This is a genomic window from Pseudomonas sp. FW305-20 (genome assembly GCF_058788075.1).
The window spans coordinates 112912-153727 of sequence record NZ_JBYTAJ010000013.1; the positions used below are offsets into that span (position 1 = coordinate 112912).

Genomic DNA, 40816 nt, shown 5'->3' on the forward strand with positions numbered 1-40816 from the left:
CTCATAGCAGATCAAGTAGGTGAACGCCTGAGGGAAGAGCGCGAGCGCTTAGGGCTAAATCAAACAGAGTTTGGAGTGCTTCTTGGGGTAAGTCGGGGAACCCAAAAAAACTATGAACTGGGAGCTAGTTCGCTCGACCTTCGGTATGTGACGGCATTGGAAGAACGTGGTGTGGATGCAGCCTTCGTGTTGACAGGCCGCCGTTCTACGCCGCTCGGACAATTGTTTACGCCAGATGAAGAGAAATTGATTACGCAGTACAGAAGCATTACTCCGTTCGACCAAGAAGCGATTCGTCGTTTCCTGCAAGCCATGGCAGACGACGTCGCCCGCTCTCGGAATTAACTTGTAACAAAGCATGTGCGACATTGGTCACCCCCCCGTTCTAAAGCCATTCCCGCCCCGATAACGTCGATTCAGCAATGCACTTTATGGAGTAGTAAGCATTTTGGATCGCACGAACAACGAACGCGTCAGCGTTGGAATCCCGGAACTTGAATGGCTTGGCCTGACTCAGATTGAACATCGTCTTATCCGGCTATATCGCTTGTTGAGTGAGCAGGAGCAACTTCAACTGCGACGAATGTCAGAGGTGTTAGCAACCAACCCAGAAGAGCCCGCCGGCAGCTAATATCCTTTTCTATGCAACCGATCGCCGACAATTCCGAGTCGGCGGTTTGTGCATCACGCCACCGCTTGCGATCCCAGTTGCTCAAACAGCTCCCGCTGTTTCGCCCTGGGCAAGTCCCGCAAATGGTCGAACAACATCCTTTCGAATGACTGAGCCGATGGGCTCAACGTGTGCGAAAACGTCAGATTCGCGACCCAGGTGTGCCCGCACTTTGCGTCCAGGCACTGGCAGTACAGCTTCGCGAATTCCGTGGATAGCTTCTCTCGTGAAGCGATCCGTCCTCTGTGTCCGCATTTGCATTCAACTCGCATTGTGTCCCTCCCCAGGGCAGCCAATCGCCACTAGTTTGCCACAGTATGTAGTGTCAATCTCTTAGCTATGCACTGGATGCAGTGGAATCAACTGGCTCATATGCTTCTCTCCAGGTGAATCGCCTGTCTTCGCGTAACGAGTTGTTGACCTGGTTAAACAGCTGACAGATTGGTCGGATCTCGTTGCTGGTGTAGACCCGATCGATCTTTTCGATGTCGCCAAAGCCAGCGCTGTTTTCCGGAATGATGCCGGCCAACGCGGGGTTCATACGCCACGCGGCGATCACGTCGTTGCGGGTGATGTTCTTGACCTTCTCCAGCTCGTCCTTGGCCTGAAAGTCCCCCACCGGGATGATCTGAATCGCTTTCTCGGCGCCTCCCGGAATGTTCACGAACATCGATCGGAAGTTACCCACACCCTTGCTCGCGCTGATTTGATCGCGTAGGGACTCCTCGTCTTCCTCGGTCAGGTTCGGATCGTTGGTGTAGAAGATGTAACCGGCGTGCGCGCCGTTGCTGTAGTAGCGGCGGCGGAAGAGGGTAGCGGCCTCATTGAGTAACAGCGCCTGCATACCGCCCAGGTAGTCGGGCACGCCGTAAATGTTCTGCTCCACGTCGTAGTTCATGACGTGCTCGACTTCATGCTCTTCGAACTCCACCTCCTTGCCGTCCGGCAACAGCATCACAAACCCGCCACCAACCCTGACCCGCATATTGATTGCCGGTAGATGTTCCATTTCCAGTACTTGGCCGAAGGCGTTCCGGTTGCGTTGAAAGTACGCCTCGCCAAACACCATGAAATCCAAGCCGGCACGGCTCATGGTCTGAACCGAACAACCCTCGGAAGCGATGAACTCACGCAGCAGCAAGTTGCGCTTGAACCCGGGAATGGCGCCGTGGTGAGCGTTGGCGCGCAGCAGCTTGGCCAGGCCTTGGCGTGACACCGGCGGCGTGTAGGTCTTTCCGTCGTGGGTGGCGAACACGCCCAGGTAATGCCCGATGTTCTCGGTCAGGACCTGTTCCGGTGCACCGAATGAAAACGCCCGCATCGGACCTGGTGCTGGTTTTTGCGGCTGGTTTTTTACTGGTTTGCCCATGGGTACTTGGTCCGCTGAGTGTGTAGCGGCTGCGCCGCTGCTTGTTGGTGTTGAGGGGTTCGTGGGCCAGGGCATGCATGATCGCCCAGGCGATGTCGGCATGACCGGAGGCGTCGGTGCGCGATGCGCTGTAGGTGACTTGGCCACCACCGGTGGTTCCACGCTTGATCGTCAAGAACGCTTGAGCGATGTCGTTCCAGCCGGCGTCCCACTCGATGCGGCTGCCCTGAATCGTGTCCTGCGCCTTGAGCACCAGGGTGTTTTTGGTTTCCAGGCTGTAGTGAATCGAGGTCGCACGCGGGTAGAAATCGCGCACCAGGTCGAACACGCCGTAACCGATGCCGGTGGTGTCAATGCCGATGTGCTGCACGTTGAAGCGCTCGGTGAGCTTCTTGACCTGGTCTGCCTGGTACTTGAACGACTGCCCACGCCAGCTGTGTTTCTCCAGGATCCGGAACTTGCCGCCGTCTTCGAGCGGCGGGGCGATGACCACGCAGCTGGCGTCGTCGCGGGTGCGGCTCGGGTCGTAGCCAATCCACACCGGGCTGTTGCCGAATGGACGCGGGTCGTCCGGGTCGTAGTCGGTCCACAACGACAAGTCTGAGTAGCAGCGTTCCAGGTCGACCAGGGAGAAGGCGCTTTGTGTGCTGTCGATGAACTTGCACATGAACAGCTGCTGAAATTTGTCCTCGTCGTACTCCAGCTGCAGCTGCTCGAGGTCGAACAGATCGCAGCCGCCAGCGATGGCGTCAAGGATGGTGATGACCTTGCGCCATTGCCCGTCCGGGCACAACGAGCCAGCCGCGGCTTGGGCTTCGCTGGGCCACGGATCCTTGGCGTTTTTGCGCTTGCTGTTGCGGAATTTCTCGCCGGTCCAGAACGGGTAGGCCTGGTGGGAAACAGCGCTGGGCGTGGAAAAGTAAGTTTTCCGCCACTTCTTGTGGGTGGCCATGGCACTGGCGACGGTGTTCAGTTTTTCGAAGTCGCGGATCCAGAAATATTCGTCCACGTAGACGTGGCCATGGTGACCCTGGGCGGTGCTGCTGTTGGTGCTGAGAAAGCGCAGCTCTGCCCAGGGCTTACCGTCTTTGCTCAGCACAATCGGGTTTCCGGTCAGCTCCAGGCCAAACCATTCCTGAGCGAACGAGATGATGTAGCTGCGGAAAATCTCGGACTGGGCGCGGCTGGCCGACAGGAAAATCTGGTTGTCGCCGGTCAGCACGGCATCCATGAATGCTTCGCCGGCGAAGTAGTAGGTCAGGCCCACCTGGCGGCTTTTCAGGATGTTGCGGATCCGACTTGTCAGCGGGTTCTGTTTGGCGGCAAACAGTTCCTTCTGGTAGCCGTACATTTTGCTGATGAACTTGTCGAGAAAGTCCACTTCCGTCAGCTCGCCGACTTCGTTTTTGGCTTTCTTCTCGCGCTTCTTTCCACCCTTGTCACCACGATCGCCTTGGTCCCGACGCTCGCCGCGTTGTCCTTCTCGGCGATGACCATCGTCCGCCGGCAGATCTCCGATCGGCGCTGGCGCCGGTTTCACGGATTGCTTCAGCAGGCGATCGCGAACCGTGGTCAGTCGGTCGAGCTCGTCCAGATCGCCCTTGGTCAGCGACGTGGCTTTGTCTAGGAGGAGGGTGATTCTCCGGCCGACAGCGGTGAGCGGTTCTTCATCCGACAGCATGTCGTCCCACTCACCCTGGCGGATCCAGTAGTAAATGATTCGGATGTTGGGCAGGGACAATTGCGCCTGAATTTCACGCGGCTTGCAGCGGCGTAAATAGAGGCGTTTGGCGGCTTCTTTTAGTTCGGGGGCGTATGGCATGGCCGCAGTCTATGCGGCGAAAACGCTGGAAACGCGGGGTTAAAATCCGTGTTCAACCTAGATCAGCGATATAGGACCAAAGCAAAAGTGAACCGTTTGTTTGGTGGTCGGCCGGTGCCTATCGTGGCGGCTCAAATCACCGATTGAGCGCAGTTATCGCCCATGCCCCGTTCCCTTGTTTCGTTCTGGAAACGTGTCGCCACCAGCGGCCCGACCGTAGATGGCCGCGAGATCCTTCCCCAGGAACTGCGTGATATCGCTGAGACCTACAAACCGTCCTTGTACACGGCTGTGATCTGGTGCGACCACGAACGGTGGCCGGGCTCCCACGGCACCGTCTTCGCGGTGCGCCTAGTGGAAGAGGGCGACGATCTGGCCCCAGGGCAAATCGCCCTCGAGGCGCAGTTGAAGCCTAACAACAAATTGCTGTGGCTCAACGACCAGGGCGAGAAGCTTTTCACCAGCATCGAAATTACGCCCAACTTCGCGAACACCGGCAAAGCCTATCTGACCGGCCTGGGCGTTACCGATCAACCGGCCAGCCTGGGTACTCAGGAACTCTACTTTTCGAACAAGACCAGTAAGGCCGCGTATTTCGCCGCCTCCCTCGAGCTTGGTCCCCTACGCGATGACCAGCCACAAAGCGAATTGACCAAGCTCCTGGGCATGTTCACCGGGCTGTTCAAGCGCTTCGGTATCGAAGAAACCCCAGCAGACCCGCAAACCCCCACCGAGAGCAAACCCCCAATGGATGAAGCTACAGCCAAGGCTGTGAAGGCCCTGATCGAGCAATTGATGATTGTGGCCGCTGGCCTTCAAGTGTTGATCGAGCCGGTCGTCACCGAAGAAGAGCCGGACCAGGCGCCAATCGATGACGTACAAACTGCGGTCGATGCGATCGTCACTGCGGCCGAGGAAGAAAAGAACCTCAGTCGCCAAAAGTTCGGCAACCAGGCCGTTTTGGCTAGCCTGGCTCAACTGCAAAAGCAATTCGCTACGTTGGCGAATACCCCGCAAGGTCGCCAGCTGCCGCGCTCCACCGGCCCAGCCGACACCAAAAAACGGGTGTTGTGATATGAGCCAACAATCTCTGTCCAATCGTGCCTTGCTGCAGTATTCCGCTCTTTGCCTGGCCATCGCCGAGACTTACAGCGTCGACGTGACGCGTCAGTTCAACGTTGAGCCGAGCATCGCCCAGGAACTGAACGACAAGATCACCGAGCGCGCCGATTTCCTCGAGCGCATCAACGTCGTACCGGTCACTGAAATCAAGGGCCAAAAGGTCATGTTTGGTGTGAATGGTCCTGTGACCAGCCGCACCAACACCAAGACCACCGACCGCGAAGCCAAAGACGTTTCTGACCTCAACGGTCTGGGTTACGAGCTGTTTGCCACAGAGTCCGACGTGGGCTTGCCCTTCGCCAAGATCGACAGCTGGGCCAAGTTCCCGGACTTCGCCGATCGCTACTCGGCAGCGGTGCAAAAGCAGATTGCCCTCGATCGCATCATGATCGGCTGGCATGGCCTTGCTGCAGCACCCCAGACGAATCTGGCCACCAGTCCGATGCTGCAGGACGTCAACAAAGGTTGGCTGCAGCTGGCTCGCGAGCAGATTCCTGAGCAGGTCCTGCACGAAGGCGCGGTCGCTGGGAAAATCACCCTCGGCGCCGGCGGCGACTACGAAAACCTCGACGCCCTGGTGCACGACACCAAGCAAATGATCAGCTCCGTGTTCCGTGATGGCGGTGACCTGGTGGCGATCGTTGGCAGTGATCTGCTGGCGGCCGACAAGGCCAAGCTGTATTCCAGCCAGGCCGGTAAGCCCACTGAAAAAGAACGCATCGAAAGCGCCCAGGTCATTGCGACCTACGGCGGCCTGCCGACCTTCACCGTGCCGCACTTCCCGGTTAACGCCGTGGTCGTCACCAGCTGGGACAACCTGTCGATCTACTTCCAGGACAGCAGCTGGCGTCGTCACCTGCTCGAGAACCCGAAGCGCTCCCGCGTCGAGGATTACAACGGCCGGAACGAAGGCTACGTGATCGAGCAGCTGGAGAAATTCGCGGCCGCTGAAAACGTGGAGTTGATCTGATGAGCCTGGCACTGGCGCACAAGCGCCGTGTTCAAGCCGAAGGCCCAGCAGCTGCTGCGCGTGCCGGTGCCGAAGCGGTGGTGTATTCATCCGCCACCGCGCTGTCCAGCCCAGCCAACGCCAAGAAACACCTGAAGCTGATGGAAGACGCATTGGCACAGGACCTGGAACGCGTCAGCGCCATCAACAGCCGCGAACTGCGTCAGCAGCTCAAGCGTGACGAGCTGCTGCCCAAGTACCTGGACTACGTGCAGCGCTACCGCGATTCCGGATTGAGTTTTCCGAACTCGGTAGTGATGCAGGTCCTGGTCTGGCTGTTCGACACCGTGCAATTCGAAGCGGGTCTGGACCTGGCGAACTTCGCCATGGAGCAAAACCAGCCGATGCCTGAGCGCTTCAGGCGCGACGTGCCGACCTTTGTCGCGGATGCGGTGATCGAGTGGGCCGAGGCCGAGCAGAAGGCCGGACGCAGTCCAGAGCCGTATGTTTCCGACCTGTTGCCGCGTGTCGATGGCGAATGGCAGCTCACCGAGCAGATCCCGGCCAAGTACCACAAGTTGCTTGGGATCCGCGCCCTGGACGCCAGGGAGTGGACGAAGGCCATCACCCACTTTGAACGCGCCACTGAGCTGCACGCCGCCGTTGGTGTGGGCACGCGACTGGAAGGCGCTCGCAAGGCGTTGGCAAAAGAACTGGCTAACAAAGCCGCCGAATAACCCGACTACCCCCCCGGCGAGAAACTGTGGATGTGAGCCAACCATTTATGGCCCTGACTCGCTGAAACAGTTTTCCCGCCCCTATTCGAGTGCCCAGCAATGAGCTTTTCCGGGAAACCCACGACCTTTGTGGAACAGGCGATCGAGAACGACGGCTTTTGGCCAGACCTCTCCGTAGCCGAGTTCCAGAAGGGTTACCGCCTGCCGGCGGAGTACCTGGTAGACATGCTGGTCACTGATCTGACCACGGCGATGATCGAGGTCAATCGAGATCTCACCAAGCGCAAGGGTCAATGGCAAAACGTGGGTATCACCACCGTGGAATCTGCTGACCCTATGGTGCTGCCCGAGCGCACATTTCACACAGCGACGTACAAGCGCGCCGTGTATTGCCGGGCCAAGGCCAGTTTGCTAACTCAGTTCGCCACCGTGACCCGTCGTGAAAGCGCGGAAAACACCGGCAAAGAACTGCCTGAGCGTGGCGAGACCTTCCTCGAATTCAGCCAGCAGGCCGTTCGCTCGCTGCAAGGTCGCGGCCGTATCACAGCGGTGCTGCTATGACCAAACTTCAGGCGCTGACTGCCTACCTGCTGGAACGCCAGCTGGTAGCTCCTGAGCAGTTGGATAGCTGGACCGAGCAAGTCACCCTCGAGCTGGTATGGAAGCCCGACGTAGACGGCATGCACCTGGGCAACATGCGCTATCGCGCCGCGATCGTGCTGGAGCGCTTCGCCGACCATCCGGCACGGCTAATGGCCCTGATTGGCAGCTGGCTGGAAACCAACGATCCTGGTCGCGATCGGGACGAGTTGCCGGCACCGTTGTTTGCCATCGAGATGCTGGACAACGACCTGGCCGACGTGGAAATCACCCTGGAGTTCGTCGAGCCGCAATACCTGGCCGAAGACCCTGCCGGCGAGATCCAGGCCTTCGGCAAGACCTGGGCATTTGTGCCGTTTGACCTGTGGGTCGCTGAACGCGGCGAGGTGGCCACCCATGGCGGGGCGTAGCACTTTCGAACTCGATGCACGCGGTTACCTGGGCGTGCGCGAGCAACTGGCACTGCTCAGCCTGCCGCCACAACTGCGCCGACGCCTGCTGAACAACGTGACCAAACGTGTACGGACGATGAGCCGCAAGCGCGTGCGCGATCAGCAGAACCTGGACGGCTCGCCGTTCGAGGCGCGCAAGGGTTCGGCCAAGGGCAAGAAAAAGATGGAAGCCGGCTTGGCGAAGCTGATGGTGGTGACCCGTGTCAGTGCCGACGAAGCCGAACTGGGCTGGAAAAACGCGTTGACCCGCTGGGTCGCCGCACAGCAACACCATGGCGTCAGTGAACGGCGCACCGCTGCGCAGATGCGTCGCTGGAACAAAACACCACCTGGCCTGGCCGCCACCGACAAGCAGGCAAAGCGCCTGCGCCGGTTGGGCTTTCGTGTGCGCCAGGCGGGCAAAAAGACGCTGACCCGGCCGTCAGTGGCGTGGATTCAAGAGCATGTGAACTACGCCAAGGCGGGACTGCTGATCCGCATCCTGGACGACGAGCGAAGCGAGTCCACCGGCGCGCAGAGCTGGGAAATCACGCTTCCGAAACGCCAGTTCATCGGCGTCAACACCGACCGCGACACCAGCTTGCTGGTTAACCAGGTGTTGCAACAAATCCTACATTCACCCCGCTAACGAGGCACTGCATGGCACTCGGTCAAGTCACCGTCGACAATCTCAATCTGGGCCAGGGTGCCGTTACAGAGATTGAGCGTTACTTCCTTTTCATCGGCCCGGCCGGCAAGAACGTCGGCCAGTTCATCCCGCTGAACACCGACAGCGACCTGGACGCTTCACTGGGCGTTCCGGCCAGCGATCTAAAAGCCCAAATCACTGCTGCCCGTCTCAACGGTGGCCAGCGCTGGGCGTGTGTGGCCGCTCCGATCGGTAACGAGGGCAATTGGTCCGAGGCCTTGGAAAGAGCTCAACAGCAGGGCTTCTCGGTGGAGGCTGTGGTAATCACCAAACCGGTGACCACCGCCGTCGAGCTGTCGGCCATGCATGACGCGGCGATTGCCCTGAACAACACCTACGGCCGCCGCGTGTTCGTGATGGCGGCCGCTGTCGGCATCACCGCGCAACAGACCTGGGCGCAATACGTCACCGAGCAAAAAGCCCTGGTCGCTGACCTGGCGGCGCCGCGTGTCCTGCCGGTGCCGCAACTGCACGGCAATGACCTGGGCGTGTTGGCCGGCCGCTTGGCCAACGCGGCGGTCAGCATTGCCGACAGCCCGATGCGCGTGGCCACTGGTGCCGTGTTGGGTCTTGGTCCAGTGCCGATCGATGCCGACAAAATCCCGCTGCCATCGGCGGTGCGCAGTGAGCTGGACCGAGCGCGCTTCTCCGTGTCGCAGACCTACCCGGATTACCAGGGCGTGTACTGGGGCGACGGCAATATGCTCGACACCCCGGCGAGTGACTTTCAGGTCGTTGAACACCTGCGCATCACCGACAAGGCAGCACGCCTGATTCGTCCGCTGCTGATCCGTCGCGTGGCCGATCGCCGCTTGAACAGCACCCCCAACAGCATGGCAGTCAACACCAACCAACTGATGGCGCCGCTGCGTGCGATGGCCAAGTCCACCACGTTCAACGGCGAGGTGTTCCCCGGTGACATCGAGCCGCCGAAAGACGGTGCCCTGGTGCTGAGCTGGCTGAGCAAAACCAAGGTCGCGGCCTACATCAAGCTCAAACCCCTCAACTGCCCGAAAGACCTGACGGCGAACATTGCCCTTGATCTTTCCACCGACAAAACGGAGTAACGCCCCATGGCAAAAATTGGCGGCAAGAACTTCGACGTGAGCCTGGGCGACCTGTCGCTGCACGTCGAGAACTGCACCCTGGACATCACCGACAACTCGTCGGTGGCCCAAACCCGTGGCGTGCCGGATGGCTTCGTGGATGGCGATGTGGCGGCGGCCGGCGAATTCGAGCTGGACACCACCAACTTCAACCTGCTGATCGACGCGGCGCGATCGGCCGGCAGTTTTCGCGCCCTGAAACCCTTTGACGCGGTGTTCTTCGCCAAGGCCGGCGAGGACGAAGAACTGCGCGTGGAAGCGTTCGGTTGCAAGGTGAAGATTTCCAGTCTGCTGGGGATCGATCCGAAAGGCGGCGAGAAGAGCAAACACAAGGTGCCGTTCGACGTCACCAGTCCGGACTTTATCCACATCAACGGCGTGCCGTACTTAGACGCTGCTGAGATCGAGGGGCTGCGCTGATGGGGGATTGGTTCGAACAGGCCTCGGCGCTGGAACAGCTGGAGCGTGAACACGCAATCACGGCTCAGCGTGCGCGGCCGCGCCCCTCGGGGCCGAGCCGCATCCACTGCCTGGACTGCGAAGAGCCGATCCCCGAACGACGTCGAGCGCTGGGCGGCATTGTTCGCTGCACACCCTGTGAATCCCTTTCTGAGCAAGGAAAACGCCGATGACCAGCAGTCTGCGGCCAACGATCTTAGCCCCGGTGATTGACCCTGAACGTCTCGGTTTGCTGGAGCGTGACATGGCAGTGACGCAACACCGCCTGGGTCAGATGGAAAGGCGCCATGAGTCGGTGCCCACCCGCATCACCAAGCTGGAACAGCAGTTTGAACACATGTCCGGCCAGCTTTCGGAACTCAACGAGGGCCAGCAAAAACTGACGTCAGTCGTGTCGGAAATCGGCCGCAAAATTACCTGGGCGTTGGCGATCGCCAGCACCCTGTGGGCCATCCTTCAAATGTTCGGCCCGACGCTGTTGCGGGTACTGGTGCCATGAGCCTGCGTGGTCGGATTCAAGCCGGTGCGATCGCGCTGGCCAGTGCTTCGCTGCTGACGTTCCTGGGCACCTGGGAAGGCCAGGGGCAGAACACCGTTTACGCGGATAACCTGGCTCGTGGGCTGCCGACTGTGTGCAAGGGCATCACCCGTCACACCAGCCCGTATTCGGTGGTAGTCGGTGACTACTGGTCGGATGCTCGATGCGCTGAGGTGGAGCAGCTGGTGATCGGCAAAGGGCAGCTACAGCTCGCCGACTGCATCACCAATCAGCAGGTGGGCCAGAACACGTTCGATGCCCTGAGCAGTCACGCGCACAACGTCGGCGTGCCCAGCACCTGCGCCAGTCGAGCGGTGGGGCTGATCAACGCCGGCCGCGTTGCCGAAGGCTGCAAGGCCTTGGCCTGGGCACCGGATGGCAAGACGCCGGTGTGGGCTTTCGTCACCGATGCCCAGGGCCGCAAACAGTTCGTTAAAGGCCTGCACAACCGCCGGCTGGCCGAGATGGCGCTGTGCCTGAAATGACCTTTTCCCCGTCGCGCCTGGTGCTGTTTGTACTCCTGGCCAGCCTGCTCGCGTGGGTGGCGTTCGATCTGGTGACCGATCAGCGCAACGACGCCCGGCGCGAGCGCGACAGCGCGCAATCGGAAGCGAAAGGCCTGCGTGAAGCGGCCCGCATCAACGGCGAAATGCTCGCCGAGCGGGATGCGATCGACCTGAAAAACACCACGGAGTTGACCCATGTCCGCACTGAAAACCAAAACCTGCGCCTCGCTGTTGACGATGGCACTAAGCGGTTGCGGATCCGCGCCACCTGTCCCGCCTCAGTGCCCGCCACCACCGGCGCCGGCGGCTTGGCTGATGCAGGCACCGCCGAGCTCACAGCAGACGCTCGACCGGATTATTTCACCCTCCGAGATCAGATCGCCTTAAGTCGGCAAATGATTCTCGGCCTGCAGCAACACATCGTCAGGGTGTGCCAGCGATAACTGGTGCACCAGAACAACCAATGTCTCCAACCTCAACCTGAGATCTACCCCATGAACGAGCAAAACGCAGTAATCACCCTGGAAGTCGGCGAGCAGGAATTCACTTTCACCCTAACCCCGGCAGACGTCACCAAGTACTTCAACGCACTGACCCAGACCAACAAGGTCGCGCCGGGTAATAACCTGCTGATGACCACCGTCAAGCAGGAAGAACGCGCCACCCTGAAACCGCTGCTGGGTAACCCGGTGATGGTCATGCAACTCGCCGGAGCACTCCTCGAGGAGTACGGCCCGAAGGTTGAGGTGATCGTAAAAAAGCGCTCGGCCACGCTGAGCGCCTGACCGAAAACGGCCTGGGCCAGCTGATGGCCCTGACGAACCGCTGGCTGCCTGGAGCCGAGCCCACACCTGAGGTGATGGGCACGGCCAAGTGGCTGGAGGACGAATACTGGAGACGCATGGAGATGGCCGTGGCTAACGGCATCGCCCTTGCGCTGAACGGGTAACGACAGTGGCAGACCGTAGCGCCAGCCTGGCTTTCATCTTGAGCCTGACCGACGAGGTCACCGCGCCCCTGGGCAAAGTGAAAATGGGTTTTTCCGACCTTGCCGAGCAGAGCGAAAAGCACATCAAGTCGATTGGCCTGGGTCTGGGCGGTCTGACGGCGGCGGTGGTTGGGATCCAGCAGTCCATGGCGCCGGCACTGGAAGTCAATCGTGCCCTGGGCGACGTCCGATCGCTGGGCGTCGCTGAGGACGCGCTGACTGCGCTCAACAGCAAGTCGCTGGCGTTCGCCGTGAACTACGGCGAGAACGCCCGGGAATTCGTCGCTTCGGCGTACCAGATCGATGGCGCGATTAAAGGGCTGGTCGGTAATCAGCTGGCCACCTTCACCAACGCCAGCAGTCTGGTGGCCAAGGCCACCAAGACCGACGCCGCGACCATGGGCGAATACGTCGGCACCCTCTACAACTTGCAAAAGTCCCAGGCGGACGCCATGGGCAAAGGCGCGTGGGTCGAAAAACTCGGCGGGCAGACGGCGCTGGCGGTGCAGTTGTTCCGCACCAGCGGTGCGGCCATGAAAGACGCGTTCAAGGAAGCCGGTGCTATCGCCACGACGGCCGGCGTGGACCTGGCCGAACAGATGGCGGTGATCGGTACGCTGAGCAGCACCATGGAGGGTGGCGATGCCGGTGGACGTTACAAGGCGTTCTTCGAAAACATCGGTGCCGCCTCGGAAAAGCTTGGCATGAAGTTCACTGACCAGCAGGGCAAGATCCTGCCGATCATGTCCATCCTGGACAAGCTCCAGGGCAAGTTCGGCGATCTGACCAGTGCGTCGGCCGGGGCCAAGCTGATGGAGGCCTTCGGCGGTGAAGGTGCCCAGGTGATCGGCGCACTGGCCAAGGACACGGGCCGTTTGCGTGACGGCCTCGATCAACTGGGCAAAGTACGCGGTCTGGAGAAGGCCGAGCAAATGGCCCAGGCCATGGTCGATCCGTGGCAGCAATGGGCGTCCTTGGTCGAGGTCATGCGCGTGGTGTTCGGCCAGGTGCTGATCCCGGTGCTGTCGCCGTTCATGAACAAGATGGTGGAGATCGGCAAAACGCTGGTGCGCTGGTCACAGCTGTTTCCCAACATCACCCGGGTGATTGGCATCACCGCGCTGACCATCATGACGATTATCGGCGCCATGTCTTTGCTGACCCTGACGGTGGGCATCGCGAAGATGACTTGGCTGGGACTGTTGACCGTGTGGAAAGTCCTCAACATGACCGGCCTGCGCAGTGTGGCGATATTCCTCTATCACACGGTGATGGTCATTGCGTTCGTGGCCGGGCTTGCCCTGATGTACACCTGGATGGGCGTAGTTCGGACGGGCATGCTGCTTTGGCAGGGCGCAGTCTGGCTGGTCAATGCGGCGCTGTTGGCCAACCCGATCGTCTGGATCGTTATTGGCGTGATCGCCCTGGTCGCGGCCGTGGCCGCTGCGATCTCTTTCTGGGACGAGTGGACCACCGCGCTGCTCAACAGTGAGGCGTTCAAGTGGGTCAGCGCCCAGCTCCAGGCCTTGTCTGACTGGTTTAACTCCATGGGCGGCTGGTCCGGTATGGCCAAGGCCGCCTGGGACGGCATCGTCAGCATCTTTCACAAGGCCGTTAATGGCCTGATCGAACTGCTCAACAGCATCCCCGGTGTGAACATCGAAGCGCGCTTCGGCGGCATGCCCGAAGTGCCCGGTATCGATGCGGCTACCAACGCCGCCGACAAGGCGACTGCCGGGCAAAAAGTCCAGCAGAGCATCAACGCCGCCGACACGGCAACTGCCGCGCAAAAAGCCCAGCAGACCATCAATGCGGCCATTCCCAGCATTTCCCCAACGCGACCGACTGCGGTGCCGCCTGGCGGCCTGCTGACCAGCATTCAGAACAACAGCAACAGCCAGAACAAAGGTGTGCATGTGGAGAACATGACCATTCAAAACAGCAAGCCGATGAACCCGCTGGAGATGGAAAACATGATGGCCATGGCGGTGGGTGGATGAGCGAATACGTTGACCTGTTGATCGTCGACAACGACCTGGCGCTGGACCCTTCGAATCAGCCGCGGCTAATCGATGACCGTGCCTGCATCGCCCAGGACATCGCGCACATGATCCGCGACAGCGGACTGCTGGTCACGCTGGTGGCCGAGCGCGATCGGCTGCGGCAGCGCGACTGCATCCAGCAGATGGAACTGCTGGTGGAGGCCGACGAGCGCCTGGTGCCCGGGACTGCGCACATCACGCAACTGGAGCCAGGTCAGTACCTGGTCACCGCCAAAACCCTGAAATTCGGATTGATCGAGGTAAGCCTGTGAGTGAGGTCGATTTTAAACAGGTGATCGCCGACGCCGGCATCCCGACCACCGAGGCCGGTCTGAAAGCGGCCTGGGAAAAGGAGGTCGAAGCCCAAGGCGCCAAGGTCGCCAACACCAGCAGCTATTCGCCGTTCTGGCGGGTGATGACGGCGCTGGTCACCAAGCCGGTACTGTGGTTGCTCGACTTCCTGTGCCTGACCGTGCTGCCGAACTTCTTTGTGAAAACTGCGGTGGATGCCTGGCTGGATATGCTCGCCTGGGCGGTCAACGTCGAGCGCAAGGGCGCGACCAAAGCCAAGGGCACCGTGCTGTTTACCCGAGCGACACCGGACGGCGTGATGGAGCTGGAAAAAGGCATCGCGGTGCAGTCCGCTGCGATCAACAGCAACGTCTATCAACTGACCACCACAGCGGCCGCAACTTTTCAGCAGGGCCAGCTACAGCTGGAAGTGCCGGTGGAAGCGAACGAGGCCGGCAGCGGCTACAACCTGGCACCGGGTTATTACGCGATCCTGCCGGTTCCGGTACCGGGCATTGTCCAGGTGGCCAACGTGGACGGCTGGTTGGAATCACCCGGTGCGGATCCGGAACCGAACGACCAGCTGCGCCTGCGTGTACGCAACCAGTTCTCGGCGGTCAACCAGTGGCACACCGACGCGGTGTATCGCGCCATGATTTCCGCGTTCCCCGGCGTGCGCCCCGATGGCGTGTATTTCGAACACGGAGCGCCCCGGGGCCCCGGCAGTGCGAACGCCTATGTGCTGTTTGATGCGGGTGTGCCGGCGGACAGCTACCTGGAACAAATCAACTCGCACATCCGCGACCAGGGCAACCATGGGCACGGCGATGACCTGCTGGCCATGGTGATTCCGGATATCCAGTACACCATCGAGCTGGACCTATGGCCACGGCCCAATCTGGGCGATGAGAGTTTGGCGAAGCTGGAAACCGAGGTGGAACTGTTTATCCGTGCTGCGTTTCGCGAAAGCACCGTTCGGGACTACAAGCCGACGCTGACTTATCCCCAGTCGCGATTCAGCTTCAGTCGTCTGACTGAGGAATTGCACCACCAGTTTCCCGATATCAGCTCGATGCGATTCGCCACACCCGACATCATTTCCGGCTTGGACATCCCCCGAATCCAGGTATTGAAGGTGACGGCTCGATGATCAAAATCAAGTTGCCGTTCTGGCTCGCCGGCACCGAACTGTCAAAGCTGATCGCCGCCGCGCAAGCCTGGTGGGAGACCGTCACCGGCTGGCTGAACTGGCCATACCTGCAAATCGATCCAGACACCTGCCATCTGACCATTCTGGAATTGTGGGCTTGGCAACGCGACGTCACGCGCTTCAACGGCGAACCTGAGGCCTTGTTCCGGCTGCGGGTGAAATACGCCTTCATCAACTCCGTAGACGCCGGCAGCACCGCCGGCATGAAGCGCATTTTCGAGCGCCTGGGCGTGGGTTACGTCGAGATCGAGGAACGCCAGCCCGATCGGGATTGGGACGTGGTCCTGCTCAAATTCAGCAACACCCAGCTGTCACTGAACCCGGAGTTGCTGCGCGTGTTGATCCAGCAATACGGCCGGACCTGCCGGCGTTACGACTTCGTGACCATCACCCCCGTGGCGCTGCAAATCGCCTTGATCGACTTTAACGACGACCAGCAAACGCTGGTTGCCAGCCTGTAGGAGCGCACCGTGAGCGCCAATATCACCCTGGCCGGCGAAAGCCAGATTGCCCTGAAGCAAAGCCAGAAAAAACCGCTGATCATCAGCAAATTCATTTTTGCCAACGTGCCCGGGCTGGACCCTGTGGCGCCGATCGATCGCGCTGCCGGCAAACCACCGGCGGCGCAGATCGTCCACGTCTACACCATCCCTGCGCAAAACGCCGGCTACGTGAACCCCAACCAGGTGGTGTACAGCGCCCAGCTGGGATCGGACATTGGCGACTGGGATTTCAACTGGGTCGGCCTCGAGGACGAAGAGGGCGTGCTGTTCGCGGTGTCTTCGGTGCCGTTGCAGCAGAAGCGCAAGAACATTCCGCCGCTTCAGATCGGCAACAACGTCACCCGAAACTTTCTGGTGGCCTTCGATGGCGCCCTGGAGTTGACCGGCATAACCATCGATGCCAGCACCTGGCAGCATGACTTTACTGTGCGCCTGGCCGGGATCGATGAGCGCGAGCGTCAAAGCAATCGCAACCTGTACGGCCGCGCCTGTTTTTTCGGTGGTTCACTGACCTTTGAAAAGACCGCGACCGGCTTTCAACTGCGTTCGGGAACGGCCTACATCGAAGGCATTCGTGTGGCTCTGGGCGAACCCTTCCCGGTCACCGGCGTTATCCCCGTGGGCAAAGTCTGGCTGGATGTGTGCCTGGAACGCCAGCTCAACGATCGGGTGGCCAGCTGGAAAGTGGTGTACGGCGACCAGGCGGACTACACCGACGCGGCCGGTGCCCGCCATTACCGCGTGCCGATCGCCGACTTTATCTCGTCGACCACCTTCACCGATCTGCGGATAGCTGAGCCTATTCCGGGTGCATTGATCCAGTACCTGGCCGCGCGCAACGGTGACTATGAGCAGCTGCGCGCCCGGGGGACGACGAAAGAAGACGTGGATCTGGGTAACTTGCCCAACGCTAAGAGCGACGATCCGGCGACCAACAGCAGCGATATTCTGGCCACCACCGCTGCGTTGAACAGACTGCAACAGCAGGTCGGTGACTCGATGACCGGCATGGTGTCGGGGTTCGCGATGGCGACAGCCCCCGCCGGCTGGCTGAAGTGCAACGGCGCGGTGGTCTCGCGCACCACGTTTGCGAGTCTCTTTGCGCGCATCGGTACGGTGTTCGGTGCGGGGGATGGTGTTACGACCTTCAACGTTCCGGATGCGCGAGGGCTCTTTCCTCGGGCTTGGGACGACGGACGAGGTATCGACCCGGGGCGGGTGTTTGGCACCTTCCAGGACATGCTGATGCAATCCCACGCGCACACCGCCACGGCAGCAGCGGTCGGTGACCACGTACACGGTGCATGGACTGATGCCCAGGGCAATCACTCCCACACAGCATGGACTGATGCCCAAGGCAACCACGCACACAGTGCTTGGACAGACGCGCAAGGTAGTCACCAGCACGGCATTTTCCGGGCGGCGAACAGCAGCGTGGGTGGCGGCAGCCCCAACATCACCACAGCCAACGGTGCCAACGGTATGGCTGCGCCCACGGACTGGGGCGGTTCCCACAGCCACAACGTCGGTATTGGCGAAGCCGGTAATCATGCGCACAACGTTGGCATTGGCGCCGCCGGCGTCCACGGGCACACCGTCGGTATCGGCGGTGCAGGCAACCACACCCACGCCCTGACGGTCGCCGCTGCCGGCGGTACCGAAACCCGTCCGAAGAACTTGGCCCTTCTTTTCTGCATCAAGTATTGAGATCAATCATGACTGACAAACTCGTCTATCAGACGGACCACCTGGGCATTTTCATTGGCGCGGTCGAGGCTGATGAATCACCCCTGGAGCCGGGTGTGTACCTCATTCCCGGTGGCTGTGTGGAAACCCCGCCGCCGACGATCCCTGACCACAAAGTCGCCTGGTGGACTGGCCAGGCCTGGCAGTTGGTGGACTACTTCGGCGGTGTGGTCGTCTACTGCATCGACACCGGTGAGCCGCGAACCCTTGAAGGGTTTGAAGCGCTTCCGGCCGGCTTCACCCTGGAAAAGCCCGGGCCGAACCAGATCTGGAAGGATGGCGAATGGGTCGACGATATCGACGCCGTGCTGGCCGCTCTGTATGACAACAAACAGCAGGCGATCGGCGTGGCGTACAGCCAGTACGTCGCCGGCGGCTTCAGTTCGGATGCCCTGGGCGAGTTACACCGTTACGGCAGCACGATTGACGACCAGGTGGATTTAAACGGCCAGGTGCTGCTGGGCTTGGATGACGTTTACCCCTGCTATGACGTTGACCAGGTGAAGGCCTTTCGAGCGCATACCATCGCCCAGCTACAGAAGGTCAGCCAGGATCTGGTGCGCTTCAAACAGGCTGCCATGCAGCACGCCGACAGCCTCAGACAGGCCTTGGCCAACGCCCTGGACGACAAGGATCTGAAGGCCATGAAAGACATCACCTGGACTCCGCCGGCATGACCTGGGCGCCGGTGACCATGCGCTGGCCAGAACAGGCCACACAATGGATGGGGGGCCTGTCGGCCGCCAAAGATCTGGCCGGTGGGGAACTGGCCAGTACGGCCCAGCGCCTGGCCGGCCTCGAGGGGCTGGCCAGCACCAACCCGGGGCCGGTCGGTGATGCGGCCAAAGGCGCGATCACTGCCGGTCGTGCGGCCTTGGCCGAGCAGCTGGGGCAGGCACCGGCGTGCCTGGTGGTGACGCCGTTTCAAAGCGGCATCGGCCAGGGGACGGGCTATCAGCGTTTTCTGTCAGCGCCCAATCTGCTGGAACACCTGGCGAAGAAACTGGACGACGTCACCGACACCGGGCGCCCGGCCGGGCCGCAATACGCACTGTCGATACTGTTCCTGGGCACGCGTCTGGAACAGCTGGCCAGCAGCCTGTCACGGTTCAACGCCTTGCTGCCGATCCCTGACCTGGTGCGCACGGAACGCCGCGCCCAGCACCTGGTGAAGCTGGAAACCGAAAAGTGGGAGATTCCCGGCGCCGGTCCATTGCCACGCTGGCAAGCGCTGCCTCTGGAGCGCTGCACGGTGGTCAAGGCCGCCAAGCAGTCCATGGCCGGCCAACTGGCGGTGCTGGAGAGCTACGCGGCCGACAGTTCGCCATTGGGTGATCTGGCTGCTTTGGCGACGCGCAAAGTCGCCCAGCAGCAGGGCCGGGATCAGCAATTGGCTGGCCTGAAAGCGCTGCTGGCTGGGGGAAACCCTGACGTCAGCATGCGGGCGCGCCTGATCGGTCCGGGCCACACCAGCGAGTTGCGGCGCGAGTTGTTGGCCGGCGATGCCCCGGGCCACGAATGGGTGCTGTGCGCCGGCCTGATGTTGGTTGGCTCGAAAGAAGGATTGAGTTTTGTACAGGAGCTGGTCGGGCTATGACGCTGCTACTCGATGGCCACAAGGTCCAGGGCAAGAACCTCAAGGTGACCGCCAATCTGCGTATTGAAAGCGGCGACATGTCCGGCCAGACCAGCAACACCGACAAGGCCCACAAAGGGTTCAAGCCCAAGACGCTGACCGTCTCGTTGATGATTCCGTTTGTGGATAAGTCCCAGCTGGTCGATCTGATGCGCCTGGCCGAAGCCACTGCCGGCGGCGGCCAGTTGCACCTGTACCGCATCGTCAATGACTCGGCCGAAGTGTTCGGCGTACGCCAGGTCGAGTTCTCCGACGGCATCAGCGCCCGCGAGGACGATTCCCTGCGCGCCTGGCTGGTCCAGTTCACGCTGAGTGAACGCGAGTCGAACCCGGAAAAGGTCGAAGGCCGACGCGCCGGCAACAAGGTCAACGCGCAAGGCGCCCCGGGCAGTGCGGTCGGCGACGGCGGCAATGGGACGGATGCAACCAGCGATAACCCGGCGCTGAGCGGTTTTGAAAAGGTGCTGGGCCGCGTGGACAAGTGGCTGGGCGAGAGTGAGCCGACGTGAAGCTGCACAAGATTCTGGCCATCAATGGCGCGCCGATCGCCCTGGTCAAAGAGGATGTTCGGCTGGACGCCACCAGCCCCGGGCGGGCGACGTTCACTATCCAATCCGCGGTGCCGGTAAAAGGCCTGGTGACGCTGGATATCGGCTACAACGAAGGCACGTTGCAACGGCACTTCATTGGCTACGTCGAGCGCTGCACCGCCGCCAACGCCGTCGAGCAGGTGTTGTTCTGTCGCGAGCTGGCCGCCGTCCTGGCCAACCCGCTGCCGCTGAACCTGCGTCACGTCGATTTGCGCGCCGTGCTGGCCGAAGTCAGTGAACAGACAGGCCTGCGCTTTCGCGTGCCCGATAGGCCCTACGCCAGCGTCAAGGCACCGTACTTCTACAGCCTGGCGGCCGGTTATCAGGCGATGGACAGCCTGGCACGAGTGTTCAACATCCCCGACTTCACCTGGCACCAGCTGGGCAACGGCGAAGTGTTTGCCGGCAGTTGGGCCGACAGTTTCTTTGGCGCCCGTGCGCCACTTCAGCTCCCCTCGGAGCTGTTCGACGGCTACCAGGGCAACCAAAGCGCGATGGTCGCGGCCCTTCCCGGGTTGCGACCAGGTGCAACGATCAACCACGGCGAGCGCATCACCAGTGTGGCCCTTGCCAATGACCAGATGGCCATCCGATGGAAGACGCAATCCGCCGCGCTGTAGAGCGCCAATTCCCCGAACTCACCGGTGGTTACCACTTGCCACGCTTTGCCCGGGTTGTCGCCGTGGCCGATGCACCGGCCGGCGCCGGGATCTGCGACGATTTCCGGCCGCGCTATGCCGTGGACATCGAGGTCCTAGGCCCGGATGGTGAGCCTGATCCGCAGCTGCCCCAGCTCGCCGGCGTGCCATTGCCGCTGCCCACCGGTGGCGAGGAAATGGGCATGTATGCCTTTCCGGAGGAAGGCACTCAAGTTGTGGTGTGCTTCGCCTATGGCCTGCCGAACAAGCCCTACATCCAGACCATTTTGCCGCACGGGCTGAGCATGCCCCGCGTGCCGAAAGGCGATCAGGTGTGGCAGCACAGCGAGGCGGCCCAGCAGCGTGTCGACGCCGACGGCAACTGGCTACGCCAGACCGATGGCAAGATCCAGGACAAGGCGATCGAGCGCGAAGTCGAAGCCCTGCACAACACCGAGAGCTTTCAGAATCACACCAGAACCGTGGACGACCATTCGACCGAGTCAGTGGGTGGCGTGAAGACGATTGAGGCGCTGGGGGCGCTCAAGCTGCTATCGGGTGGATCGGCGAGCCTGGCGGCCGTGGATGATCTGCACCAGGCCACCGGCCGCGATCTGAACCTGGTGGTGGGGCAGAAGCACAACGCCACGGTGGGTGGCGACATGCAGGAGCGGATCGAGGGGCTGCGTAAAAGCGTTGCCGGCGTCAGTCAGCGACTGCAGGCGCCGAAGAACTGGATCGGGTCCGAAGGCGTGAACCTGTTTCAAGTGGTATGCGACATGCTTAATTTACTGCAGCAGATGAATACACAGCTCGCGGCGCACACGCACGTACCTGGGCCAACGCCGAGTCCAACCGATGCGGCAGCATTCACAGCAAAGGCTGAGCAAGCACTGGAGCTATCCGCAAAACTCAAGGCTATTACCCTTTAACTACCCGGTACTGCACGCCACTTTGCGTTTTTTATGACTCCAGCACAATATGACGCCCAGTCTATGACACTCGGTGCGCTCTCATGTTTGATACAGTTAAAGAGCTGGAACTACACAAAGAATATTTTTTTGAAGTGTTTTATCGCGAGGGTGACTCTGGTTATGCGGCCACGCTTCATTTAACTCCGGAGCTAATAAAATTTAAAGTTACGTCTGAGCGAGATTTTTCGCTGTCTTGGGATGCCACTGAAGCAAGGTGTGACGATCATAGAAATGTATTTTTTCTTAAAGGGCTTTATTGTGTTGGGATTAAGTCGTCGGTAATTAATCACACGCCATATGTTGGGTTAAAGGAGATTGAATTTACCGTTGAAAGTGTAATTTTTTGTCCAAGCGAACCTCCAGAAAATGGTTTTTTTGAATCAATAGATATAGCTTCTTCGACAGTAAACGAATGGGTAGGTTACACGACCACACAGCAAAAGATTTTCGAGGCGAGTTATAAGCGCGAAGATGTGGAGCCGCTGCTAGTCGAATTTTCAACGCCTGCAAATGAGCATGATGAAATAGGCGTGCGTTACAATGCGACATTCCGTCAGTCTCATTTGTTATATGAGCATGGATTTACCTTTCCACCTTCACTGTTTTATTTAATGGGTTCGGGAGAACGTGTTGCTGACCCATTTTTAATCTATGTACGCATCTTTAATCTTTTAGCGTTTTTGACGGGGGCAGAACCCTCCGTCCAGAGTGTGACGCTCAACTATGATCTTTATGGATATAGCCAAAAAGGCTACCTCTACTGTATCAATAACAGTTTGAAACCTAAGGGATCAGATCTTTATGCAATGTTTCCCCTTGGGAAAGACCCTCGTTTTGATGACTGGGGAATTGCGCCATTTCCTATGTCTTCATTCGCGTTGTATTTTAGTCCAGATTCCGATCTCCCTGATTTACTAGAAAAGTACGTCAAGTATCGAAGTATGGGGAATGTTGAGGATAGACTGCTAGGTTACTTTAGGTTGCTTGAAAAACATTGCTATAACAGGAAGTGTTATCTTTCCGAGGATTTGTTTGTTCGATTCTCCCGGCTTGCAAAAGGCTGGGTAAAGGGCAATAGCTCGTTGAGCGCCAAGCAGATCAAAAGTTTTGAGGGCGGGCTTAAGAGGTTTAACGGTCAAAAATATAACACTGAAAAATGTCTCAGTGATTTCCTTTCTTCGTTGCCCGAGCCCATCAAAAAAGGTTTGGGGGTGACTAAAGATTTGTTAACGGAAATTTGCACTCTTCGGAATAATATTACACATGCAAATAAATATAATATCGAAGAAGATAAGTTGCACCTATTTGTTGCTCATGTTCATCATTTGCTTATTTTTGCGATTTTAGAGAAGTTGGGTATTGTTCTAGCAGATGTCGCAAATATTACTAATCGCCTCAGGAGTTATTGAGTGTTACTAAACCTGAGTTGGAATCAAGGTGTGATGCTCGGAAGTGGTGTTCTCGACTGTCCGCATTGCAAAAGGCAATTCGTCTACTCTAATCGGCACCACCATGACTGGGCATAAGCGCAACCATCGATATGCTCGATGCCACTCAAAACAAATCCCGTAACTGCCATCCCTGCCAAGGTCGCATCGAGCAGCGGTGGCAGTGGATCGGGTTCGAGCGGCATACCCACTTCAACACGAGCAACATTAGCGGCCCGACCCAGCTCACTGCACATAGTAGAGTTCACCATAATGTTGCCTCGGATAGCCGGATAGCGGCGCCGCTCCTTCGGATCAAGAGCGACACCACGCAAGCGCATAGGCGTGACCAGTACATGCATGGTTCTTCCTATACGTCAGCGTCGAGGTCGAGTAGCGATTCAACCGCGTAGGCCAGCGCGGCGTCTGCCAGCTCCAACATATCGCTCAGATCGTCAGCATCAATTACTTGATGTCGATACAGCGCGTGAGCCTGCCTGAGTAACGCCTTGTGGTGGGCGCCTGGCATGGCGAGAAGTGCCACGTCATCGCGCAGCATGACTTGCCAATGCGTTATCGCTGATAACTTCGCACCTGCAGTGTCCGCAAAATCTCTATTCATCGGTCAGCCCCATTCCAGCTGAATACTGTATGCATGAACAGTATATCCGCAGCGGCACCCCATTACATCATCGGATCGACTGGGGGCAATACCCAGCGGCTCTTGGCTGCTCTGACATGTTCCGCTTCAAAGAAAAAACTGCTGAAAAAAGCACTTATCCCCCTCCCGCCGACGGGCTTTACGTCCCTTTTTTGTGCAAAGGCTGGTGGGATGCAAATGATGGTTCCGCCCAAGCCCGCTGCGGGGGTTGTGGGCTGTTTTGCAATTGCACGGAGTGCAAGGTTTTGCAAAAAAGTGCAGCGGCTTTGCACAGCGGAATGGGGCCGGCTCAATTTGACCAGCGAAGTGAGGCGCCCGGTTTACAGGGGGTACGGTTGCAAAAACCAGCTGCAGACGAGGTTTTCGTTTTCGGAACGGTTCACACCAGGTGCGAATCATTGACCGCCCAACCCAATAGCAAAACAGCTGTGAGGCCCGCTCCGCGAGGCTTTCCGGCGTTTTGCGGTATTGCACGACATCACCACGGACTGGCTGACATTCAGCACACATTCAGACGCAGTAAAAAAACGCCAAAACTGATGGCGCATGGATATTTTTCAGACGTGGGGTGGGAAAAGGGTAATTTTAGTAAGCGAGGGATCAGAACGGGCTGGAGCCCTTATAGATCTTGGCTTTCAACCATTACCTCAGAGGGTAATTTAAGGTAAGCGGAAGGGTAATATTTTGTTCAAGCCCTTATTTTACTGGGCTTGATGGCAGATGGGCATTACTGGTGCCGAAAGTAATTTTATAACCGTTTACTTACCTTATTATTACCTCTATAAAAATATATCAACTATCTAATTTTATTGGCTTTTATCTGGGTTTTTGATAACTCATTACCAAAATTACCTTTTTCCCATGGCTCAACATAAAACGCGGGAAATGCCTGTCGCGGCCGTTTTCTGCAACCTGGTGCGTTTAACTTCTGGGACCACGCTGGGACAGATCCTGCGCATGCTGCCAGGCTGCAACCCTTGTAAAACCGGGGGGTAAGGTTCCGAAAGTCGCTCACGGGTAGTTTCGAATCTCTCCTTCACCGCCACATTTATACGTTAAAGCCCTGATTACTCAGGGCTTTTTCGTTTCTGCGTTTCTGAAAAAAATCCCATCCCATACTTTGCCCCATACCCTGGATGGCTCAGGGCTTTGCGACCAAAGGCTAATTTTTCCGACAATTTCTAAGCGGTGTAGTCCAGCAGCATCCGTCGATTGATCTTGCGCGCATCGTTGTAACCGGGACCGTCCTAACCGACACCAACGCACGAACGCTGCCAGCAATCGCTATGAGCTTTGACCGTGGCGAAGTGGTCGCCGGCAACAATAGACCCTTCGCTTGTGGGCCGACGTAGCTCAACTGGCGGCCATAGCCAAAGTTACGACCATCAATCCGACCGACCAGGGCCATCATCATCGCTTTCGTTTTTTTGCAGAAAGAAAAGCAGGGCTTTCCAGTGGGGGTTGATCCTGTCCACTTGCTACCAGTGCTTGGGCCGAGTAGGGCAATTGACCAGCGCAGTCTTGCAGCGTGCCGAACCCGGGCATCCCTCTGACTCTCCTGAGTACGGAATGTGCAAGAGCCAGCAAACGCTGTTGCTTATCTTGCGGCGCATGCATGAGGAAGTTTCCAAGCGGCTGGCGCGACAGGGACGTGCGGATCATGAGGCGCTAGTCCTGCATGAGGACTGGAGACTGCGAGGCTGCCGACATCGTCCGGAATTGGTTCAAGAAAGCACGTGAAGCATTGGTCAATCGCGGGGCTCCGCAAGTCGACTGGCCACATGTTTTTTATCGATTGAGTCCGTCTGAAACGGAGACTCTCCTTAGGGGGATCCTCTGTTTCGGACGGACTTTAGCGGGTTAGGTTAGGTATTGAGAAAGACGTCCTAAAGTATTGATCGACAGATTTTGATCCGTGGTTTGTTAATCGTTATAGACAAGGATTTCTCAATAAAAAGGCGGTCTCAACGGTTGCGAAGTTACTCATGCATCTGCTCCATTACCCATCTGAAGTTCAAGAGCCTGGCGCACCAACCCAATCACATATGGTAGGCCATCGAGTGAGTCCAACAGCACCGAGACATCGCCATTGCCCCAGCGACCGAGCCCGGTAACGTCCTGACACAAACCCTTAGGATCGTGAATCTGTGCAAATTCCATATTTAGCGCTACGCGCAGGCGACCGACCTGGGGCACCACGTCGACAAAATTGGTTTCTGCCTTATACGCCACGTACAGCTTCAAAAACTCTTCATTCACGCATGGGTCCAAAGCCAACACCGCAGTGCGGAAGGCTTCAAACAACTCCAGAGTCTTGCCGCCATGAAGCTGTGGGTGATCTTCAATGCGGTACCCCGTACCTTGGGACTTTTGCTGGTAGAGAGAAAGAATCTCGTCCTCTAGCAGCGGCGCAGGCCACACCTCCAGGGCATTGTTGGCTAGGCGTTCTGCCCGAGCCTTGATCTGGCTCTCATTCCATAGAGGCAAGGTTCTGAGGTCAGCATTGAGCTTGAGCGGGCTGTCGCGAAAGCCGCCGGCCATGTCGCGCTTCTCGCTAAAGGTCTTGTCACTGTACTCGCTGTTGTAACCGGTTAGCGTAAGGTTACCCAAAGTGTGCAGCCAGGTTTCCTGAACCCTAGCCCAGTCTTCACCCAGCTCCTCGCGCCAGGTGCTGGAGAGATTTTCATTTTGAGGCAGGATATGTTCGATGGTGTATTCATCTACTACTACCCGCTCTTTACGCCCGAAGTTCTCAAAGCGACGTAGCCAGTAACTGCGGCTGCGGAAGTAGTACAGGTCGCGGGTCTGAAAGTCTCGGCGAAACTCATCATCGGTGGGAAAACGCCGGTAAGAAGGTAGCGTGAGGAAATGCGCCTGTACGCTTTCCAGATAGCGATCCTTTTTCAGCGCCTTGGCGAAGGTCGAGAAGGTTTTGTTCATCGAGTTGGTGGGTACCGCGCAAATCGCCCGGCGGAATACGTAACCTTCGATCAGACGCACGACTTTGAGGAAGTCTTCCCGAGGCAGCAGATCATTGGCGTAGTCGTGATAGAGCTCCAGCAGAAACGGATAGGCCACATCCACTTTTAATTCACGCAAGTCGTGGAAGGCAACTTTCAGCTGCGGGTCGGTTTCCGACCCTAGGGCCATGGCACAGAAGTAGCGGGCGAAGTCGCGAATATCGCGCACCAGTGCCTCCACTCCCAAATTGGCAATTGCCGGTTTGCGGCTGTACAGCCGAAACACTTCGTAAATCTCATCTAGGCGCGGAATTTCCCCGGTCTTGACCGTCAAGTAATGACGCATAAAGCCGTCGAAGTACTGGCCGTATGCTTCCTGGCCAAACGCCAGCTCCATGGAGCGCCAGTATTCGTTGTAAAGCAGGGTTTGTTGGCTGGGCTCCAGGCCCATGAGAATGAAGTTACGAATCAGGTCGGCCTGGCTCAGCTTGCGGCCGGTGGAGTTCATGCTTTCGAAAATCAGCTGCGGATTATCCCGCGTGCGGTCTAGGGCAATGTCTACCACCACCAGTTTCGCCAGGCCCTTGCACAGGGGCAGCAGGTTGTCGCCACAGGCGCGAATGAGCGATTGGAATAGGCCGAAGTTTTCCGCGATGCGCAGGGACTGCTCCTTGGGCGGATCACGTTGATCCACCAAGGCAATCAGCGACTGCTTGTCCGTTTGTGAGAGCAACAATTTGAAATGGCGATCGCCTTCTTCCTCATCGTTGATCAAGTACCAGTTGCGCAATTTGCGCGGTGCAAAGCCGTCCAGCGGTTCCCGCTCCCCCTGGGGGAAACCCTCTAGCGAGTGATGTAGGGCAGTGAGCAGCAGCGTCAGGGTGGTGAGACGCTGCTGTCCGTCGATCACCAGCAACGGTTCGACGCTCATCAGGTTCGACAAGCCTTTTTCCACGTACACGATGGAGCCGACGAAATGCGAGGTCACCCGATCGTCCTGGCCGGCGCGTAGTACGTCGTCCCAAAGCTGCTGGCATTCATCCGATGTCCAGGAATAGGTGCGTTGGTAAATAGGGATGACGAATTGCGGGGATTTCTTAAGAAAATCCAGGAATTTGGCTTCTGAAGCTTTCATTTCGACATCCTTGAAAAATTACATCCGCGTCGAGCTGTGTGCTCGGGCAAGGGGGTGAAACCGGTCAGTAGGATACAAAGTGCCAGCATTTCGCGCATCTCTATCTTTCTTTCACGTCACCAGCTCTAGAGGGATCACATTGGCAATGTGGAAGAAGTTTTTACATTGAATTTTCCTGATCGCGAGCCAGGAGTAGTGCTGATATCGGTGACCCAATCGCTAAGCACATTTCTGATATTGTGTAGTGTCACGACCATGACGTAAGGGGGCATTCTTTCCGATCTGCAGCGCCAAATTTACGTTCCGTTGACTCAATACTAAGTAACCACTCCCCCAACCTCCACATTCAACCCGGCTACCTGACCCTAGATGCTGAGCTCTCGATTCTCTTCGGCGTCAACAACTGGAACAAGTAGGTGCGCTACACCGAAGTCGGTTTTGCCAATGGGAAAAAGCATTGCCGAGCGTGCGATCAGACTTTTTATTATTGGACGCAAGAACTTGTTCAGCAACACGCCCGAAGGCTCAAAGGCCAGGAGCCCTGTTCGTGGTTGTACCGCAACCTTGAGTGACTGCCCCAGGAAATTTAGGTTGAAGAGTACGAAGTGTTGTTGTCGTATAGCTGCGCGCCGTAAATACCACCGTGGTCATAAGATCTTGCCTTGAAAAATTAGATTTTATGGAGTGCATGTCATTTTTTGCGACGCAGCACTACCTATATGAGCACTTCTACTGATAGCCTTAGGCCTTGATAAGGGATAATGGCTTTCATGGCTAGCGTTTTATTAGCAATGGGCCTGTGATTGTTAAATTAATTGAGGGAAGTAATATGGGCGTTGCTAAACCAGTTGTACTACCTAGCATTAGGTTTGAAAAACAGGGGGATGCGGACGCATTTTTTAAGGCGATGCTGGAAAGCTATGAAGATGATGAATATCTGAATAGCGCTGATGAAGAAGTGGTATACGAACTCCTCCAGCGTCACCCTGAAGCTGCAACGAAAATTGGATCGGGTGTCGTTGGGATTTTTCGGGCGCCTTCACTTGATCACCCATCAAGTTGTTTTCATGTACATAGAGTTGATGGTTCGAAAACGGACTTTTCCTATAAGATCTGCGTGAAAGCTAAATCTCCTAGCTTAAAGTCGCGCTTCTATGAGGCGTGCCAACGCTCAATCACAAATACTGTGATCGCCCAGAAGCGTTCGCTTTTTAATGCTGCCGGGGGGAAGATTGCTTGTTACAAAACTGGGGTTCTTACAACGTTTAGCTCATCTGATTATCGTCACACTGAACCTAGATTTCGAGAGATAGTAGAAAATTTTATAAAGATTAATAATATACTCGTGTCGGAAGATTTGCTTTCAAATGGAGCTGATATGCAATATTCGACAGTTTTCATTGATCATGCAATGGCAAGTGCATTTGTTAACTATCATGAAGCGGTTGCTGAGCTTCAGGTTTTTAAACGATTTGAAATTCCAGTGTTTTCTTGATTGCGTTGCTAGGAGCGAGAAGATGGATTCATTTTTTAAAATGAATCCATCTTGTTGTTCTGTGTCGTACGTCAATTAGCTTCCAGTTGAAGCTTTTGTTGCGAATGTGCGATCAGTCAGGGTAGGTTTGTTTTTTGGGTAACTAAAACTAAGATTTATCCCTGATTTAATAAGTTCAATAGGAGTTAACTAGCTCCATTGTGTCATGTAAAAAGTTTGCCATTTCCCCTTTGTAAGATTTTAGCAGTGATCTTTTGTTCTGTCCGTCTCCAATGATGATCGTTTTGAAGGATTCAGGTGGCAATTTATCGTAATTATTTTCAGGGATGTCACTGTCTTTTAGCAGTGCCATTGAGACAAATAGCTGCGTGTCGATGGGGTGGTTTTTGAAAACGAAAGAAATGATGTCTTTTTTATTCTTCGGGTCAATGTCTTCTTTGAATATCGCGTCTAAGATAAAAGGAAATCTATGAGTGTTTTTTGTTTGGCTGAATATTTCGTTGATCGCGAAGTGATACGCCATTACAGTTTTGTGCAGTTCAACCCCTTGAGTTGGAAAGGCTGATATTTTATAGAGGTCTAGATAGCGGCCATCATTGAGAGGGGCGACATTTAGGCTGATTAAGTTTTTAATGAAGATTTTTTTGAACGCCTCCTCTTTTTTTGTACGCTCGCCGATGATGTTTTCGCTAGCTTGATATGAAGCTAGTTTTTTGTTTATTTCATTTTGTTGTGCTTTTAGGGAGTCAAGGTTCTTACTTATTTGGTTGGCTATGCGTGCTGTTGCTTTGTGTTTTATCCAAGACTTGAAGCTAATATCCTGAATCGATGTCTTTTCTAAAACCTCATAATTCGAAGCTATTTTAGCTTTGTTCCGGTCTATATTTTTGTGAAGAGAGTTTATTTCTCCTTGGAGTTTTTTTATTTCGACTTTGATTTTTAGCGTTTCGCTGTTGGTATCGTTGATGGATTGTAGGTGGTTATAAGTGCTTTCTAATGAAATAGGGAGGCGCTGATGGCATGAGGGGCAGTTGTCTATTTCAGGTGCTTGTTTTTCAGTGTTTCGTTTGATTTTTGATAGGATTGATCTTCTGGCTGATAGGTGTGAAAGCTTGTTGCATTGAAATATATATTTCTTCTCGTTGTCTGCTACATTTGAATGAGTTTCTGCAAACTCTTGAATGTATTTTTTTGATTCTTCGATGAATGATTCATCTGTTAGTTTTGTGATTTTTATAGATGAGTCATCTTCTTCTAGTTTTTCTAAGAAGTAAATTTTCTGATTGTTAAATTCTTTTTCTCGCTCAAGACGTTGTTTTTCTAATCTGTCGGAATAGTTGGTGATTCCTAGAAAGTAGTCTAAGTAGTCTTCTTTGAGGTTTCTATAAAAGTCTAATGCTGAAAATGATTTTCGCAGGTAGACCCATCCGACAGATTGCGCAATATAAAAAGGAAGAAACATTGCTTCAATTGGTGCGGGCTTATATTCGCCCTTGCTTTCTAAATACAAATTAAATTTAAATATTTTATGAAGGATGTCTTTAAGCTTTATATGTTCGGCGGAATTGTTGCTGCTTATGCCGTTGAGTCGTAAGGGGGGCATTGTGGGATGTTTTATAATGAGTAAGTCATTCTCTCGAATGAAAATTAGGCTTCGTGATTCATTGTTCTGAGTGATTGTGCAGTCGAGTCTGAATATTATGTCCTCTTTAAGGATGTCAGATAATTGTTCGTTGTTATCATTTATGCCAATGGTATAGAGTAATAGCTGGAAAAAAGTACTTTTGCCAGACGTGTTTGGGCCGTGAATTATATTTATGGTTGGGTGGAATTTATTATAAAAATATTTATTCTTTGATTCAGAATAAGCAAAAAAACTATCAAACTGTAATAGTGTGTTCATTTCAGTCTCTCGTTTCTATATATGCAGCAATCATGGCGAATTTTACTTCGGTGTCCGAGAGTTGGGAGTTGTGAGTGTTTTTATAAGTTGTGTGAAGGTGTTCTATATAATTGGATTCGTTGTAGTAGGTGTTGGGTATGGTGGACTGTTCTTTTGCAAAATTTAATATTTTTTGATGCTCGAATTGGGTTAGGTCTTTGAAAAAATCAAAACAGTTGCTAAGTTGTATTTCGTATCGAAGTTGGTCGTAAATAGGCATTTTTATCAGTTGGCTTAATTCTTTTCCTTCTGCTCTCCAAAAATTATAAGCTTTCTGTTTTGTTGTTATTATATTAAAAGCGTTATTTATGTGGGTGCCGCTGATCTTTTTTTCACTGGCTGTTAAACTGGCAATATTCCCTTGATTGAACTGAAGCTCTATATTTCTAAACATGCTTAATAGGGTGTCTATGGCAGCTTTGTGATCGCTAACCTTATCGCCAAACACACTGCCGAATAAACCTATTAGTAATTCTTTTTGCGCTTTGTAGGTTTTTGGGAGGTCAATAAAGTTAAATACTAGGGCGTCAAGTTCTATGAAGTTGGCGTCGGATTTATCGTTAAACTCTTTTAGTAGTCTTTTTATGTTGTCTTGGATTTTTTTGTCAAGATCAGAGTATTTTAATTTTATTGTGGCTTCATTTAATAATGCGTGCGTCTTCTTTTTTTTGTCTCCGTCGTGAAGTGTTAGTGTGTTATTTGTTATAAAATTTAGAGTGTGTGAGTAGTCTTGGTGAAGGGCCGTCGGATCCGCTTTTAATGCGGCTCCAATGGATAAAATTTTGTCTATTATTTCGTGCATTTTTGCGTCTAAAGTCCATCCTTTGCTGGCTTTTTTTGCCTGAAATGTTTTGGTCCATTTAATTATGTCGTTAATGTCGTGATGAAAGAAAATAAAATCGTCATAGTTTTCTATGGATAAAAAAAATGACTGTGTGCTGTAATAGTCGTATTCGCTGATGATTATGTGGAGCGCGCAAATTTTTTGAAATTCAATGCCCGTTCCATTATGCACTCCGGCATTTATAGTGCTGTTGGTTTTAGTCATGGGTTATTCGCTTGGAGAAGTGTGAGCCGAGCAAAAGAGAGCGGTCAGCATTTGTTATCTTATGGTCGCTCGACAAAGCATATGCCATTACAAAATGAATCAAGCTATTTTTCATGGACGTCCTTTGTCGATGATGCTTAGCCATCAAAGCTACTGTTTTGCCATCATGCTGTCCATCGAAAATAGAGGGGTTCTTTTTTTTCTATGCATACGGGTGTCTAGCCCTGAAATAGGTGTAAACCTATTTCAGGGCTAGACAGTGGACACCATTTTTAGTCTTTTTAAGCGGACGCCCATGCCACAAGAATGCCGTTCCTACCGACCAGTGTGATGGCTTGTTACTCGTGATCACTGTGTCCGTCCGAAACGGAGGCTCCCCCTTAAGGGGACGCTTCGTTTCAGACGGACGTCGGTAAGGCGGTTTTTCTTGCCTGATTTCGTTGCCCTCACTCGTCCCGCCACGGAAGTTGAGTGTTATCAGGGATCAAGGCCCCTGCGACCTGTGAGGGTTGTCCACTAACGCGGGACTGGCGGCTCCTTACGACCGGGAGCTTGGGCATTTCATGATCTGGCCTCCTGAACACTTCCAAAGAAGTGGGCGGGTGGAGGCTGCACTGGCTGACGAGACCGGCACCGCGAGATCCTGAGTCGGGTGAAGGCAGTGATGCGATGACCGGGGCATGCCTGACTGTCAGTCAGGTGCAGTCCATTCCTTGGGCTGCGGCACCATCATCTGCATCGCTGTTGCTGGTGACTTCGGTATTTGTCACGCCGATTGTCACGAGGGGGAATGCCGCAAAGCCTTGTACGAGTTGGGCTGCAGCAGCGGTAGGAGCGCCCGTCTCTTTCCGGGAGAAAGAGACGGGCGCAGGTTGGCGCAGTGAAATGGCCAAGCGGATAGGTTGCTGCAGGGCAGCTGGGTAGAGGGATGTATTTGCCGCAATGGCAATGATCTGAAGTAGGCGTCCATCACTCGGTGAGTGACCGTGCGAGCCGCCGGACGCTAATCGCACTTGGGGGTGAACCACCACGGCGTGGCGTAGCCTCAAAGGTTCTGGCTACCTGGGTGCTGTCGAGGACAGCGCTTGTACGGTTCTGGTTTAGCGCTCGTTTTGCTCGCGGTCAACAGCATTTTTGAGGCGACTCTTGCGCCAATCGGTAGCGCTGGATGACCTTGGAAATTAGCGGCATTACATGGCCGGGCGGTCGCTCGTCGGTTTTTAATGTGAGCTCACGAGGACGGGAATGCGGAGCCTTCCCGACCGCGTGAGCTTGGCCGAAACAGCCCCGAGAGCGAAGCTTGCAATAGAGACAGTCGCCACATCGGTCGCCACGCCGTAGGCCGAATACCGCGCGGGTCGCCGCCGGTGTTGCCATCCACCACGCGATAAACGAGGTGAGATGATGGCTTGAACATCTGCTCCTCATTCAACAGTATTTGCTACAGCATGCCCTGTGGCATATCGCGCCCAATCCTCCATCAATATTCGCCGCTTTTCAAAAAGATCGCCACGTCGATAAGCTGCCTCTACCGCATTCTCTACTGTGTGCGCGAGTGCCTGCTCACAGACCTCTCGAGGATAGTGAGTAACTTCACTAGCCCAATCCCTGAAAGTCGAACGGAATCCATGCGTCGTGAGATTTTCCCGCTTCATCCGACGCAATGTCATCAACATTGCCATATTGCTCAGAGGACGCTTTTTGCGAGTCCCTGCAAATAGGTGATTGTTTCCTTCAACACGAGGAAGCCTTGTGAGTAAATCCAATGCCGCTTTTGATAGCGGCACCCGGTGTTCCTTACCTGCTTTCATTCTCGGCGCAGGAATGGTCCATACCCTTGCTGCCATATCAATCTCTGCCCACGTCGATCCAAGCACCTCACTGGTTCGACAGGCAGTCAGGATGGTAAAGCGCAATGCTTTAGAGCTCAGATCATCTGCTTTCTCAAGGGGCGCCATGAAGGCGGGAAGCTCTGTCCACGACATTGCTGCGTAATGCTTCACAGCACGCACTTTTGAGCGAGGTGGTAGCAGTTTGTCCAGGTGTCCACGCCATCGAGCGGGATTTTCTCCATCGCGCAGCCCTCTGGCCTTTGCTGCATCGAGTACCAGTTCGATACGGTTTCGCAAACGGCTGGCGGTTTCGGGTATTACTGTCCAAATCGGATTGAGGATTTTCAGCACATGTTCAACGCCTATTTCCTGCGTCGCAAGATCGCCTATGACCTCGAACGCGTAAGTAGCCAGAGTGTTCTCCCACTGCTGAGCATGCTTAGCATTTTTCCAGCCCGCCCTGTGGGCAGCGATGTAGTCGAGAGCAACCTCTTTGAAAGTGGTTGCTTTGGCTTTGGTGGCACTCTGAGCTAATCGTTCGGCTTCTTTTTCCAGCCGTTGTCGTTCCATCTCCTCATCCCGACTGGTAAGCGGATCGACGCCTGACTTGCTTAGCTTTCTGGCTTCTGCGGCTTTTTCGCGGGCAGCCGATAGACTTACTTCAGGGTGCCTGCCCAATCCCATGTCTCGACTCTTGCCGGCAAGCTTGTAGCGGAAAATCCAACTCGCTCTACCGGTACGACCGAGTTTCAAGTAAAGGCCGTCACCATCATTGGTCATTCCAGGGAGCCCAGATCTGACTATTTTTTCAACCGCTTTTATCGTCAGAGATGCCATCACTCACTTCCTTTTTGAAAGGATGATGACTCAATCTAAATGAACTCCAGCCCATACTCCAGCCCATACCTTGGACACTGGCTTCACGTAGTCACGCTTGGAACATAAAAGAAAAATGTCACTCAACCATCTGTTTTTATAGAGGTTTTATAGAGATCCTTAAGCGTCGCTGGACTTCTAAAAACACTAAAATAGCGGACTCCTTCACCGCCAAATTCGATGTAACCAGAACCCCTGATTTCGAAAGAAGTCAGGGGTTTTGTGGTTTCTGGCGTCTGGATTTTATGGATGGCAATGTTATTGATCCACGCTCATCTCCCTCGTGCCGCCGCCACCGTATCTAGACTAAGCGCCAGGTGCCTTGAGTAATCATCCCCAGGCCATGAAAAAGGAAATTTAATGATCACCACCACAACCCACTCCATCGAAGGCCGACAAATTACCGCCTATCTGGACATCGTCAGTGCCGAGTCGGTGCAGGGGGTCAACGTTATCCGCGATTTGTTCGCCGGGATGCGGGATTTTTTCGGTGGGCGCTCTCAGACACTGGAGCGGGCCTTGAAGGAAGCACGGATTCAGGCGACCGACGAGTTGAAGGAAAGGGCGCGGGCAATTCAGGCTGATGCAGTGGTAGGGCTTGATTATGAGATCAGCATGCCGGCCGGGAAGGGTGGGATGGTGGTGGTGTTCGTGACCGGGACGGCGGTCAAGTTGAGGTGAATGTGTCACGAGGCCGTTCGTCGGGCACGCAACAAACCGAACTACAAGTCCGGTAATGACTGGCTAGTCTCAAAAGCGTTGAAGGTCGATATTTTTCAGGCAAATAGGGCTTGCCGGTGTCGACCCTTTTTTGAGAGGGGAAAGGTATGGCTGATTCGTATATCGAAGACGACGGATCTGAGTTTCCGATCAATAGTTGCGTGCAGTGTGGTCAAGCGGAGTATATGGCGGGCTTTGGTGAAAACCGGGTCCGGGTCGCCAAATTGAAATCCAAGGTGCCCCGATCCGAAAAGGCGAATTTCTTGCCCAAGAGGATGCCGTCTTCCAGGAAGTAACCGTCAACCGGATAGCCCCCGCCATTGAGCGGGGTTTTTATTTTCACAAAATCGGCTGTTGCGATTTTGACTACAGCTACAAAACCCGCTGTTGGTATTTTTTTTCACAAACTTTTCACACCTACCTACGTAGTCTCAACTCATCCGTTAGAAAGCAGTACCTGGCCCGTTCCCCAGCGGGCTTTTTTTTGCCTGTCGTAAAACCTTTTCTGAAAACGCTGTCCAACCGTCGCCTATTGCGAGGTTGTACCCGTGCGTGTCTGGACTTTGTCTCCTCTAAAGCATTCAATCTCGCCCCTTTCGGTTACCCCTTTTTTTGAGGTTTTTGTCATGCGTTTAACACTGCCTGCTTTGGTTCTGGGGCTTTTGGTTGCTCAAGGTGCGATGGCTGCGGGTGATGGCACTGCCGCCATCGGCGGTGGTTTGGGTGGCGCGCTGGGTAATGTGGTCGGTCAGAGCATGGGCGGCAGCACCGGTGCAGCGATTGGTGCAGGTGTCGCGGGCGCGGCTGGCAGTGCTGTTGCAGCACGCAAAGGCAGCCGCACTAAAGCCGCCATCGGTGGTGGTGTCGGCGCGGCCGGCGGTTCGGTGATCGGCAACAGCCTGGGCGGCAAGACCGGTTCCACCATTGGCGCAGGCTTGGGCGGCGCATTGGGCGGCGGCGTGGGCAGCAACCTGGCAAAAGGTCACAAGCGTCACTGATCCTCGTCGATCTGTTCAAAAGCCCGGCTTGATGCCGGGCTTTCTGTATCTGGATATTTCTTCTTCGCGCTCTTTGAATTAATAGCTGTCCAACGATCAGCGCTGGTGTGATGAAAAAGCTAGACTCACGCCATCCGTAACGCGTTCTCTTACCCCCGATACGGAATTTAGAGGTTCATATCATGCGTTTGACATTGTCCACGTTGGTTCTGGGACTTTTGGTCGCTCAAGGTGCAATGGCCGCCGGTGACGGCACCGCTGCAGTTGGCGGTGGTATTGGCGGTGCGCTAGGTAACGTGGTCGGCCAGCAAATGGGCGGCAGCACGGGTGCCGCGATTGGCGCCGGTGTAGGCGGTGCGGCAGGTAGCGCGGTCGGCGCCAACAAAGGCAGTCGCACAGAAGCGGCTATTGGTGGTGGTCTGGGATCGGCCGGTGGCTCGGTGATCGGCAATAGCCTGGGCGGCAAGACCGGTTCGACCATTGGCGCAGGCCTGGGTGGCGCGGCGGGTGGGGCGGTAGGCAACAACTTGGGTAACGATAGCGGCAGTTCGCACTCCGGTAGCGGCCACAACCATAAGCATAAAAACAAGCACAAGAACAAACATCACTGATTCGACATCGAGCTACAGAAGAAACCCGGCCCCGCGCCGGGTTTTTCACGTCTGGGAGTAGGACTCTGGAACGTTTGGTCGTGGGCCGCCTCGAACTTCATACACCCCCAATTGTTGTGAGGCATGCCATGACTCCTGAAACCGAAGGCAAGGAAGAAAAAGGCCCGAGCGGGCTTCCGTTCATTAACGATCCAGGAAACGAAGACCCAGGCTCACTGATGGATGACGCAACAGTTCCGCTCAATGATTCCGATGATGCGGGCGACGTCGGAAATATTGAGTTCGAAGACGAGGAAGTGGACGAAGACGAAGATTGAGCCTGCTGTGCGACGGACGCGACCGATCGTCTCCTTGATCGAACGCAATGCGCGGCACCATCCTCGAAATTTCAGGGCCTGCTTTTCAGGCCCACGCGAGGTGCTTTATGAACGCTGATCCGAAAGACTCCGACATTGACGATACCCCCGAATATCCGCTGCCTTCACCAACCGATTCCCTGAGTCGTGATCAACGTCCGCCTGATGACGACACCGCTGTCGAGCAGTTGCCGTCGGATGAAGTGAAACGCGGGGACGTTGAAGGTCACCCTCACGACCCTGACATTGCCGATGAAGATGGCTCAAACGAACCGAGCTGAACATACCCTGTTGCACAGCGCCACTCATCGATCGTGCGGCACCTTTAAAAAGCGATGACGGCCAGAAATCAGGTACGCACCTTTTAAAGGAGAGACACCATGATCAGGTCAAAATTGACCGCCCTGACGGTGATCGGCGTGTTGTCGGCCGGCTCAATGTCGGCGTTTGCCCAGTCCTCCGGCACCGATGCACCTGTGAATAAGGGCGGGATGCCGCCGTACTCTGAAATGAACGCGGGCTCCGCGGATGAGAAGGCGCTGCCGTCTGGCGCCATTGAAGGTGGGAATGGTGGTGATGCAAGTGGAAGTAGCACCAGCCCGAAGACTGGAAGTGGGGCGATGAGTGGTGGAGATTCGATGGGGAGCGGTTCTGGGGGTGGGTCTGGAGGATCCGATAGTACGGGTGGTTAAGTTGTTAGGTATTTCAATTTTAAGCCCAGCAAATTGCTGGGCTTTCGTGGAGCCAAGATGAAATTTTACCGCAGAGAATAATCCTTATTATATTTTGAACGGCGATCAGGACGCTTAGCTCGATGCACATAATGAATAGATCTGTCCTTTTGATTTTTCTGACTATTCTGTATTTAGCGATTCTAGCCAGGTTTTATAAAATTCTTTCTGCTCCTCCAATGTTTGTGCAATATCATTTTCCTCGTAATTAAATATATGAACTATGTCGTTGAATGTTGCAGATTTTCCCATTGTTAGTTCGTATGCGACGAATCCACCACTCATTTGAGAACACATTCTGGAGGGGGTTACATTAAGTTTTGATCCTTTGCACAGGAATTTTATATCTGGAAAATCATGTCTGATTTTTGCCAGGCATAAGTAGAGGTCTTCGCTTTCATATTTTTTACGGAAGCCATTTTCCATTGTGAAGATTATAAACATTTTGGCGGCATCATATTGTAGTTGTGCCTGCTCCTTATGGCCGTCAACGACTATGGATATTTTGGTAGTTTCCATTTTATCTCCTGCTTGGGTTTGGCGTGGAGTATCCGACATAGCTCCCGTCCTTCTTTAGCGGTGTCACGCCTAATATGTCTGCGGTATCAATTTTGTCTGGTATGGCAATTTCGGTTTCATCTGCAAACGGTACAAGATTTTTCAGCTCTTTATTGACGTCTCTACCGTTAATTTTTCTCAGTGTGTACAAGAAACCTTTTCTTGTTTCAAATCTTGTACCGAATTGGATGGCGGTACGCCGGGATGGAGATGTGCTGATGAAATTGCTTGGCGGATCATCGCTATCAATAGCATGAAGCAATAGGTCGCGGCTTTCCCCTTTGCTCCTAAATCCCGTTCTGAATATTTCCTCGGGGTGCTTCGAATCTCCGCGATAGAGATATTCGTTTTTGATGCCAGGTACGGGGGGCGTTATTTCCCCCTCATCAACCCCAACCTTCTCCGCCGGATCCTCATCCCCAAACGAGGGCCGCTTACACCCATCCCCCCCAGGACACTCACTCAACCCTAGCGGATCAACCCACCCCGTCGGATTGCGCGTGTACTGATACCCGTTTAACCCCCCCGCCAACTTGCTCGGATCCGGCGTCAAATACCGTCCGACATCAGGATTGTAGTAGCGATGCCGGTTGTAATGCAGGCCCGTCTCCGCATCGAAGTATTGCCCCTGAAACCTCAGTGGCTGATCCAGCACCTGATGGGTGTCGCGGTTGAGGCGAGTCAGGCGGCCATAGGCTGTGTATCGGGCGGCCCAGACGATGTCGCCGCTGTAATCGGTGAGTTCTTGCGGTGTGCCAAGGTGGTCGAGTTGGTAGTAGAACGGGCAAGCCTGGTCCGGGCCTTTGCCGTCGAGCATGGCCAGTGGGCGGAAGCTGCCGGGTTCGTAGACGTAGCTGCGGTAATGCTCGCGGCTGCTTTCGGCGATGAGGTGGTCGCCTTGCCAGAAGAACTCGGTGGTTTTGCCGTCGACGGTTTTGCTGATGCGGCGGCCGAAGGCGTCGTAGCGGTAGGTCGCCTGGCTGCCGTTAGGCAGGGTGACGCCGATCAGCCGATGTTGGCAGTCGTAGCGGTATTCGGTGACGCGTTTTTGCCCGGTGCCGCGGCGTTCGCGGATCAGGTTGCCGAAGGCGTCATAGTCGTAGTGGCGGTCGCCTTGCCTCAGCAGGCGGTTGCCTTTGACGGTGGACGGGCCGGGACGATCGTGCATCAGCAGGTTGCCGGCCGGGTCGTGGGCGAAGCTTTCCGGGGGTTGATCGCGGGTGTGGCGGACGCGGATCAGGCGGTTGAGCGGGTCGTAGTGGTAACTGCGTTGGCCGTGGCGGGTGTCGGTGAGGCGGTCGAGATTGCCGTTGGTGCTGTAGGCATAGTCGCGGCGATACAGCGCTTGGTGCTGTTGGCTGACCGCGTGGGCCTTCAAGCGGCCCTGATCGTCGTAGGCATATTCGCTGAGCAACTGCCCCTGCTGGCGTTGCTGTTCGCGGCCGAAGGCGAACTGGTGCTCGCTGAGCCGCGCGCCGTTGAGGTCGATCGCGGTCAGCGCGCCGCCCCGGGCGTGGTGGTAATCGAGTTTGCTGCCGTCCGGCAGGCGCAGGCGATTCAGTTGGCCGCAAGCGTCGTAGCCATAACGCAACGTGCCCCAGCCCTGATGCTCGGTGATCAGCCGGTCCTGCGGGTCGTATTCGAATTCCAGCGGATGGTCGTGGCCGTCGTCGACGCTGACCAACCGGCCGAGGCGGTCGTAGCGGTATTCAACCTGGCTGCCGTCGGGCAGGGTTTTGACCTGCAGGCGTCTGGCCACATCCCGCTGGTAAGCGGTCACCCGTTGCGAGCCGTCGTCGCCGAACTCGGTTTTCTCCAGCAGCTGGCCAT

Annotated in this window: 43 protein-coding genes and 1 pseudogene (1 of these 44 cut by a window edge); 32 read left to right on the plus strand and 12 right to left on the minus strand. The window is 55.6% G+C overall.

Going from position 1 to position 40816, the window contains the following annotated elements:
- Nucleotides 1–345, plus strand: partial view of a helix-turn-helix domain-containing protein gene (locus AC3WP4_RS13850; protein ID WP_102614679.1) — the 3' portion only. It extends 3 nt beyond the left edge of the window; 345 of the gene's 348 nt are visible here — the last part of the coding sequence; its start codon lies off the left edge, out of view; its stop codon occupies nucleotides 343–345.
- A 339-nt stretch (nucleotides 346–684) separates the two neighbouring features.
- On the opposite strand, the gene AC3WP4_RS13855 is transcribed toward AC3WP4_RS13850, so the two are convergent.
- The 3 genes from AC3WP4_RS13855 to AC3WP4_RS13865 all read right to left on the minus strand — a co-directional run bounded on the left by AC3WP4_RS13855 (nucleotide 685) and on the right by AC3WP4_RS13865 (nucleotide 3861).
- Nucleotides 685–942, minus strand: coding sequence for an ogr/Delta-like zinc finger family protein (locus tag AC3WP4_RS13855; RefSeq protein ID WP_102614603.1), 258 nt, complete (start codon nucleotides 940–942; stop codon nucleotides 685–687).
- Between the two features lie 65 nt (nucleotides 943–1007).
- Nucleotides 1008–1886, minus strand: a complete 879-nt coding sequence (locus AC3WP4_RS13860) for a phage portal protein (RefSeq protein WP_102614602.1) — start codon at nucleotides 1884–1886, stop codon at nucleotides 1008–1010.
- Nucleotides 1798–3861: a terminase large subunit domain-containing protein gene (locus tag AC3WP4_RS13865; RefSeq protein ID WP_102614601.1), complete on the minus strand. Its 2064-nt coding sequence runs from the start codon at nucleotides 3859–3861 to the stop codon at nucleotides 1798–1800. The genes AC3WP4_RS13860 and AC3WP4_RS13865 overlap by 89 nt, the downstream gene beginning before the upstream one ends.
- Nucleotides 3862–4023: 162 nt before the next feature.
- Here AC3WP4_RS13865 and AC3WP4_RS13870 point away from each other — a divergent pair, with 162 nt between their 5' ends.
- The 25 genes from AC3WP4_RS13870 (at nucleotide 4024) to AC3WP4_RS13990 (ending at nucleotide 23045) form a co-directional block, all read left to right on the plus strand.
- Nucleotides 4024–4935 (plus strand): GPO family capsid scaffolding protein, encoded by a 912-nt coding sequence (locus AC3WP4_RS13870; RefSeq protein WP_102614600.1) that lies wholly within the window; start codon nucleotides 4024–4026, stop codon nucleotides 4933–4935.
- A gap of 1 nt (nucleotide 4936) precedes the next feature.
- The gene (locus AC3WP4_RS13875; RefSeq protein ID WP_102614599.1) at nucleotides 4937–5953 is read left to right on the plus strand and encodes a phage major capsid protein, P2 family; all 1017 of its coding nucleotides are present in this window, start codon (nucleotides 4937–4939) and stop codon (nucleotides 5951–5953) included.
- Entirely contained in the window at nucleotides 5953–6669 is a 717-nt protein-coding gene (gene gpM, locus AC3WP4_RS13880; RefSeq protein WP_102614598.1) for a phage terminase small subunit, read from the plus strand. Before AC3WP4_RS13875 ends, gpM begins: the two co-directional genes overlap by 1 nt.
- 99 nt (nucleotides 6670–6768) lie before the next feature.
- A complete protein-coding gene (locus AC3WP4_RS13885; protein WP_102614597.1) occupies nucleotides 6769–7230 on the plus strand; it encodes a head completion/stabilization protein in 462 nt (153 codons plus the stop codon).
- Nucleotides 7227–7679, plus strand: coding sequence for a phage tail protein (locus AC3WP4_RS13890; RefSeq protein WP_102614596.1), 453 nt, complete (start codon nucleotides 7227–7229; stop codon nucleotides 7677–7679). The genes AC3WP4_RS13885 and AC3WP4_RS13890 overlap by 4 nt, the downstream gene beginning before the upstream one ends.
- On the plus strand, nucleotides 7666–8349 hold the full coding sequence (locus AC3WP4_RS13895; protein WP_102614595.1) for a phage virion morphogenesis family protein: 684 nt from the start codon (nucleotides 7666–7668) through the stop codon (nucleotides 8347–8349). The genes AC3WP4_RS13890 and AC3WP4_RS13895 overlap by 14 nt, the downstream gene beginning before the upstream one ends.
- 11 nt (nucleotides 8350–8360) lie before the next feature.
- On the plus strand, nucleotides 8361–9476 hold the full coding sequence (locus AC3WP4_RS13900) for a DUF2586 domain-containing protein (RefSeq protein WP_102614594.1): 1116 nt from the start codon (nucleotides 8361–8363) through the stop codon (nucleotides 9474–9476).
- 6 nt (nucleotides 9477–9482) lie between these two features.
- On the plus strand, nucleotides 9483–9935 hold the full coding sequence (locus AC3WP4_RS13905) for a phage protein (RefSeq protein ID WP_102614593.1): 453 nt from the start codon (nucleotides 9483–9485) through the stop codon (nucleotides 9933–9935).
- Nucleotides 9935–10147, plus strand: coding sequence for a TraR/DksA C4-type zinc finger protein (locus AC3WP4_RS13910; RefSeq protein WP_102614592.1), 213 nt, complete (start codon nucleotides 9935–9937; stop codon nucleotides 10145–10147). Before AC3WP4_RS13905 ends, AC3WP4_RS13910 begins: the two co-directional genes overlap by 1 nt.
- Nucleotides 10144–10473, plus strand: a complete 330-nt coding sequence (locus tag AC3WP4_RS13915; RefSeq protein ID WP_256581134.1) for a hypothetical protein — start codon at nucleotides 10144–10146, stop codon at nucleotides 10471–10473. The genes AC3WP4_RS13910 and AC3WP4_RS13915 overlap by 4 nt, the downstream gene beginning before the upstream one ends.
- Entirely contained in the window at nucleotides 10470–10997 is a 528-nt protein-coding gene (locus tag AC3WP4_RS13920; protein ID WP_102614591.1) for a lysozyme, read from the plus strand. The genes AC3WP4_RS13915 and AC3WP4_RS13920 overlap by 4 nt, the downstream gene beginning before the upstream one ends.
- Nucleotides 10994–11461: a lysis protein gene (locus tag AC3WP4_RS13925; RefSeq protein ID WP_102614590.1), complete on the plus strand. Its 468-nt coding sequence runs from the start codon at nucleotides 10994–10996 to the stop codon at nucleotides 11459–11461. The genes AC3WP4_RS13920 and AC3WP4_RS13925 overlap by 4 nt, the downstream gene beginning before the upstream one ends.
- Nucleotides 11462–11512: 51 nt before the next feature.
- Nucleotides 11513–11803: a putative phage tail assembly chaperone gene (locus AC3WP4_RS13930; protein WP_102614589.1), complete on the plus strand. Its 291-nt coding sequence runs from the start codon at nucleotides 11513–11515 to the stop codon at nucleotides 11801–11803.
- A gap of 23 nt (nucleotides 11804–11826) precedes the next feature.
- Entirely contained in the window at nucleotides 11827–11967 is a 141-nt protein-coding gene (locus tag AC3WP4_RS13935) for a DUF6890 family protein (RefSeq protein ID WP_162842852.1), read from the plus strand.
- A gap of 5 nt (nucleotides 11968–11972) precedes the next feature.
- Nucleotides 11973–14006: a phage tail tape measure protein gene (locus AC3WP4_RS13940; protein ID WP_102614588.1), complete on the plus strand. Its 2034-nt coding sequence runs from the start codon at nucleotides 11973–11975 to the stop codon at nucleotides 14004–14006.
- A complete protein-coding gene (locus AC3WP4_RS13945; RefSeq protein ID WP_102614587.1) occupies nucleotides 14003–14320 on the plus strand; it encodes a DUF2590 family protein in 318 nt (105 codons plus the stop codon). The genes AC3WP4_RS13940 and AC3WP4_RS13945 overlap by 4 nt, the downstream gene beginning before the upstream one ends.
- Nucleotides 14317–15489 carry a baseplate J/gp47 family protein gene (locus tag AC3WP4_RS13950; protein WP_102614586.1) on the plus strand — a complete coding sequence of 391 codons (1173 nt, stop codon included), beginning with the start codon at nucleotides 14317–14319 and terminating at the stop codon, nucleotides 15487–15489. Before AC3WP4_RS13945 ends, AC3WP4_RS13950 begins: the two co-directional genes overlap by 4 nt.
- Nucleotides 15486–16010, plus strand: a complete 525-nt coding sequence (locus tag AC3WP4_RS13955; protein WP_074874944.1) for a phage tail protein — start codon at nucleotides 15486–15488, stop codon at nucleotides 16008–16010. The genes AC3WP4_RS13950 and AC3WP4_RS13955 overlap by 4 nt, the downstream gene beginning before the upstream one ends.
- Before the next feature lie 9 nt (nucleotides 16011–16019).
- On the plus strand, nucleotides 16020–17759 hold the full coding sequence (locus AC3WP4_RS13960; RefSeq protein WP_102614585.1) for a phage tail-collar fiber domain-containing protein: 1740 nt from the start codon (nucleotides 16020–16022) through the stop codon (nucleotides 17757–17759).
- An 8-nt stretch (nucleotides 17760–17767) separates the two neighbouring features.
- A complete protein-coding gene (locus tag AC3WP4_RS13965; protein ID WP_102614584.1) occupies nucleotides 17768–18475 on the plus strand; it encodes a DUF4376 domain-containing protein in 708 nt (235 codons plus the stop codon).
- Nucleotides 18472–19395 (plus strand): hypothetical protein, encoded by a 924-nt coding sequence (locus AC3WP4_RS13970; RefSeq protein ID WP_102614583.1) that lies wholly within the window; start codon nucleotides 18472–18474, stop codon nucleotides 19393–19395. The genes AC3WP4_RS13965 and AC3WP4_RS13970 overlap by 4 nt, the downstream gene beginning before the upstream one ends.
- Nucleotides 19392–19943: a baseplate complex protein gene (locus tag AC3WP4_RS13975; RefSeq protein ID WP_102614582.1), complete on the plus strand. Its 552-nt coding sequence runs from the start codon at nucleotides 19392–19394 to the stop codon at nucleotides 19941–19943. The genes AC3WP4_RS13970 and AC3WP4_RS13975 overlap by 4 nt, the downstream gene beginning before the upstream one ends.
- Nucleotides 19940–20644 (plus strand): hypothetical protein, encoded by a 705-nt coding sequence (locus AC3WP4_RS13980; RefSeq protein WP_102614581.1) that lies wholly within the window; start codon nucleotides 19940–19942, stop codon nucleotides 20642–20644. The genes AC3WP4_RS13975 and AC3WP4_RS13980 overlap by 4 nt, the downstream gene beginning before the upstream one ends.
- Nucleotides 20617–21594, plus strand: a complete 978-nt coding sequence (locus tag AC3WP4_RS13985; RefSeq protein ID WP_102614580.1) for a phage baseplate assembly protein V — start codon at nucleotides 20617–20619, stop codon at nucleotides 21592–21594. Before AC3WP4_RS13980 ends, AC3WP4_RS13985 begins: the two co-directional genes overlap by 28 nt.
- An 83-nt stretch (nucleotides 21595–21677) precedes the next feature.
- Nucleotides 21678–23045 carry a HEPN domain-containing protein gene (locus AC3WP4_RS13990; protein ID WP_102642478.1) on the plus strand — a complete coding sequence of 456 codons (1368 nt, stop codon included), beginning with the start codon at nucleotides 21678–21680 and terminating at the stop codon, nucleotides 23043–23045.
- A gap of 83 nt (nucleotides 23046–23128) precedes the next feature.
- Here the strand turns inward: AC3WP4_RS13990 and AC3WP4_RS13995 are convergent, their stop codons facing one another.
- From AC3WP4_RS13995 to AC3WP4_RS14010, 4 genes and pseudogenes are all read right to left on the minus strand, one after another.
- Nucleotides 23129–23425: a hypothetical protein gene (locus AC3WP4_RS13995; RefSeq protein WP_102614578.1), complete on the minus strand. Its 297-nt coding sequence runs from the start codon at nucleotides 23423–23425 to the stop codon at nucleotides 23129–23131.
- An 8-nt stretch (nucleotides 23426–23433) separates the two neighbouring features.
- A complete protein-coding gene (locus tag AC3WP4_RS14000; RefSeq protein WP_256581135.1) occupies nucleotides 23434–23685 on the minus strand; it encodes a hypothetical protein in 252 nt (83 codons plus the stop codon).
- 1226 nt (nucleotides 23686–24911) lie between these two features.
- Nucleotides 24912–25132, minus strand: a pseudogene (locus AC3WP4_RS14005) (integrase domain-containing protein); the annotation flags it as partial.
- Between the two features lie 575 nt (nucleotides 25133–25707).
- On the minus strand, nucleotides 25708–27819 hold the full coding sequence (locus AC3WP4_RS14010) for a DUF262 and DUF1524 domain-containing protein (RefSeq protein ID WP_102614577.1): 2112 nt from the start codon (nucleotides 27817–27819) through the stop codon (nucleotides 25708–25710).
- A gap of 829 nt (nucleotides 27820–28648) precedes the next feature.
- Between AC3WP4_RS14010 and AC3WP4_RS14015 the strand changes: the two genes are divergently transcribed.
- On the plus strand, nucleotides 28649–29314 hold the full coding sequence (locus AC3WP4_RS14015) for a DCL family protein (RefSeq protein WP_102614576.1): 666 nt from the start codon (nucleotides 28649–28651) through the stop codon (nucleotides 29312–29314).
- 175 nt (nucleotides 29315–29489) lie between these two features.
- Here the strand turns inward: AC3WP4_RS14015 and AC3WP4_RS14020 are convergent, their stop codons facing one another.
- The 3 genes from AC3WP4_RS14020 to AC3WP4_RS14030 form a co-directional block, all read right to left on the minus strand.
- Complete coding sequence (locus AC3WP4_RS14020; protein WP_102650631.1) at nucleotides 29490–31217, minus strand: coiled-coil domain-containing protein; 1728 nt, start codon at nucleotides 31215–31217, stop codon at nucleotides 29490–29492.
- Between the two features lies 1 nt (nucleotide 31218).
- Nucleotides 31219–32304 carry a hypothetical protein gene (locus tag AC3WP4_RS14025; RefSeq protein ID WP_102616794.1) on the minus strand — a complete coding sequence of 362 codons (1086 nt, stop codon included), beginning with the start codon at nucleotides 32302–32304 and terminating at the stop codon, nucleotides 31219–31221.
- A 1424-nt stretch (nucleotides 32305–33728) separates the two neighbouring features.
- On the minus strand, nucleotides 33729–34973 hold the full coding sequence (locus tag AC3WP4_RS14030) for a tyrosine-type recombinase/integrase (protein WP_102616793.1): 1245 nt from the start codon (nucleotides 34971–34973) through the stop codon (nucleotides 33729–33731).
- Between the two features lie 399 nt (nucleotides 34974–35372).
- Here AC3WP4_RS14030 and AC3WP4_RS14035 point away from each other — a divergent pair, with 399 nt between their 5' ends.
- The 5 genes from AC3WP4_RS14035 to AC3WP4_RS14055 all read left to right on the plus strand — a co-directional run bounded on the left by AC3WP4_RS14035 (nucleotide 35373) and on the right by AC3WP4_RS14055 (nucleotide 37978).
- Nucleotides 35373–35693: a YbjQ family protein gene (locus tag AC3WP4_RS14035; protein WP_074874964.1), complete on the plus strand. Its 321-nt coding sequence runs from the start codon at nucleotides 35373–35375 to the stop codon at nucleotides 35691–35693.
- A 665-nt stretch (nucleotides 35694–36358) separates the two neighbouring features.
- Entirely contained in the window at nucleotides 36359–36730 is a 372-nt protein-coding gene (locus AC3WP4_RS14040) for a hypothetical protein (RefSeq protein WP_059404653.1), read from the plus strand.
- Between the two features lie 182 nt (nucleotides 36731–36912).
- A complete protein-coding gene (locus tag AC3WP4_RS14045) occupies nucleotides 36913–37341 on the plus strand; it encodes a glycine zipper domain-containing protein (protein WP_074874968.1) in 429 nt (142 codons plus the stop codon).
- A gap of 128 nt (nucleotides 37342–37469) precedes the next feature.
- Entirely contained in the window at nucleotides 37470–37658 is a 189-nt protein-coding gene (locus AC3WP4_RS14050) for a hypothetical protein (RefSeq protein WP_074874970.1), read from the plus strand.
- Between the two features lie 107 nt (nucleotides 37659–37765).
- Complete coding sequence (locus AC3WP4_RS14055; protein ID WP_074874971.1) at nucleotides 37766–37978, plus strand: hypothetical protein; 213 nt, start codon at nucleotides 37766–37768, stop codon at nucleotides 37976–37978.
- A 573-nt stretch (nucleotides 37979–38551) separates the two neighbouring features.
- On the opposite strand, the gene AC3WP4_RS14060 is transcribed toward AC3WP4_RS14055, so the two are convergent.
- Together AC3WP4_RS14060 and AC3WP4_RS14065 are read right to left on the minus strand one after the other, a co-directional pair.
- Nucleotides 38552–38947, minus strand: coding sequence for a hypothetical protein (locus tag AC3WP4_RS14060; RefSeq protein ID WP_102616791.1), 396 nt, complete (start codon nucleotides 38945–38947; stop codon nucleotides 38552–38554).
- 1 nt (nucleotide 38948) lies between these two features.
- The coding region (locus AC3WP4_RS14065) for an RHS repeat-associated core domain-containing protein (RefSeq protein WP_492606847.1) at nucleotides 38949–40816 on the minus strand (1868 nt) is incomplete at its 5' end.

Coding starts and splice junctions, on each gene's coding strand:
- AC3WP4_RS13855 (WP_102614603.1), bottom strand. CDS start 942: ATGCGAGTTGAATGCAAATGCGGACACAGAGGACGGATCGCTTCACGA.
- AC3WP4_RS13865 (WP_102614601.1), bottom strand. CDS start 3,861: ATGCCATACGCCCCCGAACTAAAAGAAGCCGCCAAACGCCTCTATTTA.
- AC3WP4_RS13870 (WP_102614600.1), top strand. CDS start 4,024: ATGCCCCGTTCCCTTGTTTCGTTCTGGAAACGTGTCGCCACCAGCGGC.
- AC3WP4_RS13875 (WP_102614599.1), top strand. CDS start 4,937: ATGAGCCAACAATCTCTGTCCAATCGTGCCTTGCTGCAGTATTCCGCT.
- gpM (WP_102614598.1), top strand. CDS start 5,953: ATGAGCCTGGCACTGGCGCACAAGCGCCGTGTTCAAGCCGAAGGCCCA.
- AC3WP4_RS13885 (WP_102614597.1), top strand. CDS start 6,769: ATGAGCTTTTCCGGGAAACCCACGACCTTTGTGGAACAGGCGATCGAG.
- AC3WP4_RS13890 (WP_102614596.1), top strand. CDS start 7,227: ATGACCAAACTTCAGGCGCTGACTGCCTACCTGCTGGAACGCCAGCTG.
- AC3WP4_RS13895 (WP_102614595.1), top strand. CDS start 7,666: ATGGCGGGGCGTAGCACTTTCGAACTCGATGCACGCGGTTACCTGGGC.
- AC3WP4_RS13900 (WP_102614594.1), top strand. CDS start 8,361: ATGGCACTCGGTCAAGTCACCGTCGACAATCTCAATCTGGGCCAGGGT.
- AC3WP4_RS13905 (WP_102614593.1), top strand. CDS start 9,483: ATGGCAAAAATTGGCGGCAAGAACTTCGACGTGAGCCTGGGCGACCTG.
- AC3WP4_RS13910 (WP_102614592.1), top strand. CDS start 9,935: ATGGGGGATTGGTTCGAACAGGCCTCGGCGCTGGAACAGCTGGAGCGT.
- AC3WP4_RS13915 (WP_256581134.1), top strand. CDS start 10,144: ATGACCAGCAGTCTGCGGCCAACGATCTTAGCCCCGGTGATTGACCCT.
- AC3WP4_RS13920 (WP_102614591.1), top strand. CDS start 10,470: ATGAGCCTGCGTGGTCGGATTCAAGCCGGTGCGATCGCGCTGGCCAGT.
- AC3WP4_RS13925 (WP_102614590.1), top strand. CDS start 10,994: ATGACCTTTTCCCCGTCGCGCCTGGTGCTGTTTGTACTCCTGGCCAGC.
- AC3WP4_RS13930 (WP_102614589.1), top strand. CDS start 11,513: ATGAACGAGCAAAACGCAGTAATCACCCTGGAAGTCGGCGAGCAGGAA.
- AC3WP4_RS13935 (WP_162842852.1), top strand. CDS start 11,827: ATGGCCCTGACGAACCGCTGGCTGCCTGGAGCCGAGCCCACACCTGAG.
- AC3WP4_RS13945 (WP_102614587.1), top strand. CDS start 14,003: ATGAGCGAATACGTTGACCTGTTGATCGTCGACAACGACCTGGCGCTG.
- AC3WP4_RS13955 (WP_074874944.1), top strand. CDS start 15,486: ATGATCAAAATCAAGTTGCCGTTCTGGCTCGCCGGCACCGAACTGTCA.
- AC3WP4_RS13965 (WP_102614584.1), top strand. CDS start 17,768: ATGACTGACAAACTCGTCTATCAGACGGACCACCTGGGCATTTTCATT.
- AC3WP4_RS13970 (WP_102614583.1), top strand. CDS start 18,472: ATGACCTGGGCGCCGGTGACCATGCGCTGGCCAGAACAGGCCACACAA.
- AC3WP4_RS13975 (WP_102614582.1), top strand. CDS start 19,392: ATGACGCTGCTACTCGATGGCCACAAGGTCCAGGGCAAGAACCTCAAG.
- AC3WP4_RS13985 (WP_102614580.1), top strand. CDS start 20,617: ATGGAAGACGCAATCCGCCGCGCTGTAGAGCGCCAATTCCCCGAACTC.
- AC3WP4_RS13990 (WP_102642478.1), top strand. CDS start 21,678: ATGTTTGATACAGTTAAAGAGCTGGAACTACACAAAGAATATTTTTTT.
- AC3WP4_RS13995 (WP_102614578.1), bottom strand. CDS start 23,425: ATGCATGTACTGGTCACGCCTATGCGCTTGCGTGGTGTCGCTCTTGAT.
- AC3WP4_RS14000 (WP_256581135.1), bottom strand. CDS start 23,685: ATGAATAGAGATTTTGCGGACACTGCAGGTGCGAAGTTATCAGCGATA.
- AC3WP4_RS14010 (WP_102614577.1), bottom strand. CDS start 27,819: ATGAAAGCTTCAGAAGCCAAATTCCTGGATTTTCTTAAGAAATCCCCG.
- AC3WP4_RS14015 (WP_102614576.1), top strand. CDS start 28,649: ATGGGCGTTGCTAAACCAGTTGTACTACCTAGCATTAGGTTTGAAAAA.
- AC3WP4_RS14020 (WP_102650631.1), bottom strand. CDS start 31,217: ATGAACACACTATTACAGTTTGATAGTTTTTTTGCTTATTCTGAATCA.
- AC3WP4_RS14025 (WP_102616794.1), bottom strand. CDS start 32,304: ATGACTAAAACCAACAGCACTATAAATGCCGGAGTGCATAATGGAACG.
- AC3WP4_RS14030 (WP_102616793.1), bottom strand. CDS start 34,973: ATGGCATCTCTGACGATAAAAGCGGTTGAAAAAATAGTCAGATCTGGG.
- AC3WP4_RS14035 (WP_074874964.1), top strand. CDS start 35,373: ATGATCACCACCACAACCCACTCCATCGAAGGCCGACAAATTACCGCC.
- AC3WP4_RS14040 (WP_059404653.1), top strand. CDS start 36,359: ATGCGTTTAACACTGCCTGCTTTGGTTCTGGGGCTTTTGGTTGCTCAA.
- AC3WP4_RS14045 (WP_074874968.1), top strand. CDS start 36,913: ATGCGTTTGACATTGTCCACGTTGGTTCTGGGACTTTTGGTCGCTCAA.
- AC3WP4_RS14050 (WP_074874970.1), top strand. CDS start 37,470: ATGACTCCTGAAACCGAAGGCAAGGAAGAAAAAGGCCCGAGCGGGCTT.
- AC3WP4_RS14055 (WP_074874971.1), top strand. CDS start 37,766: ATGAACGCTGATCCGAAAGACTCCGACATTGACGATACCCCCGAATAT.
- AC3WP4_RS14060 (WP_102616791.1), bottom strand. CDS start 38,947: ATGGAAACTACCAAAATATCCATAGTCGTTGACGGCCATAAGGAGCAG.